Origin of the sequence: Gordonia humi (assembly GCF_014197435.1) — a bacterium.
GTDB lineage: Bacteria > Actinomycetota > Actinomycetes > Mycobacteriales > Mycobacteriaceae > Gordonia > Gordonia humi.
Window position 1 is genome coordinate 3,963,261 of sequence record NZ_JACIFP010000001.1, and the last position, 56,111, is coordinate 4,019,371.

Sequence of the window (56,111 nt, forward strand, 5' to 3'; positions counted from 1 at the left end):
TCGGCCGACGGGAGTCAGCTCTTCTCCAAGTACTCCGCCCGGGTCGGCAGAAGGATCGCGCGGACCAGGTCGGCGAGCTCCGGATGGTCGGCGAGTTCCCTGTCCGACTCGACGATCGACTCGGACAGTTCGCGGGCGTCGGCGATCACCTCAGCGTCCTCGATCAACGACAGAAAGCTCAACGACGACTTGCCGCCGGACTGCAGTGAGCCGAGGACGTCGCCCTCGCGGCGCTGCTGCAGATCCACCATCGCCAGCTCGAAACCGTCGGTAGAGGCTTCGACCGCCTTCAACCGCTCCATCGACGACGACAGTTCGTGCGCCGACGTCAGCAGCAGGCACAGACCGGCGTGCTGTCCGCGTCCGACGCGGCCGCGCAGCTGATGCAGCTGGCTCACGCCGAATCGCTCGGCGTTGACGATGGCCATCGTGGTCGCATTCGGCACGTCCACACCGACCTCGATGACCGTGGTCGCCACCAGCACGTCCACGTCGCCGCGCGTGAACGCGTCCATGACCGCGTTCTTGTCGTCGGGATGCATTCGACCGTGAAGCACCTCGATGCGACGATCGGCCAGCGGCCCGGTCTCGAGCATCTCGGCCTGTTGGAGGACCGAGACCGTATCGTCCTCCTTCTCCGGCTCGTCCTTCTTCTTGGCCGACTTCTTCGCGGCCTTCTTGTTCGACTCCTCGTCGCCGATCCGGGTGCACACCACGTACACCTGGCGGCCGGCGTCGATCTCCTCCGCGGCGCGCTCCCACACGCGGTGAACCCACTTGGGCTTGGTCATCGGGACCACGGTGGTCGTGATCGGCCGGCGTCCGCGCGGCAGCTCGGTCATCACCGACGTGTCCAGATCTCCGAAGGTCGTCATGGCGACGGTGCGTGGGATAGGGGTCGCCGTCATCACCAGGAAGTGCGGGCGCTGATCGTCGCGTCCCTTGTTGCGCAGCACATCTCGCTGCTCCACACCGAAGCGGTGCTGCTCGTCGACGACAACCATGCCCAGATCGAAGAACTCGACGTTCTCCTCCAGCAGAGCGTGCGTGCCGATGACGATGCCCGACTCGCCGGTCACCGCGTCGAGGAGGGTCTGACGTTTGGCCGCGGTGCCGAGCGATCCGGTGAGCAGGCCGACGCGGGTCGCACCGTCGGCAGCTCCGAGCTCACCTCCCCGCGCGAGGTCGCCGAGCATCGTCATCACGGTCCGATAGTGCTGGGCGGCAAGGACTTCGGTGGGCGCCAGAATCGCGCACTGATGACCGTTGTCGACCACGCGCAGCATCGCGAGCAGAGACACCAGGGTCTTTCCCGAGCCGACCTCGCCCTGCAGCAGCCGATTCATCGGATGCTCGACGGCGAGGTCGTCACCGATCTCGCCGAGCACGGTCTTCTGCCCGTCGGTCAGCTGGAACGGCAACGTCGCGAGGAGTCGATCCTCCAAACCGCCCGGGACGTGCGGGCAGGAGAGGGAGAGTTCGGCCCCGAGGTCCGCGCGACGCTGCGCCAACGCGGTCTGCACCGCGAGCGCCTCGTCGAACTTGAGGCGCGTCTTGGCCTGTTCGATCGACTCGAGGGACTCGGGCAGGTGCACATCCCGGATCGCCTCGTCGCTGGTGATGAATCCGCGTGCGGTGCGCTGCGACTCGGTGAGCGGATCGGCGGCCGGGACGGTGTCGGCGAGGACTTGCCGGACCGCGCGCCAGATCTCCCAGGTCTGCACGTCCCGGGTCGCCGGATATATGGGGATGATCGAGCGACCGAAGTGCTCGACGTCGTCGGCGGTGCCGGTGAGCACTTCTTCGCCCTCAGGCGCGTCGGCGAGGAGTTCGGACATCATGGACGTCCCGTGCACGTCCATCCCGTCGTCGGGCAGAACCAGCCAGTCCGGATGCGACAGCTGAATCCGGTCCTGGAAGTACTTCACCTTGCCCGCGAGGGCCACCCGGACCCCGGTCACCAGGACGCGTTTGATGTATCTCGCGTTGAAGAAGCTCGCCTCGTACCGCATCTGGCCGTCACTGACGACCACCTTGAGGAACTGACCGTACCGCTTGCGCATCTGAATCATCTGCGCCTTCTCGACGCGCCCGATGACCGTGATCCACTCGTCCGGCTCGGGTCGTTCGGTCGGCGACACCTGTCCCTGTCTGATGTACCGGCGCGGCACGTAGCGCAGCAGTTCGCCGACCGTGGTCAGCTCCAGACCGGCGAGCTTGGCGAGCAGCTTCTCATCGATCGTCGACTCGGTCAGCGGCGAGGACGTCGTCAGCATCATTCGACCCCGACCTGCAGCAGATGCGAGGTCTGGCCGGCCTCGTGCAGTTCGAGTTCTATGCCCTGGTGATGGGCGTGGATATGCGACTCGATCGCCTCCCGCGCCTGCACGGTCAGGTCGCGTCCGGCCAGCACGGTCACCATCTCGCCGCCGGTCGAGAGCATCAGATCCAGGAGCGCCGTCGCGGCCTGTGCCTGTTCTTTCGCGATCACCAGCACATCCGAACCGATCAGTCCGAGGGTGTCGCCGATCTCCGAAGTGCCCGCGAGCGTCATGATCTTCGACATCGACCGCACCAACGATCCCCACCGCGTCGCCGCGGCGGCCTCGGCCATCGCGAACGCGTCCACGTCGGGTTCGGCACCCGGATCGTGCACGGCCAACGCGGACAGACACTGCACCATGGACAGTGTCGGCAGAAATACGACCGAACGCTGAGTCGAGCGGGTCTGCGCGCCCACGGCCACCAGGTCCTGCGAGGACATCATCCCGTTGCCCATGACGACGACGTGCCCGCTGTCGGTGGCCCTGATGGCCGCGCCCAGTGTCGACGGATGCACGCCGTGATCGGCGCGGACCACCGACGCACCGGCCGCGGTGAACAACTCCTCGGCGCCGTCGCCCGTGACGAGCGCGACGACGGCTCGCCTGAACCGCGGCGGCGGCTCGTTCGCTCCGGGAGCCGCTTTCAGCGCGTCGAGAACGAAACAACTGATCCGGATGTCGCGCAGTGCGCCCAGGGCGAGCCCTGCCTCGACGGCGGCGCCTGGCGTGTCGGTGTGCACGTGGACCGAGAACTGTTCGGATCCGGCCGAGCTGTCGCCGACTATGACCACCGAGTCGCCGAGTTCGCCGAGCCGGTGTCGAAGCCCCGCGATCTGCGCGCCGTCGGCACCGTCGAGCAGGTACATCACCTCGAAGTCGGTGTCGCCGTCGGCGGAGCAGTCGGACTGCAGACCGCCCGGACCGCTCATCGAGCCGCGATAGGCGCGACGTTTGTTCGCGACGCCGGTCACCACCGACACGAGCGCATCGGCCATCACCAGGAAACCGCGGGCGCCCGCGTCGACGACGCCGGCCTGCGCGAGTTCGGGCAGTTGCTCGGTGGTGAGGTCGAGTGCTTCGGCCGACGCCTCGGCGACAGCGCGGACAAGATCCGCGGGCGACTCGACGACGTGCGCCGATGCGGTCTGCGCGGCGACCGCCAAGAGGGTCAGGACCGTCCCCTCCCTGGGTTCGCTCACGGCGCGACGAGCCGACAGGGCAGCGAGTCGCAGCCCGTTGGTGCACAGTCGATTGAAACCCGGATCGTTCTCGGCGACGGCGAGGTCGGCGGCGTCGGCCAGTCCGACGAACAGTTGGGCCAGGATGATCCCCGAGTTTCCGCGCGCCGAGGCCACGGCGGCATCGGCAAGGGTGCGGGTGACCGCTTGGAGATCGGCGTCGACGGGCAGTGCGTCGAACGCGGCCACGGCGCCGGCCATCGTGTTGGCCATGTTGCTGCCCGTGTCGGAGTCGGGGATCGGAAACACGTTGAGGTCGTTGATCTCGGCGCGCGAGGCGGCGAGCCCGTCGGCGCAGGCCTGCGCCCAGTCGCGGATGAACTGCGGATTCACCGCGGTGCCGCTGTACGCCATTCGCTCACCCCTCGCCCGAGTCACCCGATCGTGTCAGAGATTACCGTCGGTATCCGACAGCGACGAACCGCGCTCGGATCGGACCGGACCCGATTTGGCTGCCGGGCCGGTCCCGGTTACTCTTATCGGGTTGCCTGTCGTCTGCGAGGGAACCCTCACGCGACGACAGGCGAAGAGACCAGACCATTTTCTACCAAGGGAGTTCGTTATGGCTGCCGTTTGTGACGTTTGCGGCAAGGGCCCCGGATTCGGCAAGTCGGTCTCGCACTCGCACCGGCGCACCAACCGCCGCTGGAACCCGAACATCCAGTCTGTGCGTGTCGAGGTCGCCCCGGGCAACAAGAAGCGTAAGAACGTGTGCACCTCCTGCCTGAAGGCCGGTAAGGCCGCCGTCTGAGGTGTTCGACGCAATACCAGTCTTTCTCGAAGATCGCCGTCCGGGTTTCGCCGGACGGCGATTTTCTTGTTCGGGACACGCCTCCCGCACACCACCGAGCGTCCGCTCGGTAAGCTCCGTGCATGACTACCTCCCCCAGTGATCTGATCACGCTCGACGACGGCGTCCTCACCCTCCCGATCTCCACCGCCGACAACGGCACCGCCCTCGACCACGGGCTGGTCCTCGCCGGAGTCGCCGAGCTCGGCCGCACCGTCCGCGGACACGTCGACGCGGGTGCGATCCTCTTGACGTCGACGGGTAAGAACTTCTGTGCCGGCGGAAACGTCGGCGCCTTCGCATCCGCACCCGACCGCGCCGAGTACCTGCGCGGACTCGCCGACGACCTGCATCGGATGATCGGACTGATGTACGAGACCGGCCTGCCGGTCGTCGCCGCCGTCAACGGATGGGCCGCGGGCGCGGGCATGAGCATGGTGCTCCACGCCGACATCGCGATCGGCGGCGCCAAGACCCGGATGCGCCCGGCCTATCCGGGCATCGGCCTCTCCCCCGACGGCGGCATGTCGTGGATGCTGCCCCGCGCCGTCGGACCGGCCCGCGCGCGGCACATCATCATGACCGATCAGATCATCGACTCGGCGCGAGCCCTCGAACTCGGACTGCTGTCGGAGGTCGTGGACGACGACGCCGTCGCCGACACCGCTCGCGCCACCGCGACGAAGCTCGCGGCGGGCCCCCGGGGTTCGATGGCGGCGATCCGGCGTCTGGTGCACGATTCGGCCGGACGATCGCTCACCGACCACCTGACCGCCGAAGCCGTGTCGATCTCGACTCTGTCGGCCAGTGCCGAGGGCGTCGAGGGCGTCGACGCGTTCATGGCCAAGCGCGCGGCCGACTTCGGCTCGGTGCGGTAGGCGCCGTCCTCACGTCGGTCGGGCCGACGTTCCACGTCGGTCGAGCGGAGTCCAGACCCGCTCGGCCGACGGCGAGGCTCGACTCCACCCGACCAGCAGGATTCGACCGGCAGCACTCGACGAGCAGGGCCCGACCGGCACGGGTCGGCGCCTGGCGCCTACGGCAGTTTCCACTCCACGGGATCGCCGCCCAGGTCGAGCAGTTCCTCGTTGGCGCGGCTGAACGGCTTGGAGCCGAAGAAGCCGCGAGAAGCCGACAGCGGCGACGGATGCACGGATTCGATGGTCGGCACATCGGGGAGCCATTCGGCGAGCCTGCGCGCATCGTTCCCCCACAGGATGGCGACGAGCGGTTCGTCCCGGTCGGCGAGTGCCTTGATCGCGCACTCGGTGACGATCTCCCAGCCCTTGTTCCGATGCGAGGCGGGTTCACCCGGCATCACCGTCAGCACTCGATTCAGCAGGAGCACCCCCTGCTGCGCCCACGGGGTGAGGTCGCCGCTGGACGGCATCGGCAGACCGAGGTCGTCGCAGTACTCGGTGTAGATGTTCTGCAGCGATCGGGGAATCGGTCGGACATCGGGCGCCACCGAGAAGCTCAGACCGACGGCGTGCCCCGGCGTCGGATACGGATCCTGTCCGACGATCAGCACCTTCACCTCGTCGAACGGTTGAGTGAAGGCACGGAGCACGTTCGCGCCGGCGGGCAGGTAGCGGCGTCCGGCGGTGTTCTCCTCGCGGAGGAAGTCGCCCATGGCGGCGATCTGCTCCTCGACGGGCGCGAGCGCCCGCGCCCACCCCGGATCGAGCAGCTCGTGCAGCGGTTTCGGGCTCATCCGTCGATCCTCCGCAGGTTCTCGCGATAGTACTGGGCGTTGTTGTAGTACAGGTCGGTGTTCGACGCCAGATGGCCGTCGGGAACCACGTACCCCGCACGGACCTTCGCGGGCACGCCGAGCGCCATCGAACGCTCCGGCACCGTCGACTTGTAGGCGAGCACGGCACCGGCACCGATGATCGATCCGGCGCCGACCGTCGAACCGTTGAGCACCACCGAACCCGAGGCGATGAGGCACTCGTCGCCGATCTCGGCGCCCTCGATGTGCGCGTTGTGCCCGACCACGCAGCCGGCCCCGATCACGGTCGGCTCGGTGAACGTGCAGTGGATGACGGTGCCGTCCTGGATGTTGGTGCGAGCGCCGATCGTGATGGTCCCGTAGTCGCCACGGAGGACGGCGCCGGGCCACACCGAGACTCCGTCGCCGAGAGTGACGTCGCCGATCACCGTCGCGTCCGGATGGATGAAGACATTCACTCCGAGAGTCGGCTCACGATCGCCGAGTGCGTAGACAGCCATGGACGTCATCTTCTCACTGCGGGTCGCCGGGTCCGAAACCACGCTCGGCGTCGGCGACCCATTCCGCGGTCCGGGAGCGGACGGGCCCCTGGTCGGCGAAGGACTCGGACGGCTCCGTCGGGCGGATCCGTCCGTGGCGTGATCAGGTCGTACTGAACGACTGCCAGCCACGGAGCGATCCGACCGGTTCGCCGTCGACATAGGCGCCCGCCCCGTCGCTCACCGTCCCGATCCGCGTCCAACCGTCGGGCATCGCGTCCGAGAACGCGGCGAGCAGCACGTGATCCTCGCCGCCCGCGAGCGCCCACCGCACCGGATCCACTCCGAGATCGCGTCCCACCTCGTCGAGGTCGGTCGCGCGCGGCACCGCCGCCGAACTCACGTCCAGACGCACCCCGGACGACGCCGACATGGTCACGAGTTCTTCGACGAGACCATCGGACACATCCGTCATCGCCGTCGCACCGACGCGCGCCGCTTTCGGCCCCTGACGCGGATCGGGTTGTGGGAGGCGGAATCCGGCGACAACCGACGGATGCCGGTCGAGCAACGACGGATCCGCGCCGTGGTCGATCGCCGACAGCAGGGCCAGCCCCCCGGCCGCGCCGCCGAGAGGCCCGCTGACCGCGAGCACGTCACCGGCCCGGGCACCGGCGAGCGTCACCGGCGCGACGTCGTCGAGTACCCCCATCGACGTCACCGTGATGACCATCGCGGGCGAGGACACGAGGTCGCCGCCGAGGACGCGGGCCCCGTAGGAGTGGGTCTGGGCGACGATGCCCGCATTGACCTCGAGCAGTCGGTCGACCGGCGTCTCGGGCGGGCAGCCCAACGACACCGTCACCCCGGTGAGCCGGCCGCCCATCGCGGCGATGTCGGCGGCGCTCTGCACGACGGTGCGCGCACCGATCTGTTCGGGTGAGGACCAGTCGAACCGGAAGTGTCGGCCCGACACGGCGGTGTCGGTGCTGACCACCACCGGTCCCGTCGCGGTGAACACCGCGGCGTCGTCGCCGGAACCGATCACCACATCGTCTGCGGTCGACGTCGCGGCCTCGGTGAACATCGCGATCAGGCGGCGTTCGCCGATCTCACTGACTGTCTGCACCGATCCGATGCTACTGGGGCCGGATCACACCGCGGTGATGTCTATGCTGGCTGGCATGGCCGACTCCCCCGACGACCCGCGCTCCCCGCTGAGCCCGGCGCTGATCGCGACCCTCGTCGCGGTCCCGGTGATGGTGATCGCGGTGTTCATCGTGTTCGCCGCCGTCAAGTACTCCAATCGACCCGACACCGAGCCGATCCCGGTGGACGGGTACTCGACGGCGCAGGGCGACGGCGCCGGCGAGTGCCCGGCGTTCGTCGACGCACTCCCCGACACACTCGGCGACTACACCGGCAAGTCCGTCGACGGCGACACGGTCCGCTGGACCAAGTCCGATTCCGAGCCGATCGTCGTCCGCTGCGGGGTGAGCCGCCCAGACGAACTCGCGCCGACGAGCTCACTGCAGGTGATCGACCCGATCCAGTGGTTCATGACCGACACCGTCGAGGGACGCGGACAGGCGTATGTCAGCGTCGATCATCGACCCTATATCGCGATGTGGGTTCCACAGGGGTCGGGCAATGCGCCGATCACCGACGTGTCCGCACTCATCGCGCAGAAGCTGACCCGGGCACCGCTCGACTTCGGGAAGTAGGACGCCGATCAGTTCGGTCCGTACACCTCGGGCTTGGTCGACCGACCGAGCAGGCTGGCGACCATGTCCTCGACGCTCATGTCCTCGTGGCAGAGCTTGTACACCGCCTCGGTGAGCGGCATCTCGACGCCGTGCCGCTGCGCGAGGGCGCGCACCGACCGACACGACTTGACGCCCTCGGCGACCTGACCGTTCGTGGCGGCCTGCGCCTGCTCCAGGTTCGCCCCTTCGCCCAGTCGCGCGCCGAACGTCCGATTCCTCGACAGCGGCGACGAGCACGTCGCGACCAGGTCGCCGATGCCCGCGAGCCCGGCGAGCGTGGTGATGTCGGCTCCCAGCGCCGCGCCGAGCCGAATGGTCTCGGCGAGGCCGCGGGTGATGATCGTGGCGAGGGTGTTCTGACCGTATCCGAGACCCGATGCGACACCGCACGCCAGCGCTATGACGTTCTTGGCGGCACCGCCGATCTCGCACCCGATGACGTCGGTGTTGGTGTACGGACGGAAGTAGCCGGTCGCGAACGCCTCCTGGACGCGGACGGCCTGCGCTTCGTCGACGCAGGCGATGACCGTCGCCGCGGGCTGGCCCTCGGCCACTTCGCGGGCCAGGTTCGGTCCGGACAGGACTGCGATCTGCTCGGCCGGGAACCCGGTGACCTCGGCGATGACCTCGCTCATCCGCTTGCCGCTGCTGACCTCGACTCCTTTGGCCAGTGACAGCAGGATCGCGTCGGGCGGCAGATCGTCGAGCCAGTGGGTGAGGTTGTCACGCAGCGACTGCGACGGGACCGCGCAGACGACGAGCTCGCGACCGGCGAGTGCCTCGGCGGACGAGCTGACCGCGCGGAGGGCGTCGGGGAGCGTGATGCCCGGCAGATAGTCGCCGTTCTCATGACCGGTGTCGATCTGTTCGGCGAGTTCGGGGCGACGGGCCCACATCACCACGTCGTTCCCGGCGTCCGCCAGAACCTTCGCCACCGCGGTCCCCCACGAGCCGGACCCCATCACCACTGCACGCACACGCGACTCCTCAAGCCGATCCACACCAGAGTGCGTCCACTGTAAGCCATCTCCCGCGGCTCGTCGGCGAATCGTTCACCGGAGGAGAATCGACCCGGTGGTCCACGGTCGGCGGGCTGTGCTGCACCATGGTGACCATGCCCTCTCTCGCGGCCTCGGACTGCGCCGTCGTCCTGGCGGTGAAGTCGCTGGCGGCCGCGAAGAGCCGCCTGGCGCCGCTTCCGGCGACCACCGATCGCGGCGCACTCGTCGCCGCGATGCTCGTCGACACCCTCGCCGCCGTCCGCGGCGCCGGGATCGACGAGGTGCTCGTGGTGAGCCCGGACCCGCTGGTACACGCGTTGACCGCCGAGGCGGGCGCTCATCCGGTACCCGAACCCGAACCGCAGCCCCGGCTCTCCTCGCTCAACGCCGCCCTCGCGCACGGTGCCCGAGCGGCGACGCACAGCACGGTCGCGTACCTGCAGGCCGATCTGCCCGCACTGCGCGGCGAGTCGCTCGTCGCCGCCCTCGACGCGGCGCGGTGCGCCGGGGACTCCGCGGCCTTCGTCGCCGACCGAGCGGGCTCCGGCACGGTACTGCTCGTCGCGGGCCCGGACTTCGTGCCGCGGTTCGGCGTGGGGTCGGCGGAGGCCCACCGCGCGGCGGGCGCCGTCGAACTCGATCCTCCGGGCGACCGGTGGCCGGATCTGCGAACCGACATCGACACGCCCGCCGACCTCGTCGCCGCCGTCCACCTGGGCGTCGGCGCACGCACCGGGGCGGTCCTCGACGGCCGAACCGGCGCCGCCTCCGGTTCGGCAGGACAGCGGCGCGCGAATACGGCACAATGAACCGGTGAGTACCGCCGACGACATCGAGACCGCCACCCTGACCGCGCTGCCGTCAGCCCTCCCCGCCGAGACCGTGACCCCGGACGTCGACGCCGATCTTCCCGAGGACCGCTACCTCAACCGCGAACTGAGTTGGCTCGACTTCAACTCGCGGGTCCTGGCACTCGCCGAGGACCAGTCGATGCCGATCCTGGAACGGACCAAGTTCCTGGCCATCTTCGCCTCGAACCTCGACGAGTTCTTCATGGTCCGCGTCGCGGGCCTCAAGCGCCGCGACGAGACCGGGCTGTCGGTGCGTTCGGCGGACGGCCGGTCGCCCCGTGAACAGCTGCAGATGATCGCATCCCGATCACGCAAGATCGCCGGTCGGCACGCGCGTGTGTTCCTGGACTCGGTGGTGCCCGCCCTGGCCGCCGAAGACATCCACATCGTCGAGTGGGACGAGTTGACCCAGACTCAGCAGTCACGGCTGCGCCAGCACTTCCACAACGAGTTGTTCCCGGTGCTGACCCCGCTGGCCGTCGACCCGGCACACCCGTTCCCCTACATCTCGGGCCTGAGTCTGAACCTGGCCGTCACGGTGCGTGACCGGGCCGAGGGCAGCGAGCACTTCGCCCGCGTCAAGGTCCCCGACAACGTCAACCGCTTCATCCGTGTCGACACGATCGACGACACCGATCGTGACGAGGACACCCGACCTGCGCCGACGCTGTTCCTGCCGCTGGAGAATCTGATCGCGGCCAACCTGTCCGAGCTGTTCCCGGGCATGGAGATCGTCGACCACCACCTGTTCCGCGTCACGCGCAACGCCGACTTCGAGGTCGACGAGGATCGCGATGAGGATCTGCTCAAGGCGCTCGAACGCGAGCTCGCCCGTCGGCGTTTCGGGTCGCCGGTCCGCCTCGAGGTGGGCGACGACATGACTGAGCACATGCTCGAGATGCTCCTGCGCGAACTCGACGTCGACCCGGTCGACGTGGTCCAGATCCCCGGCCTGCTGGATCTGACCGCGCTCTGGCAGGTGTACGGACTCGACCGTCCGGCGCTCAAGGAGCGTCCGTTCGTCCCCAAGACGCATCCGGCGTTCGGCGAGCGGGAGACGCCCAAGAGCATCTTCTCGACGCTGCGCGACGGCGACGTCCTGGTCCAGCATCCGTACGACTCGTTCTCCACGAGCGTGCAGCGATTCATCGAGCAGGCCGCGGCCGATCCGCAGGTCCTGGCGATCAAGCAGACGCTGTACCGCACCTCGGGCGACTCGCCGATCGTCAACGCCCTGATCGACGCCGCCGCAGCGGGCAAGCAGGTCGTCGCGCTGGTCGAACTGAAGGCTCGGTTCGACGAGCAGGCCAACATCAAGTGGGCCCGCAAGCTCGAGCAGGCGGGCGTCCACGTGGTGTACGGCCTGGTGGGTCTCAAGACGCACTGCAAGACGTGTCTGGTGGTGCGTCGCGAGGGATCGACGATTCGTCGCTACTGCCACATCGGCACCGGCAACTACAATCCCAAGACCGCGCGTCTCTACGAGGATGTGGGTCTGTTCACGGCCGCGCCGGAGGTCGGCGCCGATCTGACCGACCTGTTCAACACGCTGACCGGGTACTCCCGTAAACAGGAGTACCGCAACCTGCTGGTCGCCCCGGCCGGCATCCGCAAGGGCATCGTCGAACGGATCGAGGGCGAGATCCTGGCCAAGGCCAACGGCGACACCCGGGCCCGGGTTCAGGTGAAGGCGAACGCCCTCGTCGACGAGAAGGTCATCGACGCCCTGTACCGCGCCTCGCAGGCCGGTGTGCCGGTCGACGTGATGGTCCGCGGAATCTGCGCGCTCAAGCCCGGGATCCCGGGGCTGAGCGAGAACATCGTGGTGCGATCGATTCTCGGTCAGTTCCTCGAGCACTCGCGCATTCTGCACTTCGGCGCACAGGACGAGTACTGGATCGGCAGTGCCGATATGATGCACCGCAACCTGGACCGCCGCGTCGAAGTGATGGTGCAGGTCCGCGATCAGCGTCTGGTCGCCGATCTGCAGGACATCTTCGATTCGGCGATGGATCCGCGCACCCGCTGCTGGGAGCTCCGCGCCGAAGGGCGGTGGGAGGCGCGTCCCGCTGCCGGCGAAGAGGTGCGCGACCACCAGCGTCGGATGGCGCAGCGCTCTCGCCACCACTTCGAGTCGAAGTAGGCCATGGGTTCGTCGAACGGCAAGGTGGTCTGGGCCGCGGGCGGTGTGGTGTGGCGTCCTGGGGCATCGGGTGTCGAGGTCGCCCTGGTGCACCGCCCTCGCTACGACGACTGGTCACTGCCCAAGGGCAAGGCCGAGCCGGGCGAACTGTTGGTGACGACGGCGGCTCGGGAGATCGTGGAGGAGACCGGCTACGAGGTCCGGATGGGCCACGAACTCCTGACCGTGCAGTACCGGCTGTCCTCGGGTGCGCTGAAGAAGGTCGCGTACTGGTCGGCGGCGGTGACCGGCGGGTCGTTCGTCGCCAATCACGAGTGCGACGAGTCGATCTGGTCGACGGTGTCCGCCGCCATCGATCGGGTCAGCTATTCGGCAGATCGAAAGGTGTTGCGCACGTTCGCATCCCAACCGGTCGACGATCTACGGACCATGGTGATGGTGCGTCACGCGAAGGCCGGACGTCGGTCTCGCTTCGTCGGCGACGACCGTGACCGACCGTTGGAGTCCGACGGTCGTCGGCAGGCGGCCGCGCTGACCGATCTGCTCGGGTTGTTCGGCGTGCATCGTCTGCACGCGGCGGACCGTCGTCGTTGCGTGCAGACGCTCGAACCGCTCGCCGACGCGTTGCGGACCGAGATCGAGGTGGAGGAGTCGCTGACGGAGGAGGCTTATGCCGCCGATCCGGACGCCGCATTCGCACGTCTGCAGGCGATCGCGGACCGTTCCGGTCCGGTGCGGGCCGTGTGCAGTCAGGGCAAGGTGATCCCGCCGGTGCTGACGCGGTGGGCCGACCGCGACGGAGTCGCCATGCCCGCGTCGAGCAATCGCAAGGGCAGCGTCTGGATCCTGACTCTGCGCGGGACGACGCTGGTCGCTCTCGACCACATCCCCAGCCCGCTCGCGGGCTGAGGACCGGCGCTCATTTCTTGGGAGCTGCCTTCTTCGCGGCTGCCTTGCCCGCGGTCTTCTTGGCCGCTGTCGTCTTCTTGGCCGCAGTCGTCTTCGCGGCCGTCGTCTTCTTGGCTGTCGTCTTCTTCGCCGCGGTCGTCTTTGCGGCCGTCGCCTTCGTCGCCGCAGTCCTCTTCGCCGTGGCCTTCGTCGCCGTGGTCTTCTTCGCGGTGGTCTTCTTCGCCGCTGTCTTCGTGGCCGGAGTCTTCGTGGCCGGAGTCGCCTTAGCCGCCGTCCTCTTCGCGGCGGTCTTCTTGGCCGGAGCCTTCGCCGCGGCCTTCTTCGCGGGAGCCGATTCCGGGGAGGCCCGCTTCACCGCGGGCTGACCGTCCGTGATCTCCTGGTCGCCGGCGATGATCGCCTTGAACTGAGCGCCCGGCCGGAAGGACGGCACCGCGGTCGCGTCGACCTTCACCGTCTCGCCGGTGCGCGGATTGCGCGCGACACGAGCGGCACGCTGTCGCTTCTCGAAGACGCCGAACCCGGTGATCGTGACGCTCTCCCCGGCGTGCACGGCACGCACGATCGTGTCGATGAGGTGTTCGACGGCGGCGTTCGCCGTCTTTCGGTCGGAGTCGAGGCGCTGTGTCAGTTCCTCGACGAGTTCTGCCTTGTTCATTCAAACCTCCGCGGATCACGCCGACTCGGCTGGCCAGCTATGTTCACACGGTAGAGGAAATCATGTCGCGTATCACAGCGACTCGGCGAAAACACACGGACCGGGTAACGCCGAACACCCGCCGCGACACGCAGATTCGGTGTAACGGCGGGTGCGCAGGCGTGGGCCCGCTCAGACGGTGACGGGTTTGAACGCCGGCCGACGCCCCTCGTACGCGGTGATGGCGTCGACCTCGCGCAGGGTGAGGCCGATGTCGTCGAGCCCCTCCATGAGCCGCCAGCGGGTGTAATCGTCCACCTGGATCGGCACGACGAGGTCGCCCGCCGTGGCGGTCATGTCCTCCAGGCTCACCGTCACCTCGAGGCCCGGCTCGGCGTCGAGTCGCTTCCACAGCAGTTCGATGTCGGACTGCTCGACCTGCGCGGCCACCAGCCCGGCCTTGCCCGCGTTGCCGCGGAAGATGTCGGCGAAGCGCGCCGACAGGACCGCGCGGAAACCGAAGTCCATGAGCGCCCAGACGGCGTGCTCGCGCGACGACCCGGTGCCGAAATCCGGTCCGGCGACCAGGACCGACCCGTTGCTCCACGGCTCGTTGTTGAGGATGAAGTCGGGGTCGCCGCGCCAAGCGGCGAACAGTCCGTCCTCGAAACCGGTACGGGTGACCCGCTTGAGGTAGACCGCCGGGATGATCTGGTCGGTGTCGACGTTGCTGCGCTGCAACGGAACTCCGACGCCGGTGTGCGTGGTGAAGGCTTCCATGTCAGTTCTTCTCTCTCAGCTCGTCGGGGTTCAGACCAGGTCCGCCGGTGCGGCGAGGCGGCCGCGGATCGCGGTCGCGGCGGCCACTGCGGGCGAGACGAGATGCGTGCGTCCGCCCTTGCCCTGGCGGCCCTCGAAGTTGCGGTTCGACGTCGATGCACAGCGATCGCCCGGCGACAGCTGATCGGGGTTCATGCCCAGGCACATCGAGCATCCCGCCATCCGCCATTCGGCGCCCGCCGCGGTGAAGATCTCCCCCAGTCCTTCCGACTCGGCCTGTTCCCGGACCTTCATCGATCCGGGAACGATCAGCATCCGCATGCCGTCGGCCACCGTGCGGCCGGACAGGACCTCGGCGACGGCGCGCAGATCCTCGATGCGACCGTTGGTGCACGAGCCGACGAACACCGTGTCGACCTCGACCTCGCGCAGCGGCGTGCCCGGAGTCAGGCCCATGTACTCGATGGCGCGGGCGGCGGCGATCGACTCGGTCTCATCGGCGATCTCCGCCGGATCCGGAATCGACGCGCCGAGCGGCAGCCCCTGGCCGGGGTTGGTGCCCCAGGTGACGAACGGCGTCAGCTCGGATGCGTTGATGTGCACCTCGCGGTCGAACTCCGCGCCCTCGTCGGTCCGCAGACCGTCCCAGTACTCGACTGCGGCGTCCCAGTCGGCGCCGGACGGCGCGTGCGGGCGTCCCTTCAGGTATTCATAGGTCGTGGCGTCCGGCGCGATCATGCCCGCGCGGGCACCGGCTTCGATCGACATGTTGCACATGGTCATCCGCGCTTCCATCGACAGCTTTTCGATGGCCGGACCGCGGTACTCCAGGACGTGGCCCTGGCCTCCGCCGGTGCCGATCTCGGCGATCACGGCCAGGATCAGGTCCTTGCTCGTGACGCCCGGGGGCAGTTCCCCGTCGACGGTGATGGCCATGGTCTTGAACGGCCGCAGCGACAACGTCTGGGTGGCCATGACGTGCTCCACCTCGGAGGTCCCGATGCCCATCGCGAGGGCGCCGAAGGCACCGTGGGTGGAGGTGTGGCTGTCCCCGCAGACGACGGTCATGCCGGGCTGAGTCAGCCCCAGCTGCGGTCCGACGACGTGCACGATGCCCTGTTCGGCGTCGCCCATCGGGTACAGGCCGACGCCGAACTCCTCGCAGTTGCGCCGCAGCGTCTCGACCTGCAGTGCCGAGACCTGGTCGGCGATGGGGCTGAAGATGTCGACCGTCGGCACGTTGTGGTCCTCGGTCGCGATGGTCAGATCCGGGCGACGGAGCCGGCGACCCGCCATGCGGAGACCGTCGAAGGCCTGCGGACTGGTCACCTCGTGCACGAGATGCAGATCGATGTAGATCAGATCCGGATTCGCATTGCCTTTGGCGTCCACTTCACCCGGGACGACGACGTGATCGTCCCAGACCTTCTCGGCCAGGGTGCGCGGCTTCGCGTTCTTCTCACTCATGAGCCACTCGGTTCTTTCCCTCGGCGGGTCGCCCCACCGATACTTGATCTCAGTATTTGGACAGTTAGTATCGTCCTATGGGAAAGGATAGCGGAATCGGCGTGCTCGACAAATCCGTGGCGGTCCTGGAGACCGTCTCTGCCGCGCCGCGCAACCTCAACGAGCTGTGCGAAGCCACCGGACTGCCGCGCGCCACCGCACACCGCCTCGCCGTGGGACTCGAAGTCCACGAACTCCTCACCCGGGACGACGCCGGCCGGTGGGTACCGGGTCCGGCGCTGACTCGCCTGGCCGCGACCGCGCACGACTCCGTACGCGAGGCCGCTCTGCTGGTGCTTCCCGGGCTGCAGGAGTCCACCGGCGAGTCCGTGCAACTCTATCGTCGCGAGGGGGCGGTGCGCGTGTGCATCGCCGCATCGGAACCGCCGACAGGTCTGCGCGACACGGTGCCCGTCGGCACCCGACTGACCATGACCGCCGGGTCGGCGGCGAAGATCCTCGCCGCGTGGGCCTCCCCCGAGACGCGCACCATGCTGCTGCTCGACGCCGCGTACTCGGAGCGGACACTCGCCGACATCCGGCGACGGGGATGGGCGCACAGCGTGTCCGAACGAGTGGAGGGCGTGGCCAGCGCCAGCGCTCCGGTGTTCGATGCGGCGGGCGATGTGATCGCCGCGGTATCGATCTCCGGCCCGATCGGACGGCTCGGCCGCCGACCAGGCGAGAAGTACGCCGAGGCACTGGTCTCCGCCGCATCGGCGATCACAGCGCGCCTGTAGGGGACGAAACCATCCCGTGCCGACGGAAGTCTGGTTACGTTCACTCTCATGGGAACCAACCAGAGAAGCCAGATCGTCATGTCCGACGACGAGATCACGACATTCGTCGCCGAGCACCGCACGGCGACGTTCGCCACCTACGGCCGAGACGGCATCCACCTGGTCGCGATGTGGTACGCCGTGCTCGACGGCGAGATCTGGATCGAGACCAAGGTCAAATCGCAGAAGGTCGTCAACCTGCGACGAGACCCGCGCGTCACCGTCTCGATCGAGGACGGACTCACCTACGACGCGTTGCGCGGCGTCAGCATCACCGGCCGCGCCGAGATCCACGACGACCCCGACTCGTGTCTGCGTGTCGGCATCGGCATCTGGGAGCGGTACAACGGGCCGTACACCGACGATCTGCGTCCCGCCGTGGACGCGATGATGAACAAGCGCGTCGCGGTCCGGGTGGTCGCCGACCGGGTCCGCTCATGGGACCACCGGAAGCTGGGACTGCCCGCGATGCCGGTGGCCGGATCGACCGCGAAGCACCTGGGCCCCTGACCGGCCCTGTCGTCCGCCGCATGCCGGCCGCCTCGACGGGATCGAGGTTCCGCTACGGACTCCGGTGCCGTGCGACGTCCTCCAGGATGAACCGCACCATGGCGTCGAGGCCGAACTCGAACTCGGCGTCCGAGTCGAGGACGGCGATGTCGGGGGCCGCCGACGCGACGACGGGCAGCCCGGATCCCGCGAGGGCCTGAGCCCATCGGTCCGCCTGCCCGTCGACGGCGTCACCGGCGAGGATCATCTCCGACTCCCGCAGGATGGTCCCGACGAGCGTGGCCATCACCAGCCGCAGCAGGTGGACGGCCTGCACGGGGTCGTATCCGGCGTCCACGAGCAGCGACAACGCCACTTCGAGCGGCACCAGGCTCGCGAGCGAGCGCGGCTGGCGCGTCAGCACCAGGCTCGTGGCCTGCGGATGCCGCAGTGCGTGCCGACGAAACGCGCGGGCGAACGCGCGCAGGTCGGCATCGAGCTCCCCCGTGGGCTCCGGCACCGGAACCGTCGAGAGGATGTGGTCGGCGACGGCGACCAACAGATCGTCCTTGCCGTCGATGTAGTGGTACAGACTCTTCGAATCGACGCCCAGGCGCCGAGCCACCGACCGGACACTCAACCCGTGGACGCCGACCTCGGCGATCTCGTCGAGTGCCGAGGCGACGATGGCGTCGACCGAGAGCACCGCGGCGCCTTTACGGGGCCGCCCGCGCGGCGGCCGCGTCGGCCGGTCTCCGTCCGTCGTGCTCGTCATAGCCACATGATGGCAGCACCCTTGCCAATCCCCCAACAGGGGTATACCGTCGCAGAAAATCCCCTACTGCGGGATTAATCGTGAGGAGGTCGCCGTGCGCAAGCAGTTCGCCCAACGAATCCGATGGACCATCGACCATGCACTGCCGACCGTCGGCACGCGTCTCGGCGCCCGCCGCGGCGACCCGCTGGCTCGCGTCGTGGTCGCCACCGCCTCCGACGGCGACATGGGTCCACTGCTGCGCGAGATCCGATCCGACGGCCCGATCTCGTTCGGCCGAGTCGGCGCCGTCACCGTCGACCACGCCGCGGTGAAGGCGATCCTGTCGACCGACGACTTCATCGTCGCCCGATTCGGCCACGACGAGTCCCTCCTCGGACGGATCGGGACCTGGGCGGCCCGCGGGCAGCTGCATCCGATGGAGCCGCCGTCACTGCTGGTGAGCAATCCGCCCGAGCACACCCGCTACCGCAAGCTCGTGACCCGGGTGTTCACCGCCCGGGCGGTCGAGCGACTGCGCGGTCAGGTCACCGCGATCGCCGGAGACCTTCTCGACTCCCTCGATCCGAGCGACCCCGTCGATCTGGTGCGGCAGTACTCCGGCCTGCTTCCGGTCACCGTGATCAGTGCGATCCTCGGCGTGCCCGCCGACGAACGCGACCGAGTCCTCGCATTCGGTGAGGCCGCCGCCCCGAGTCTGGACATGGGCCTGTCGTGGGCGCGCTTCCGCTCCGTGGAGGACACTCTCGCCGAGTTCGGCGAATGGCTCGGCGAGCATCTGCGGCGGCTGGCCGACCATCCGGGCGACGATCTGCTCAGTCGGCTCGTCGAAGCTCGCGACGAGGGTGTCGGGCTGTCCGAGCGCGAACTGCGCGCGACGGCCGGACTGGTCTTGGCCGCGGGGTTCGAGACGACCGTCAACCTGCTGAGCAACGGCACAGCACTGCTATCCGAGCACCCCGATCAGTTGGCGGCGCTGCGTCACGGCGGCGCCGACTGGTCGAACGCCGTCGACGAGGTCCTGCGCTTCGATCCGCCCGTACTGCTCACCGCCCGTCAGGCCGCCGTCGACACCGAGGTCGTCGGCGTACCGGTGCGCGAGGGCCAGCGCATTCTGACGGTCCTCGCCGGCGCCAACCGCGACCCGCAGGTGTTCGACGATCCCGACACCTTCGACGTGGCTCGCCCGAACGCGTCGGCGCACGTGTCGTTCGGCGCGGGCCGACACCACTGCCTCGGAGCGTCTCTGGCCCGCATGGAGGGCGCGATCGGGCTTCAATCCCTGTTCGAACGGTTCCCCGACCTGGCGCTCGACGACGGCGCTCACCGACGAGAGACGCGCATCCTCCGCGGCTACGAGAAGCTGCCCGTGGTGCTGGGCTGATCGAGCACTGCGGGCAGCGCACACAGTTCGAGCGGAGTCGAGAACACATGTTCTCCGACTCCGCTCGAACCGCAGAGGATGTAGCCCCGACGGGATTCGAACCCGCGCTACCGCCTTGAGAGGGCGGCGTCCTAGGCCGCTAGACGACGGGGCCCTAAGACAACTATCCGATTGTACTTCATCTTCAGAGACCGCAAGTCCGCACCGTGAAGTGCGGACTTGCATTCTCTGAAAGTAGCCCCGACGGGATTCGAACCCGCGCTACCGCCTTGAGAGGGCGGCGTCCTAGGCCGCTAGACGACGGGGCCCTAGAACAACGTTCGTTGTAAAGCGACTGATCGCTCAGTGCTTCGCTGGGGTACCAGGACTCGAACCTAGAATGGCGGTACCAGAAACCGCTGTGTTGCCAATTACACCATACCCCAAGGGATTTCAGCCCGTTCTGCGTCGGTCTCGATCGTCGACCACCGCTTTCCCGGCCGACGAGAACATTACCGCAACCCCCACCCTAAAATGCAAATCGTCTGGTCAGGACTGATTCCCGGCAACTCCCCGAGCCATCCGCAAGCGCGCGAGGCTCTTCTCACGTCCGAGAAGCTCCATCGACTCGTAGAGCGGCGGACTCACCGCCGCGCCGGTCACCCCCACCCGGACCGGGCCGAACGCCTTGCGCGGCTTGAGCTCGAGCCCGTCGACGAGAGCGGACTTGAGCGCCTCCTCCAGCGTCGGAGTGTCCCAGACCTCGACCGCCTCGCATGCGACGATCGCGGCATCGAGAACGGGCACCGCGTCGCCGCCGAGATTCTTGGCCGCCGACTTCTCATCGAAGGTGAAATCGGCGTCGTCGACGTACAGGAACTCGATGAGCCCCCAGGCGTCGCCGAGGACCTGGATGCGCGTCTGCACGAGGTCCGCCACGACGGCGAACCGCTTCTCATCGATCGGCTCGACGAGGTCGCCGCGCGCCACGAGGAACGCGCGCAGGCGGGCCGCGAAGTCGGCGGGCTCCAGGCGCCGCAGATGCTCGGCGTTGATCGAATCGGCCTTCTTCTGGTCGAAGCGCGCCGGGTTGGAGTTGACATTGCGGACGTCGAACGCCGCGATCATCTCGTCCAGCGTGAAGATGTCCTCGTCGCCGGAGAACCCCCACCCGAGCAGCGCCAGGTAGTTCAGCAGGCCCTCGGGGATGAAGCCGCGGTCGCGGTGATGGAACAGGCTCGACTGCGGATCACGCTTGGAGAGCTTCTTGTTGCCCTCGCCCATCACGAACGGGAGATGCGCGAACTCGGGCACCGCGTCGGCGACCCCGATCTCGATGAGCGCCTGATACAGCGCGATCTGCCGCGGCGTCGACGACAGGAGGTCCTCGCCGCGAAGCACGTGCGTGATCTTCATCATCGCGTCGTCGACCGGGTTCACCAGCGTGTAGAGCGGCTGACCGTTGGCGCGAGTGAGCGCGAAGTCGGGAACGGTGCCCGCCTTGATGGTCGTGGTGCCGCGAACCAGGTCGTCCCAGGCGATGTCCTCGTCGGGCATCCGCAGGCGCACGACCGGATCCCGCCCCTCGGAGCGGTACGCCTCACGCTGCTCAGCCGTGAGGTCGCGGTCGAAGTTGTCGTAGCCGAGCTTCGGATCGCGGCCCGCCGCCTTGTGTCGCGCCTCGACCTCGTCGGGTGTGGAGAACGCCTCATAGGCCAGACCCGCCTCGAGGAGCCGTGCGACGACGTCGAGGTGGATCTGCTTGCGCTCGGACTGCCGGTACGGACCGTACGGACCGCCGACCTCGGGCCCCTCGTCCCACTCCAGGCCGAGCCAGCGCAGGGCGTCAAGAATGGCGTCGTACGACTCCTGAGTGTCCCGGGCGGCGTCGGTGTCCTCGATACGGAACACGAAGGTCCCGCCGGTGTGGCGAGCCTGAGCGAAGTTGAAGAGGGCCGTCCGCACGAGGCCGACGTGCGGAGTCCCGGTGGGCGACGGACAGAAGCGGACGCGGACGTTGTCAGCACTGGTCATGCAGGTCAGCCTATGTCATCGAGCGTCGACGGCGACGACCAGGTCGTACGGGCATTGACTTGATTGTTCTAGTTGAAATAGAATTACTATCGTGCTCGTCAACATCGATCCCGCCAGCGATCGGCCAATCTTCCATCAGATCGCCGACAGCGTCCGCTCGGACGTCGCCGCGGGCCGTTCGCGGGCGGGCGACCGACTCCCCTCGGCCCGCGAACTCGCCGCAGCCCTCGACGTCAACGTCCACACCGTCCTGCACGCCTACCAGGACCTCCGCGACGAGGGCCTCGTCGAACTCCGACGAGGTCGCGGCGCCGTCCTGACCGACGCGGCGCGCGCTCTGTCGACCATCCACGACGACATCGCCGCGCTCGCCGCCAAGGCGACCGCGGCCGGTCTGCATCCGGAAACCCTGTCCGCACTCGTGAAGGAGGCATCCCGTGCCGTCCAATGAACCCTCTCCCCACCGCCGACGCCTGACCTACATCGCGGTCGGCTTCGTCGCCCCGATCGTCGTCACCCTCGTCGCCGTTCTTGTCGAGGCGTTCGCCGTGGGCGACCTGCCGGACCGGATCGCGGTGCACTGGAACGCCTCCGGCGAGGCCGACGGGTGGGGTTCGCCGTGGGTGATCGTCGCCCTCACCGTGATCCTCGGACTGTCCGCCGCCGCGCTCTCCACGGTCAACTACCGACAGTTGACCGACGGAGCGCCCGGCGGGACGTTCCGGTGGGTGTCGACGACCGCCGCAGCGACGGCGACGGGCACCGGCGTGATCCTCGCGGGCATCATGGTGACGCAGGCCGACGGCGATTCGACGTCCCCGACGGCCCTGATCGGAGTCGCGGTCGCCGCCGCCGTCGTGGTCGGTGCGATCGGCTGGTTCGTCCAACCGACGGATCCTCCGACCGGATCGGGCCGTCACCCCGAAGCGATGGGGCTGGCACCCGGCGGACGCGCCGTGTGGCTGCACACCGAGACCACGTCTCGGTTCATCCTGATCGCGGGTGCCGCCGCGGTCGTGTTCGCTTCCGTCATCGGCCTGCTCACCGCGATGAACGGCGGCTCGACCGCCTCGCTGTGGGCGGCCGTCGCGATCATCGTGATCATCCTGGTCGCGATGTCGACCGTCGTCGGGTACCACGTCCGCATCGATTCGTCCGGACTTCGCGTCCGGTCGATCGCCGGACTCCCCCGCTGGCACATCGCCGCCGACGAGATCGACGATGTGACGGTGGTCGACGTCCGCGCGATCGGCGACTTCGGCGGATACGGCGTCCGCTACTCGCGCGGCCGGACGGGCGTGATCCTGCGATCGGGTCCGGCCGTCCAGGTGACCCGCACCGAAGGCAAGCCGTTCGTCCTCACCCTCGACGACGCCGCCACCGCCGCCGCACTCCTTGCCGCCGTCGCCGCGCGGGCCCGTCGGGGCTGACCGGCGCTCAGCCCCGATGCGCGGCGAGGAAGTCGATCAGTCCCGATGCGCTGCGAGGAAGTCGAGCAGTACCGTGTTGACCGCGGCAGGCTGCTCGATGTAGCCGAAATGGCCCGCATCGGCGATCTCCTCGTACTGCGCACCGGGAATGGCGTCGGCGACCTCCCGGGCCAGGAACACCGGCAGGGTGCGATCGTCGGCGAACCCCACCACCAGGCACGGGCGGGTGATCCCTCCGTACGAGGCGAGACGGTTCTCATCGCGTTCGGGCAGCGCGAGCTGAGCCCGCACTCCCGCCGACTGCGACTGACCGCCGAAGCCGATGATGTCGAGCCAGTCGCGCGCCGAGCGATCGTCGGCGAGCGTCGTCGGCGACAGGTTCATATGCGCGGTGATCGCCGCATGGAACGCATCCGGCAGCTTCTGGCCGGCGTCGATCAGCGCCCGCTCCCCCTCGTTGTACGCGGTCAGGAGCGGCGTCGAACGTCCGTACGTGCCGAGCATCGCCGCGGCCCGGACCAGCTCCGGCCGACTCAATGCCAATTCCTGGGCGATCCGCGCCCCCATCGAGGTGCCCACGACCAGCGCGGGTCCGCCGAAGTGCTCGACGACCACCGCGGTGTCGGCCACCATGTCGGCCATGCTGAACCCGTCCGCGCACTCGCTCGACGGCGCGATTCCCCGGTTGTCGAAGGTGACGACTCGGAATCCGGCCTTGACCAGAGCGGGCTGCTGATGCGCATGCCACACGCGCCCGGGGCTGCCGGTTCCCATGACCATGACCACGAGAGGGCCGTCGCCGACCACCGTGCAGGAGAGTTCGACGTCGCCGTTGCGGACGACCGTCGGGGCGACCCGTCCGGGGCGGGTCACTTGTCGACCACCGGGTTGGTCAGCGTGCCGATGCCCTCGACGGACACCGAGACCGACTGTCCGGCGACCATCGGGCCGATCCCCTCCGGGGTGCCGGTCAGGATCACGTCGCCCGGCAGCAACGTCATGACGCGGGACACCCATTCGATGATGTCCCCGACCGAGTGCAGCATCAGCGACGTGCGACTCGACTGCTTCTCGACGCCGTCGAGTTCGGTCCGGATCGCCACGTCGGCCGGATCGAACTCGGTCTCGATCCACGGACCCAGCGGGCAGAACGTGTCGTACCCCTTGGCGCGCGTCCACTGACCGTCGTGCGCCTGCTGGTCACGAGCGGTCACATCGTTGGCGACGGTGTATCCGAGGATGACGTCGTCGGCCTTCGCCGCGGGGACGTCCTTGCACGGACGACCGATGACGACGGCGAGCTCGCCCTCGAAGTCGACGCGCTCGGACGACGGCGGACGCACGATCGGCACGCCCGGGCCGATGATCGAGGTATTCGGCTTGGCGAAGATCACCGGATCGGCCGGTGCCTCCGACCCCATCTCAGCGGCGTGAGCTGCATAGTTCTTACCGATCGCAATGATCTTGGTAGCGAGGATCGGCGCCAGGACACGTGTATCGGCGAGCTTCCACGTGCGACCGGTGAACGTCGGATCACCGAACGGATGTTCCGCGATCTCGCGAGCGGTCTCGTGACCTTCGGGGCCTTCGACAGCGACGAATGCGACGCCGTCCGGACTTGCGACTCGACCGAGTTTCATGCCCCGAAGACTATCGCACAAGATTTCTGTTCTACACTGTGAAACGCATTTCCTAATATATGAGACGAATCGAGGTGCTCCGTGACCAGCACATCCCCTTCGACCGCCCGCCGGTGGACCATGCTCGTGAGCGCTCTCGTCGCGGCGATGACGACGACGTGCGCGACGTCGGGCGTCGCATACGTGATTCCCGCGCTGCACGACGACCACGGAGTGTCCCTGGCCGACGCCGCCACGCTGGCCGCGATCCCGACCATCGGGCTGACGTTGACCATCATCGCGTGGGGCGCGGCGCTCGACCGCTTCGGCGAGCGACGCGTACTGCTGGTGTCCCTCGGCGTCACACTGGTCGGCACGACGGCGGCCCTCGTCGTCGCCGCCACGGGCGGCGGCTTCGCCGCGCTGGTCCTGCCGCTGTTGCTCGGGGGCCTCGGCTCGGGTGCGGCGAACGGCGCCAGCGGACGCATCGTCGTCGGCTGGTTCCCCGCGGACCAGCGCGGCACGGCGATGGGCATCCGGCAGATGGCGCAGCCCCTCGGGATCGGCGTGTGCGCGTTGACGATGCCGGTGTTCGCGCAGTCGTGGGGGCTCGCCGCGGCGTTCGCGGTGCCGGTCGCGGTGACTGCCGTCGGCTCGATCGCCGTCGCGACCGCGATCGTCGATCCTCCCCTGCCCGCGGCGACCGTCACCGGGCGGGCCGCGAATCCGTATCGCGGCGGCAGCTTCCTGCAGCGTGTCCACGCGGTGAGCGTGCTGCTGGTGATCCCCCAGTCGATGCTGTGGACGTTCGTGCCCGCATGGCTGATCGTCGGACACGGCTGGTCGCCGTTGACCGCGGGCGCCCTGGTGACGGTCACCCAGGTGATCGGTGCGTTCGGGCGCATCGCGGCCGGGCGGGTCTCGGACGTGGTCGGGTCGCGGATGCGGCCCATCCGCTGGATCGCCGTCGCCGCCGGAGCCTCGACCGCGGTGCTCGCGTTGACGGACTGGATCGGCAGTCCCCTCGCCGCCGTCGTCATGGTGGTCGCGACCGTCAGCGCCGTCGCCGACAACGGGTTGGCGTTCACCGCGATCGCCGAGTTCGCCGGCCCGTCGTGGAGCGGCCGGAGCCTGGGTGTGCAGAACACCGCGCAGTACGTCGCCACGGCCGCCGGAACGGCGGTGTTCGGTCGACTCATCGACGCGACGAGCTATCCGGCCGCGTTCGCCGTGGCCGCCGTCGCCCCGCTGATCGCGATCGGACTGGTGCCGAAAGACCCGCCTCTCCGCGAGGATCCGGTCGCCGACTGATTCCCCGGACGCCCGGACACCATCCGGTCCGCCTCATGACGCAGCCCGCACCCGGTCGGACGGGTGCGGGCTGTGTCAGTGCCTGATCAGATCAGACGGCCGCGAGGATGCGGTCGCCGACCTCGGTGGTCGAGCCGCGGTTCTCCCCGCGCGAGGCGACGTCGGCCGCGACGGCCTCCTCCACGCGGGCGGCGCCGTCGACGTCGCCCAGGTGACGGAGCAGCAGCGCGACGGACAGGATCGCCGCGGTCGGATCGGCCAGACCCTGCCCCGCGATGTCGGGAGCACTGCCGTGGACCGGCTCGAACATCGACGGGTTGGCACGCGTGGCGTCGATGTTGCCCGACGCCGCCAGCCCGATGCCGCCCGAGACGGCCGCGGCCAGGTCGGTGATGATGTCGCCGAACAGGTTGTCGGTGACGATCACGTCGAAGCGTCCCGGGTCCGTGACCATGAAGATGGTCGCCGCATCGATGTGCAGATAGTCGGTGACGACGTCCGGGAACTCCGTGCCGACCTCGTCGACCGTGCGGGCCCACATGGAGCCTGCGAACGTCAGCACGTTGGTCTTGTGGACCAGCGTCAGCTTCTTGCCGCGCGACTGTGCGCGGGCGAACGCGTCGCGGACCACGCGCTCGATGCCGAAGCGGGTGTTGACGCTGACCTCCGTCGCGAGCTCGTGCGGCGTGCCGACCCGGATCGCTCCGCCGTTGCCCGTGTACGGCCCCTCCGTGCCCTCGCGGACGACGACGAAGTCGATGCTCGGATCGCCCGCCAGCGGCGAGGCGACGCCTGCGAAAAGGATCGACGGACGCAGGTTCACGTGGTGGTCCATCGCGAAGCGCAGCTTGAGGAGGAATCCGCGCTCGAGGACTCCCGACGGCACCGACGGATCGCCGATGGCGCCGAGGAGGATCGCGTCATGCTCGCGCAACGAGGCGAGGTCCTCATCGGTCAGCAGTTCGCCGGTCGCATGGTAACGGCGTGCGCCGAAGTCGTACTCGGTGGTCTGCACCTCCGGGTGCAGCTTGCGCAGGACCTTCAGGGCTTCTGCGGTGACCTCGGGACCGATCCCGTCACCGCCGATGACTGCGAGCTTCATCCGAGATCGACCTGCTTGATCAGAGTGGCCGACACTGCGTCGCCGATGGAGGCCAGCAGATCGTCGCCGAGCTCACGGTCGACGCGCAACAGCATGGTCGCGCCGTCGCCCTCCGCGTCCTGTGCCAGGGCCGCGGCCTCGATGTCCACGCCCGCCTCACCGAGCAGCGAACCGATCTTGCCCAGAGTGCCCGGCTGATCGGCGTAGCTGACCAGGAGATTGCGGCCCTCGGCGCGCAGGTCGAAGTTGCGTCCGTTGATGTTCACGATCTTCTCGACCTGACGCGGACCGGTCAGGGTGCCCGCGACGTTGACGACACCCCCGTCGCCGAAGACGGCCTTCACGTCCACCTGGCTGCGATGGTTGGGGCTCTCCGACTCGGTGACCACCTCGTGCGAGACGCCCCGCTCGGTGGCCACGGCCGGCGCGTTGACGAAAGTGACCGGCTCGTCGACGACTGCCGAGAACAGTCCGCGAACGGCGGAGAGGCCGAGCACGTCCACGGGACTCGCGGCGAGCTCGCCGCGGACTTCGACGGTCAGGTTGGTCGGCATGCCGCCGGCCACGACGCCCGCCAGGACGCCGAGTTTGCGCGCGAGCTCCAGCCACGGGGCCACTTCGTCGTCGACCGGGCCGCCGGTGATGTTGACGGCGTCCGGAACGAAGTGACCGGCCAGTGCGAGCTGAACGCTCTTGGCGACATCGGTGCCCGCACGGTCCTGCGCCTCGGCGGTCGATGCGCCCAGATGGGGGGTGACGACGACCTGCGGCAGTTCGAACAGGGGCGAGTCGGTGCACGGCTCCGAGTCGAAGACGTCCAGTCCGGCGCCGCGGACGCGGCCCTCGGTGATGGCCGTCGCGAGAGCCGCCTCGTCGATCAGACCGCCGCGCGCGGCGTTGACGATGATGACGTCCTTCTTGACCCGCTTGAGCTGTTCGACGCCGATGAGACCGGCGGTCTCCTTGGTCTTGGGCAGGTGGATCGTGATGAGGTCGGCACGCTCGAGGAGTTCGTCGAGCGTCAGCAGTTCGATGCCGAGCTGGGCGGCGCGTGCTGCCGAGACATACGGGTCGTAGGCGACGATCTTGGCTTCGAAGGCGGCCAGGCGGGCGGCGACCAGCTGACCGATGCGACCGAGACCGATCACGCCGACGGTCTTGTCGAAGATCTCGACACCGGAGAACGACGAGCGCTTCCAGGTGTGCTCGCGCAGCGTGGCGTCGGCGGCCGGGATCTGGCGGGCGGCCGACATGAGCAGCGCGATGGCGTGCTCGGCGGCCGAGTGGATGTTCGAGGTCGGGGCGTTGACGACCATGACGCCGCGCTCCGTGGCCGCGGGGACGTCCACATTGTCCAGCCCGACACCCGCGCGGGCGATGATCTTGAGCTTGCGACCGGCGTCGAGCACCTCGGCGTCGACGGTGGTCGCCGAGCGGACCAGGATCGCGTCGGCGTCGACGACGGCCTCGAGCAGCTTGGGACGGTCCGGGCCGTCGACCCAGCGGACCTCGACGTCGCCGCCGAGTGCTTCCACGGTCGAGGGCGCGAGTTTGTCGGCGATCAGGACGACGGGGCGGCCGGCATCGGTCACAGGTTCTCTCCAGATTTCTCGGGTAGGGACGCCGCCGGGCTGGGCCGACGACGATTCACACGAGTACCGATTCTAGGGCCATCGGACGCGTCGCACCTATCGACCCACGTGCGACTGTGGCGGCGACCACCCGAGCGGGGTACATTGCGATCGTCGTATCGTTCCGATCACGACCAGCACACGATCGAGTTCCGGGCCGGGGTCTCCCGCGAGCAGTGCACGTAAGGTGGGAGGGTCTGCGCTGCCACGCGACGGACCGACGAGACAATGCGAGCGGAGTGAATATGAAGAAGCTGACGGTCCTGTTGGCAGTCGCACTGACTGCCATGGCGTCGCTCATCGGAATCGGAGTCGGCACGGCCGACGCCGCGGGCAAGGTCCCGCTCGGCGGCGGTTCGGGCATCCTGATCCTCAAGGGCGGGAACACCGCCTCGGCGTGCACGGTGACGACCGTCGGCCGCCCGACGTCCGGATCACACCGCGGCGAGCTCATCGCCGTCACCGCGGGCCACTGCGGCACGCCCGGTCAGCGCGTGTTCTCCGAGCGCTACCAGCAGCGCGGCCAGATCGGCACCATCGCGTACAGCGCATCCGACATCGATGTCGCGGTCATCAAGCTCGACGCATCGCGTGTCCGCCCGGTCAGCACCGTCAACGGTGTGACGATCCGCGGAGTCGATACGCGCGCACCGCAGTTCCCGACCGTGCTCTGCAAGACCGGACGCACCACCGGCAAGACCTGCGGAGTCAACTGGCTGTCGACCGGCGGCCGCCACATCAGCCAGATGTGCGTGATCGAAGGCGACTCGGGCAGTCCCGTCGTCGTCGGCGACCGCCTCGTCGGCATGGTGAACGCCTACTACTTCCTCTCCTGCATCGGTCCGGAGACCGGCACCAGCATCAAGACGATCCTCGATCGCCTGAACCGCACCGGCTACGGAGCCTTCAAGCCCGTGTGATCGACGCGCGTTCTGCCGAACAGACGAAGCGGCGGCCCCTCCATCCCGGAGGGGCCGCCGCTTCGTTCGGTTCACTCGCGGATCAGTCGTTCTGCGTTGCCAGGTGCTTGCTGATCACCGAGTCGGTGTGCTTGACGGCCTGCGCGACGAACGGCTCCATCAGCCCGCCGAGGACACGGCCGGCGATACCGCCCGGAAGCGTGTAGTCGAAGACGACGTCGGCGACGACGGTTCCCGGTTCGTCGCCGTCGGCGAAATACCACTCGGTGCTCGCGCCGAATCCTTTGACGGAGGTGAGCTTGATGACCTCGTTCTCGACCCACTCGGTGCATTCGACCGTCGACTCGAGGGTCTTGGGTCCCACCTTGAGCGTCGTCACGAACTGCGACCCGACGCCGCTGGTGACCTCGGTGATCGGCCGGAAGTCACTGACCCCGAACATGTACTCCGGCACGTTGCGGTAGTCGTTGACGTACGCGAACGCGACCTCCCGCGAACCCCTCATCGTCGCCGTGTGGCGGATCTCTGCCATGTCTCTCCCTCACAGTCCCGCGGCGTCACGCCGGTCGCGCCGCCGCCGTGTGTCACAACCTCGGATATATTGTCACACGGCTACTCCACGGCGGACCTGATCGCATGCTCGGTCTGCCTGACCGCCTGCCCCACGATCGGTTCGATGATCTTGGCCAGCGCGCGCCCGGCCAGACCTCCCGGCAGGTTGTAGTCGAAGTGGACGTCGACCGTCGTCGACCCGTCGTCTCCGTCGGAGAACCTCCACCGCGTGGTGACGTCGAATCCGGCGATCGACGAGAGGATCAGTTCGCTGTCCTGCGTCCACAGCGTGACCTCGAGGGTGGAGTCCAGCGCCTTGGGGCCGATCTTCATCGTGGCGTCGTACACCGCGCCCAGGCCCCGGCTCCGGCCGCCGCGCGGGGCGAACTTCGTGACGCCGAACATCCACTCGGGCACGTTCTCCGGGTCGTCGACGTAGGCGAACACCTTCTCGCGAGGCGCGTGGGTGGTGACCGTGTGGTGTACTCCGGGCATCGGGGCTCCTTGACCTCGTTCTGACTCTGACCGCATCGGAGACCTCACGCACCCGATGGCATCACCCCACAGTGCCATGGTCCATTGTCACGTTCGCCGATGGCCCTCGATTCGCCCGTGATTCGCCCGTCGGGGCGACGCACTGCGGCCCCGCCCCTCGACGTGCGAGGAGACGGGGCCGCGGGTACAGCTGCCGGGACGCTTATGCGGTCTCGGTGATCGGGCGGTCGACCCAGCTCATCAGGTCGCGCAGCTTCTTGCCGGTGACCTCGATCGGGTGCTCGGCGTTCTCCTTGCGCAGCCCCTCCAGCTCCTTGTTGCCGCCCTCGACGTTGGCGACCAGGCGCTTGACGAACGTGCCGTCCTGGATGTCGGTCAGAATGGCGCGCATGCGCTCCTTGGTGTCGGCGTCGATGACACGCGGACCCGACACGTAACCACCGAACTCCGCGGTGTCCGACACCGAGTAGTTCATGCGGGCGATACCGCCCTCGTACATGAGGTCGACGATCAGCTTGAGCTCGTGCAGAACCTCGAAGTAGGCCATCTCCGGTGCGTAACCGGCCTCGACCATCACGTCGAAACCGGTCTTGACCAGTTCCTCGGTGCCACCGCAGAGGACGGCCTGCTCACCGAACAGGTCGGTCTCGGTCTCCTCCTTGAAGGTGGTCTTGATGATGCCCGCGCGGCCGCCGCCGATGGCCGAGGCGTACGCCAACGCCAGAGCCTGGCCCTCACCCTTGGGGTCCTGGTCGACCGCGATCAGGCAGGGCACGCCCTTGCCGTCGACGAACTGACGACGGACCAGGTGGCCCGGGCCCTTCGGGGCGGCCATCGCGACGGTCACGTTGGCCGGCGGCTTGATCAGGTCGAAGTGGATGTTCAGACCGTGGCCGAAGAACAGCGCGTCGCCGTCCTTCAGGTTCGGCTCGATGTCATCGGTGAAGATCGACGCCTGGCTGGTGTCCGGAGCCAGGATCATGATCACGTCGGCCCACGCGGCGGCCTCGGCGTTGGTCATCACCTTCAGGCCCTGCTCTTCCGCCTTCTCACGCGACGGCGAGCCCTCGCGCAGACCGACGACCACGTCCACGCCCGAGTCGCGCAGCGACAGCGAGTGCGCGTGTCCCTGGCTGCCGTAGCCGATGACGGCGACCTTACGGCCCTGGATGATCGACAGATCGGCGTCTGCGTCGTAGAAAAGTTCGATTGCCACAGCAATTCCCTTCGAATGATGTTGAGGTGTTGTCGTTTACAACTCTGCTCGACCGTCGCGTGCGTCACGCCGAGCGGCGTCGGTTGTCTATTGTCCCGCTAGCGGTTGGCCGACATGCTCTTGGGTCCACGGCCGAGGGTCACTCCGCCGGATTGGGCGATCTCACGGATGCCGTACGGGTCCAGCATCCGCAACAGAGCTTCGAGCTTCTCCGACGTTCCGGTCGCTTCGACGGTCACCGATTCCGGCGACACGTCGATGACCTTCGAGCGGAACAGGTTGACCACATCGATGATCTCGCTGCGGTTGGTCGCATCGCTGCGGACCTTGATCATCATGAGCTCACGGGAGACCGAGTTCGTCGGTTCCTGCTCGACGATCTTGATGACGTTGATCAGCTTGTTGAGCTGTTTCGTCACTTGTTCGAGGGGGAAGTCGTCGACGGTGACCATGATGGTCATCCGCGAGATCCCTTTGAGTTCGGTCGGGCCGACGGCCAGCGACTCGATGTTGAATCCGCGCCGTGAGAACAGCCCGGAGACGCGGGCGAGGACACCTGGACGGTCCTCGACCAGAACGCTTAGCGTGTGGGTGGTGCTCACAGCGAATCCCCTTCCGTGGTGGCCTGCTCGCGATCCATCGTGTCGTGGATCTCGGCCGGGTCGGCCGCAGCCTCGTCGTCGTCGAAGAGCGGACGGATGTCGCGGGCGGCCATGATCTCGTCGTTGCCGGTGCCCGCGGCGACCATCGGCCACACCTGGGCGTCCTTACCGACGATGAAGTCGATGAGGACCGGGCGGTCGTTGATCTCCCGCGCCTTCGCGATCGCCGGGGCGACGTCCTCTTCGCGTTCGACGCGGAGGGCCACGCAGCCGAGGGCGTCGGCGAGCTTGACGAAGTCCGGGATCATCCGCGAGTGCGTCGACAGGTCGGTGTTCGAGTAGCGCTGATCGTAGAACAGGGTCTGCCACTGACGGACCATGCCGAGATTGCCGTTGTTGATCAGGGCGACCTTGATCGGGATGCCCTCGATCGCGCAGGTCGCGAGCTCCTGGTTGGTCATCTGGAAGCATCCGTCGCCGTCGATGGCCCACACCTCTTTGTCCGGAGCGGCGGCCTTGGCGCCCATCGCGGCCGGGATCGAGTATCCCATCGTGCCCAGACCGCCCGAGTTCAGCCAGGTGCGCGGCTTCTCGTACTTGACGAACTGTGCGGCCCACATCTGATGCTGACCGACTCCGGCGACGTAGACCGCGTCCGGGCCGGCCGCCTTGCCGAGTTGCTCGATGACGAACTCCGGCGAGAGCGATCCGTCGGACTGCGGATCGTAGCTGAGCGGATACGTCTTCCGGATGTCGTCCAGGTACTCCCACCACTTGCCCAGATCGGACTTGGCGCCGCCGGTCGCGTGCTCGGCGCGCAGTGCCTCGAGCAGGTCGACGATGACCGCCTGCACGTCGCCGACGATCGGGACGTCGACGTCGCGGTTCTTACCGATCTCGGCCGGGTCGACGTCGGCGTGGATGACCTTGGCGTCCGGTGCGAACGAGTCCAGACGCCCGGTGACGCGGTCGTCGAAGCGGGCGCCCAACGTGATCAGGAGATCTGCGCGCTGCAGGGCGGCGACCGCCCCGACCGCGCCGTGCATGCCGGGCATGCCCATGTGCAGCTCGTGGCTGTCCGGGAACGCACCGCGCGCCATCAGCGTGGTGACGACCGGGATTCCCGTCAACTCGGCCAGCTCGAGCAGCTCCGGCGAGGCCTCGGCCTTGATGACTCCGCCGCCGACGTACAGGACCGGTCGTCGTGCCTGCTGGATCAGCCGGGCTGCCTCGCGGATCTGCTTGCCGTGCGGGCGGGTCACCGGACGGTAGCCGGGAAGATCGAACTGCGGCGGCCACGAGAACGTGGTCTGGGCCTGCAGGATGTCCTTCGGAATGTCGACCAGGACCGCGCCGGGGCGACCGCTCTCGGCGATGTAGAACGCCTCGGCGATGATGCGCGGGATGTCGGCGGCCGAACTCACCAGGAAGTTGTGCTTGGTGACCGGCATGGTGATTCCGGAGATGTCGGCCTCCTGGAATCCGTCGGTGCCGATGAGTGCGCGACCGACCTGTCCGGTGATCGCGACGACCGGGACCGAGTCCATCTGCGCGTCCGCCAGCGGGGTCACCAGGTTGGTCGCACCCGGACCCGAGGTCGCCATCATGACGCCTGCCCGGCCCGCGACCTGGGCGTAACCGGTCGCGGCATGGCCTGCGCCCTGCTCGTGGCGAACCAGGACATGGCGGACCTTGGTCGAGTCGAGGAGCGGATCGTACACCGGGAGGACGGCTCCACCGGGAATGCCGAACACGGTCTGGACGCCGAGCTCTTCGAGCGTCCGGACCACCGACTGCGCGCCGGTGACCCGCTCGGGAGCGACGACCGCGTCGCCCGAGCGCATCGACTCGGTGGACGGCGACTGCGGTCGTCCCCCGGACCCGTGTGCTGCTGCTGGATTACTCACTGCACGTTCCTCATCCTCTGGTGCCAGCAAAATTCTTGACGCCCCGCCGGACCGGTCGCAGTGCTCACCTGGTCCTGACAAGAAAAAACCCTCGACAGCGGGTGCTGGTCGAGGGGCGCGTCGTGGGTGATTCGAAAGGGTCTACGAAGTGACCGATCAGGCGTTGACGCGCCGACCGATTACTACAAGAAGCTTGCGATCCATCACGAGAAACAAGGTAGGCCCCGACCGGACTCCGAGTCAAATCCGCCCATGACGACGACGAATACCGCTCATGGGACAATGGACGCCGTGAGCGATCCGGAATTCGATTTCAAACTGTCCCGACTGGCGTACGCGGGTGTGCTCGTCGCCGTTCTCCTCGTGGTGATCATGATGGGCGGTTCGCTCTGGTTCGGTTTCCTGGCCGTCGTTCCCGTCGCCCTCGCCTGGTGGATTCACCGGCTCCGCACCCACGTCGACTCCGACGGGATCGTGGCGGTCGGCACGTTCGGCGAGCAATCGGCCTCCTGGGACGAGATCGACGGCCTGCGGTTCCCCAAGTGGACCTCCGTGCGCGCGGTGACCACCGACGGCACGGAGATCCGTCTGCCGTCGGTGGGCTTCGAAGACGTTCCCAAGCTGTCGCTGGCCAGCGGCGGCCGTCTCCCCGACCCGTTCGCCGCCGAGCGCGAGGCCAGGTCCGCGGACGGAACCGCGGGCGAATAAGCGCCGTCCATCGCCGTCATCGGGACGGCGCAGCGCGCGGTCGACCGTCTCGTGCGACCATCGTCGCCGTGAACAGCCGGACTCGTCGCGAAGCGGCTCGCCGCTCCGCGAGACAGGATGCATCGATGACCGCACACCGTATCCGGGCCCTCGTCGACGAGGAGCGGCTCGCCGACGTGGCCCGCGAGCTGTCCGCCGTCGCCCCGCAGGAGGCGGCGGCGATCCTCGACGGCCTCGACACCAGGCGCGGCACGATCGCCTTCCGCCTTCTGTCCAAGGACGACGCGGTCGACGTGTTCGACGACATGTCACCGAACACGCAGGCCCGCCTCATCGACGCCCTCGGCACCGCCGAGGTGGTCGACGCCTTCGACAACCTCGACCCCGACGACCGCGCCGAGCTCCTCGACGAACTGCCCGCGGCGGTCGCCAAGCAGTTGATCCGTACTCTCCCGCCCGCCGAACGCGAGGCGACCGCGGTGGTCCTGGGGTTCGGCCGCAACGCCGTCGGCCGCCGCATGAGTCCGGAGTTCGTGCACGTCTACGCCGACGACACGATCGGCGCCGGTCTGGCGCGCGTCATCGAACGAGGGCACGACGCGGAGACCATCTACACGATCCCGGTGGTCGACGCCGAGCGCCGACTGCTCGGAGTCGTGAGTCTGCGCGATCTGCTGCTCGGCGACCCGTCGGTTCCGGTCGAGACGTGCCGTCGCCCGCCGGTGTACGCCCACGCGACCGCCTCGGCGGAGACGGCCGCGCGACGCTGCGTCGAGCTCGGACTCCCCGCTATGCCGGTCGTCGACAGCGAGGACCGACTGATCGGGATGCTGACACTCGACGATGCGGCCGAGGTCGTCGCGGCGGCCGACGACGAGGACGCGGCCCGCGCCGGTGCGCGCGAGAAGTTGAAGACGCCGTATCTGCGGTCGTCGGTGTTCGCGATCACCCGCGCCCGCGTGGTGTGGCTCTTCGTGCTGGCGGTCTCGGCGATCCTGACCGTGAACGTCCTGGAGGTGTTCGAGGGCACCCTGGAGCAGAAGGTGGCACTGGCGCTGTTCATCCCGCTGTTGACCGGCATCGGCGGCAACACCGGATCGCAGGCCGCCACGACGGTCACCCGCGCACTCGCGATGGACGAGGTGCGCCCGCGCGACGTCCTGCGAGTCGCCCTCAAGGAGGCGAGCGTCGGAGTGACCATGGGTGCGGCGCTCGGTGCGGTCGGATTCGCCGTCGCGTCGGTGGCGTACGAGACCGGCATCGGAGCCGTCATCGGTCTGACGATCGTCTCGGTGTGCGCGGTGGCGGCCACGGTCGGCGGCGTCATGCCGCTCGTCGCGAAACGGATCGGCGTCGATCCGGCGGTGTTCTCCACCCCGTTCATCTCCACGTTCTGCGACGCCACCGGCCTCCTCATCTACTTCATGATCGCCAAGGCCGTCCTCGGCATCTGATCGGGCGGCGCAACACGATCGTCCGTCGCGGCCCCGCAGGCGCTCGGCGACCCGCCGCGAACCCGACATCGCAGAGGGCGCGTAAAGTCGGAAGAGCCCCGATCGCAGCCCGACCGGGCGAACACCAACGTCGAGCGAGGATTCACTATGCCAGCCCTTCGGTCTCGCACCACCACTGTCGGCCGCGAGGCGGCCGGCGCCCGCGCCCTCTGGCGCGCCACCGGAATGACCGAGGACGATTTCGGGAAGCCGATCGTCGCCATCTCCAACTCGTACACGCAGTTCGTGCCCGGTCACGTGCACCTCAAGAACGTGGGCGAGATCGTCGCCGAGGCGATCGAGGCAGCGGGCGGCGTCGCGAAGGAGTTCCACACCATCGCCGTCGACGACGGCATCGCGATGGGGCACGGCGGCATGCTGTACTCGCTGCCGAGTCGCGAGATCATCGCCGACTCGGTCGAGTACATGGTGAACGCGCACACCGCCGACGCCCTGGTCTGCATCTCGAACTGCGACAAGATCACCCCGGGCATGCTCAACGCCGCCATGCGCCTGAACATCCCGACCGTGTTCGTCTCGGGCGGTCCGATGGAGGCCGGGACCTCGGTGGTCGTCAACGGGGTCGTCCGCCCGGGCACCGACCTGGTCGACGCCATCTCGATCTCGGCGGACAGCACCGTCAGCGACGAGGAACTGCTCACCGTCGAGCGGTCGGCCTGCCCGACCTGCGGATCGTGCTCGGGCATGTTCACCGCGAACTCGATGAACTGTCTCACCGAGGCTCTCGGCCTGTCGCTGCCGGGCAACGGCTCCACGCTGGCCACGCAGATCGCGCGCCGCGATCTGTTCACCCGGGCCGGAGAGCTGGTCGTCGACCTGGCCAAGCGCTACTACTTCAACGACGACGAGTCGGTGCTGCCTCGCAACGTCGCGACCCGGGAGGCGTTCGAGAACGCCATGTCGCTCGATGTCGCCATGGGCGGCTCGACGAACACCGTCCTGCACATCCTGGCGGCCGCGCAGGAGGCCGAGATCGACTTCGACCTCGCCGACATCGACCGCATCTCCCGCAGCGTGCCGTGTCTGTCGAAGGTCGCACCGAACTCGCCGGACTACTACATGGAGCACGTTCACCGGGCGGGCGGCATCCCCGCGATCCTCGGCGAACTCAACCGCGCCGGTCTGCTGAACAAGAACGTGCACCCGGTCCACGCCGACTCGCTGGAATCGTTCCTGGCCGACTGGGACATCCGCAGCGGCACCGCCACCGACACCGCGCTCGAACTGTTCCACGCGGCGCCCGGCGGCGTCCGCACCACCGAACCGTTCTCGACGTCGAACCGGTGGGAGTCCCTCGACACCGACGCGGCGGACGGCTGCATCCGCGACTTCGAACACGCGTACACCGTGGAGGGCGGCCTCTGCGTGCTGCGCGGGAACCTGGCGCCGGACGGAGCAATCCTCAAGACCGCGGGCGTCGACGAATCGCTGTGGCACTTCCAGGGGCCGGCGCGCGTCGTCGAGTCTCAGGAGGACGCCGTCCACGCCATCCTGTCGAAGGAACTGCAGGCCGGTGAGGTCCTGGTGATCCGCTACGAAGGCCCCGCGGGAGGCCCCGGCATGCAGGAGATGCTGCACCCGACCGCGTTCATGAAGGGCACCGGGATGGGTAAGAAGTGCGGTCTGGTCACCGACGGCCGCTTCTCCGGCGGCTCGTCCGGTCTGGTGATCGGACACGCTTCCCCGGAGGCGGCGGCCGGCGGCGACATCGGTCTGGTGGAGAACGGCGACGAGGTGCTCATCGACGTCAAGACCCGGACTCTCAAAGTCCTCGTCGACGATGAGACGCTCGCCGAGCGTCGCGCCAAGATGGAGGCCTCCGAGCACCCGTGGCAGCCCCGCAACCGCGAGCGCACTGTCAGCAACGCGCTGCGCGCCTACGCCAAGCTCGCGACCTCTGCCGATAAGGGCGCCGTCCGCGTCGTCGACTGAGAACGCGCGGGCGCACCCGCCTGAGAGACGAGAAGAATACGCACGAGCGGCACTCACGGTGCCGCTCGTGCGCTTCTGTCTCGGGGTGCGGTCCTCCCGGCTACATGTTCACCAACGGATTCGCTCCGTTGAAGACCAGCCACACGGCCACGGCGACGCCGATGCCGATCACCAGCCAGGCCGCCGAACCCCACGCCGGGCGGCGTGCCCACCCCCATCGTCGGTCCACCGAGTACAGACCCGGACCGGTGAGGATCACGGCTGCGGCCGCCGCGGCGAGCGTCGCCTCGAACTCGACGCCGTTGCCGCCGCCGTCGGCCGCGAAGAACCAGACGCCGCCCGCGAGGGTCGCCTTGTAGGTCATCGCGACCAGAATGCTGCTCAGCACCGCGGCCCCGGCGATCGGGGTGAAGAGTCCGAGGATCAGCAACACACCGCCCGCGGTCTCGCTGACGCCCGCCACGAGCGACAGGATCTTGGTCACGTTCTCGTCGAATCCCAGGCTGGGATCCGAGGAGTTGGCTAGGAAGTCCGCGAATCCCTGCGGGCCCGGACCGCCCAACCACCCGGTCGACTTCTGCAACCCGTGCAGGAGGAAGACGACACCGAGCGCGACGCGCAGCACCAGCAGACCGAGGTCGACGGTGCCGCGTCGCGCAGGCGGCGCCTGCGCAGCCACCTGCTCGGGCGGGGCGACGGACTCGTCGTCGAACGGTTCCGGGGCGAACGGCTGCGGCGGCGCCTCGGTCTCGATCGGACGCGTCGGCTGCGGCTCGATGTACGGCAGCGGGTCCTGCGTCAGGTGTTCGGCGGTACGCCGCTCACCGCGTGGACGGTCGCGCTCGTCGTCCGGGTCGTCGAACGGCTCCGTGGTGACGGGCTCGTCGGACGACTGCACGGGGACGTCGCTGCGCGGAAGCCGCGTGGTCTCCTCGGATCCGGCGGTCGAGTCGGATGTCGGCTCGTCGACGGCTGCGTAGGCGCGCGGCGGGGCCCCGGTCTCCTGATCGACGGCGCCGGGCGCGGCCTCCTCGTCGGCCGGACCGTCACCGATGCGCTCGATGACCTCCGTGTCGTTGACATCGGCGGGCGAGTCGACCGGCTCGATGATCGACGTCGGCTCACCCGCGTCGATCGGATCGGTGGCGTCGGCGGCGACGTCGGCGGGCTGCGGATTCGGCGCGGGGCGTCGACCATGCCGTTCGATGAAGTCGTCGCGGTCCGGTCGCGGACGACGGGGCCGCGGCCGCGACGGTCCGCGCTCCGGATCGTTGTCGTTGGAACTACTCACCTCACCGAGGTTATGCGGCCGCATCGCGACGTGGGCGTAGCGCCACCCGACGATTTGGTAACGATCGAGCGATCGAGTGACCTGATCGTGTCATCGCCTACGCTGGAGGGATGCCGCTGCTTTCCACACGTGGGCGGCGCACCGCCGCCGCAGCCGTCCTCGCCGCCGCGTTCGTCGCCTCGGCCGGGTGCGCCGACTTCGACTCACAGCAGTCCACTGCAGATCAGGGCACCTTCAGCGAGGTGCCGAGCGAGATGTACCGACCGCAGGCGCCGACCGCCCCGGAGTCGCCCGACGACCAGGGCGGCGACCCGCCGACGGGACCCTGCGTCGACCCGAATCCGTCGGTGATCGCCACCTGCCTGGACCAGACGGCGGGCGTCCGACCGGCCGATGCCCAGGGCAAGACCACCTACGTCGCCGAACGCGTCACCGGCAAGATCATCCTGTCCAAGCGCTACGGGCCGCAGCGGGCGGTGGCCACGGTCCCGGTGGACGGCTCCGGCGACGGCGGACTCGTCGACTTCGAGTTGTCTCCGACGTGGCTCGAGGACCAGATGATCTTCGCCCTGATCACGACGCCGTCGGACAACCGCGTCGTTCGCATCGCGCCGTCCGGATCCGTCAAACCGATCCTCACCGGCATCCCGAAGGGCGCCACCGGCAACATGGGCTCGATCGCGTTCACCGGCCCCGACACGCTCACCGTCGCGACCGGCGATGCGGGCGATCCGGGCGCCGCTCAGGACCGATCGTCGTTGGCGGGCAAGATCTTCGAGATCAACCCGAATCAGCCCGCGCCGAAGCCGGACGTCCTCGCCTCGGGACTGGGCTCGAACGTCGCGCTGTGTCGCGACCCCGACAACGGCCAGATGTACGTCACCGACAGCGGACGCGCGGGAGACCGCCTGTCCCTCGTGACTCAGAAGAGCCTCAAGACGCTGTGGACGTGGGCCGACCGGCCGGGGCTCACCGGCTGCGCGACCGGCACGGACACGATCTCGGTGGCCGTCGGCGCCAAGAAGCGCATCGACGTGTTCACCAAACCCGACAGCGCGAACCCGGTCCTGACCGAACCGACGGCCGACGACGTGTCCAAGACCTACGGCGCGGTCGGTCGGATGACGACCTTCGGCGGAGCGTTCCAGCTCGCGACGATCAACAAGACCCTGCCCGGGATGAAGACCGAGTCGTTCGACGACCGCGTCGCCGTCCACGTACCGCAGGGCGGCAGCGAAGACCGGACGTGAGTTCTGCGGTCCGAATGCGATCCGCGCCCGCCCCCGGTACGGAGGTCGGGCGCGGGATCGACGTCGTGAGGACGCGCTACTGCGCGCCGCACGCGGCGAGTACGAGCTCCTTGACGCGGCCCGGGTCGGCCTGACCGCGGGTCGCCTTCATGACGTCGCCGACGATCTTGCCCGCGGCCTGAACCTTGCCGCCGCGGATCTTGTCGGCGATGTCAGGGTTCGCGGCGAGAGCGTCGTCGACGGCCTTCTGCAGGGCCGAGTCGTCCCGGACCACCTCCAGACCGCGATCGGCGACGATCTGCGCGGGCTCGCCCTCACCGTCGAGAACCGCGGTGACGACCTGCTGGGCCAGCTTGTTGGTGAGCTTGCCCTCGTCGACGAGGCCGATGACCTCGGCGACCTGCTTCGGCGTGATCGCCAGCTCGGCCAGCTCCACGCCGCGGGTGTTGGCCTGCTGAGCCAGGAATGACACCCACCAGCTGCGCGCGGCGTCGGCGGATGCGCCCGCTTCGGCGGTGGCGATGATCAGGTCGACGGCGCCGACGTTCACCAGGTCGCGCATCACCTCGTCGGACACGCCCCACTCGGCCTGGATGCGAGCGCGGCGCACCCACGGCAACTCGGGAAGCGTCGCCCGGATCGACTCGACCCACGCGGGGTCGGCGATGACCGGCGGCAGGTCCGGCTCGGGGAAGTAGCGGTAGTCCTCCGCGGTCTCCTTGCGACGACCGGCCGACGTGGTGCCATCGGCCTCCTGGAAGTGTCGAGTCTCCTGGATCACCTCGCCGCCGGAACTCAGGACCGCGCCCTGGCGCTGCATCTCGTAGCGCACCGCGGTCTCCACGCTGCGCAGCGAGTTGACGTTCTTCGTCTCGGTGCGTGTGCCGAACTCGGTGGCGCCCTTGAGCATGAGCGACAGGTTGGCGTCGCACCGCATCGACCCCTGGTCCATGCGTACGTCGGAGACGTCCAGCGATTTGAGGAGGTCGCGCAGAGCGGTGACGTACGCGCGAGCCACCTCGGGAGCCCGCTCGCCGGCGCCCTCGATCGGCCGAGTGACGATCTCGACGAGCGGCACGCCCGCGCGGTTGTAGTCCAGGAGCGAGTGGCTGGCACCGTGGATGCGACCGGTCGCCCCACCGATGTGCAGCGACTTGCCGGTGTCCTCCTCCATGTGCGCGCGTTCGATCTCCACGCGCCAGACGGTGCCGTCGGTCAGGGTGACGTCGAGGTGGCCGTCGTAGGCGATCGGCTCGTCGTACTGGCTGATCTGGTAGTTCTTCGGCTGGTCCGGGTAGAAGTAGTTCTTTCGCGCGAACACGCTCGACTCGCGGATCGAGCAGTTCAGTGCCAGACCGATCTTGACCGCCGACTCGATCGCTTTCGCGTTCGCGACCGGAAGCGCACCGGGCAATGCCAGGCACGACGGGCAGACCTGCGCGTTCGGGTCGCCGCCGAAGGTCGTGGGGCAGCCGCAGAACATCTTGGTCTCGGTGCCGAGTTCGACGTGCACCTCCATGCCCATGACCGGGTCGAAAGCTCCGATGACGTCGTCGTAGTCCATCAGTTCGTCGGTTACCGCACTCATGCGCTCCATCGTATCTGGGGGTGTTTCTCCGGGATCGCACCGATGCCCCGAGCGGACCCGCGCCCATACCGTGGAACGCAGATCGACACCATCGGAAAGGACACGCGATGAGCGACCAGATCCCCCCGTACACCCCCGACCCGACGGTCCCGGCGCAGCCGCGCCGTCTGCGCCGTTCGCGGACCGACCGCAAGATCGCCGGCATCGCGGGCGGCGTCGCCGACTATCTCGGCGTCGACTCGACGCGGGTGCGCGTCGCGTTCGTGGCGTCGATTCTGCTGCCGGGCCCGCAGGTGCTGCTCTATCTGATCCTGTGGCTGGTGATCCCGGAGGACTGAGCTCAGGGCCGGCGGTCTCGGCTCAGCCGAAGGTGGCGCGCGCACCTCGGTACTGGTCGAGCGGCACCGTCTTGGTGTGGCCGACGGCGTCGGAGAACGGCACACGGACGATGTCGCGGCCGCGCAACGCCACCATCTTGCCCCAGTCGCCGTCCGCCACGAGATCGCTGACCGCCTGCCCGAACCGAGAGCCGAGGACTCTGTCCCATGCGGAGGGGACGCCGCCGCGCTGGATGTGGCCGAGGACCGTCGCGCGTGTCTCGACACCCGTCCGTTCCTCGATGAGCGGTGCGAGGATCTCGCCGATGCCGCCCAGTCGCGGACGGTTGAAACCGTCCAGCCCCTTGTGCGAATGCGCCTGGTCCATGTCCGGAAACGTGAATCCCTCGGCCACGACGACCATCGGCGCACGCCCGCGGTCGCGTACGCTCGCGACCCACGTGCAGATCTGCTCCAGACTCTCGGGTTGCTCGGGGATGAGGATCGCGTGGGCGCCGCCCGCGATACCCGCGTACATGGCGATCCACCCCGCGTGTCTGCCCATGACTTCCAGGACCATGCACCTCTGATGCGAGTTGCCGGTGGTGCGGAGCCGGTCGACGGCTTCGGTCGCGATCTCGACGGCTGTGTTGAAGCCGAACGTGTAGTCGGTGGCCTCGAGATCGTTGTCGATGGTCTTCGGCACCCCGACGATCGGCACCCCGTCCTCCAGGAGCCGGTTGGCGGCGGCCATCGTGCCGTCGCCGCCGATCGCGATCACCCCGTCGACGTCGAGTCCGGCCATGCGCGCGAGGATGTTCTGGGGCGTGCCGTCGGGTTCGGTGTACGGACCGAAGCGGCTCGTGCCGAGGATCGTGCCGCCCTGCTGGGAGATGCCGCGCACCACACTGCGTTCGAGCGGCATCACGTCGCCGTAGACCAGGCCCCGGTACCCGCCGCGATATCCGACGAACTCCTGCCCGTGCACCATCTCGCCCTGCAGCACCGTTCCGCGGATCACCGCGTTCAGTCCGGGACAGTCGCCGCCGGAGGTCAGAATCCCGAAGCGCGCCATGTACACCCCTTCTCTCGCCGAAGTCGCCGACTCCATGACAACACGAGTTCGGCGCTCCGGCACGGCTTGGCGCTATTTGAGCCCGTTCTCGTACGCGAAGACGACGGCCTGTGCGCGATCCCGCAGTCCGAGCTTGGCCAGGACGTTGCTCACGTGCGTCTTGACCGTCTGCTCGGACACGAACAGCTGCGCGGCGATCTCCGCGTTCGACCTGCCGTCGGCGACCGTCTCGAGCACTTCCCGCTCACGCGGAGTCAGCACCGCCACGGCCGGGGAGGGCGCTTTCGGCGACCGCGCGGTCACCTCGGCGATGAGCCGTCTGGTGACCGACGGCGCGAGCAGTGCGTCGCCGGCCGCGACGACGTGCACCGCGCGGACCAGTTCGTCGGCGGGCGCGTCCTTGAGCATGAATCCGGATGCTCCGATCCGCAGCGCCGAGTACACGTAGTCGTCGATGTCGAAGGTCGTGAGCATCAGGACCCGGGTGGACGATCCGCCCGCGATGATCTGCTCGGCGGCCCACAGTCCGTCCCGGCGCGGCATCCGCACGTCCATCAGTACGACGTCGGGCTGCAGTCTCTTGCAGACCTCGACGGCCGCCAGTCCGTCCTCGGCGTCGCCGAGGACCGAGATGCCGTCGGCCGCGTCGAGCAGCGCCGCGAATCCGGCTCGCACCATCGCCTGATCGTCGGCGATCACCACTGTCGTCACCGTCACCCGATCAGCCTAGTGTGCGACGGTGCGGGACGGTGGCGGTCACAGCGAAGCCGCCGTCGGCGGTCGGCTGAGCCGACAGGGTCCCACCCACCGCGGACGCCCGTTCACGCATTCCGATGACGCCCTGCCCGCTACCGGGACGCGTCGGCGCCGACGGATCGGCCGGCGGACCGTTGACGATCGAGACGACGGCGTCGTCGTCGCGCGCGGTGATCCGGACGGCGATGCCGCAGCCCGGCGCGTGCCGGGTCGCATTGGTCAGCGACTCCTGCACGATCCGGTAGATCGCCGCACCGGCCGCGCCCGGCTCACCCCAGTCGCCGATCCGGTCGGAGTAGTCGACGACGACCCCCGCCGCGCGCACCTGAGCGATGAGGGACGGTAGATCGTCGACCCCCTGGACCGGCGCCAGATCGACTCCCTCGGACGGACGGAGGACCCCCAGGAGCTGGCGGACCTCGTCGAGCGACTGCCGCGCGGCGTCGGCGATGGCTCCGAACTCGGCTTCGGTGGCCGGCCCGATCGTCTCGCCGTCGTCGCCGGCCGCCAGCCGATACTTCGCGGTCTGCGACATGACCACGACCATCGACATCCGGTGCGCCACCACATCGTGCAGTTCGCGGGCGATACGGGTGCGTTCGGCCAGGACGGCTTCGCGTGCCCGGGCGTCCTCGGTCTCGGAGGTCTGCTTCTCGATCTGCTTCTGCGACATCCACCGATAGCGGATGAACGCGACGCCGATGGTCACGACGAGCAGCGCGAAGATCCAGCCGATCCTGGCCCCCGGCTGGACGCCGATCACCAGCGCTCCGGAGGTGATGGCCGCCACGAGCGGCAGTTTCGACAGCGGCTGAGTGATCAGCGCTGCCACCGTCATCGCGTACAGGACGAGGAACATCGGGATCGGCATCGGGAAGTCGATCCCGGGGTGCGGGACGAACGACGCGATCGATCCGGTGACCGTCACCATCGCCCAGCCCACCCGCACCGCGGCGGGACCTGCGAACAGCAGTGCCATCGGCGCCGACGACGCGACCGAGAACACCGGCAGCAGGTACGCGGGCATGGGGTGGCTCATCGCGAGGTTCGGCCAGGTGACCGAGAGCATGGTCACCGCGATCAGCATGCCGAACCAGTTCCACCCGCTGCGCAGATAATCGCGCATCACCGGGTCGGGCACGGCGTCGAACGACGGTCGACGTGCTCGCAGACGTTTCAGGGACGGTTTCTTCACACTCCGAACGGTAGATCGTGCCGACGTCCGTGCGCCTCCCCCGCGAGAGGGATTCCCGCCCCGTACCCCAGTGTTGGTCGAAGGCCTCCACTCATCCGAAAGCATTGACCACCAATCACTTCCGCGGGCGATCCGGTGAAGCGCGCAGAACCGCGACGCTCAGTGCATGACCGAGACCCCCACCCGTAGATCACCCGTCCGTCGCATCGTCCGCCGACTGTGGCTCGGCTTCGCGATCAGCGTGTTCGCGCTGCTGTCCCTGTGCACCGCCGGAGTCACCTCCGCGGTGACCTCGTCGCCGGCGCCGGTCGGGGACGTGCGCACCGATGTCGACCGTGCGATCGCCGACCTGGTCGGCGACGATCCGGCGAGAGCACTCGCCGACCTTCCCGAGGGATTCGCCGCGACCATGGGCTATCGGCCCGTCGTCGAAGACGGGCGTCCGGTGAATCCGGACGGATCGTGTTCATCGCCGATTCGGCTGCCGGCCAGGTTCGAGGGTCTGTGCCGCGCACACGACTTCGGCTACGACCTGCTTCGATTCGGTGCGCGTACGGGGCGCGAGCCCGCGCCGTGGGCGCGGCGCGCACTCGACGACATGCTGGTCGACGCGATGCACCGGGCGTGCACCAACCCGCTGTGCGATGTCGCCGCGACCGTCTCCGACGGCGGGCTCACCCTCAACTCGTGGAGACAGGAGTGGCGGGCACCCACCCGGGAGTCGACGTCCGACCTGGCCTCCTCGACCCTGCACCGCGTCGTCGACGTGATCGGTCGGCGGTCATGAGCGCCCGAGTGAGCCGCGCCGTGATCGTCGGAGGGCTGGCCGGTTGGGCGACGGCGCTCGCACCCGGCGCACTGCCCCACCCGGCGCCGCTGGTCGCGGCGGCGGGCACGCTGCTCATGCTCGCGGGGATGGCGGTGGGCCGGCTCGTCGGACGCCGAGCCCGCGCGGCGACCGCCGAGTTCGCGATCGGTGCGGGACTGGTGGCGGGAGCCCTGCTCGTCGCGGCGCTGTGGTGGCAGACGCAGGTCGCTGCGACGGTGTCGGCCGCCGCTCCCGGACCGGGGTGGGTCGCGGTCGCCGGCGGCGTTCCGCTCGCGGTGGCCGCGGCGGTGGTCGTCGTCCCGCGCCGGGTCTGGGCGGCCGGAGCACTCGTCGTCGCCGCGATCGTCGGTCCGACCGCCCAGGCGAACGCCGCCCCCGACGTCCCGACTTCGGAACTGCTCACGTATTCGCGACTCGACGATCGAGGATTCGACGCGCGGGCCGAGGCTCTCGTCGACGCGTGGGCGGCGGCGGGCGGCGCCGGGCAGGACGCCGTGGTCGTGGGGGTGCCGACCGGATCGGGCTGGCTCGACTCGGCCGCGGTGGACGGTTTCGACCGGCGCTTCCGCGGATCGGTGCGGTTCGTCTCGATGCAGTATTCGCAGGTCCCGTCATGGCAGGCGTACGTCCGCTCGTCGGACGGCGCGACCCGCAGCGCGATCGCCGTCGTGCGCGCCCTCGACCATCGACTCCACGACGGCGGTCGCCGCCCCGCGGTCTACCTGTACGGACAGAGTCTCGGCGCGATCGGCGCCGACGCGGCGCGCGCCTGGGCGCAGCGCAACGACGTCGACATAGCGGGCACCGTCGTCTCGGGTGCACCGGCGGGAACGATCGAAGCGCTGCCCGGCTGCGCCCGCCGCGTGTCGATAGCCAACGCCACCGACCCGGTCGCCGAGTTCTCGGCCTCACTGCTGTGGCGGCCCGCCGACGACGACGGCACCCGGACCGTCGGAGTCGAACCGTCGATCCGGGTGCCGTGGACACCGGTCGTGTCGTTGTTCGGTGCGGCACTCGACCTCGCCGTCTCGCTGAACGGTCCGGTCGGCACCGGGCATCACTACGGCGTCGAGCAGGGGCTCGCCGTCGCGCAGATGCCTCGCGGCTGTCAGCCGACGGGACCGCGTGCGGCCTCGTAGGCGGCGCCGACCTTGTACAGGCGGTCGTCGGCCAGGGCCGGGGCCATGATCTGCAGTCCCACCGGGAGCACGGCTCCCCCGTCGTTCGCGGTACCCGACGGGACCGACATGGCCGCGGTTCCGGCGAGGTTCACCGGGAGCGTGCACAGGTCGAACAGGTACATGGCCAGCGGGTCGTCGACCTTCTCGCCGAGCTTGAACGCGGTGGTCGGCGTCGTCGGCGAGATGAGGACGTCGACGTCCTGGTACGCCTTGGCGAAGTCGCGCGCGATCAGTGTGCGGACCTTCTGCGCCTGGCCGTAGTAGGCGTCGTAGTAGCCGGAGCTGAGCGCGTACGTACCGATCATGATGCGGCGCTTGACCTCCGGGCCGAATCCGGCCTCGCGGGTCAACGCCATGACTTCGTCTGCGCTGTGCGTGCCGTCGTCGCCGACGCGCAGTCCGTACCGCATGGCGTCGAAGCGCGCGAGGTTGCTCGACACCTCCGACGGCAGGATCAGGTAGTAGGCGCCGAGTGCGTAGGAGAAGCTCGGGCAGTCCACCTCGACGATCGTGGCGCCCAGCGACGTCAACGTCGCGCACGCCTGCTGGAAGGACTCCAGCACACCCGCCTGGTAGCCCTCGCCCTGCAACTGCTTGACGACGCCGATGCGGACTCCGGTCAGATCCTTGTTCGAGCCTTCGCGTGCGGCGGCGACCACATCGGGCACCGGCGCGTCGATCGACGTGGAGTCACGCGGATCGTGACCGGCGATCACCTCGTGCAGGAGCGCGGTGTCGAGCACTGTGCGCCCGCACGGGCCGCCCTGGTCCAGCGACGAGGCGCAGGCCACGAGTCCATACCGCGAGACGGTGCCGTAGGTCGGCTTGACGCCGACGGTCGCGGTGACCGCGGCGGGCTGCCGGATGGAGCCGCCGGTGTCGGTGCCGATGGCCAGCGGCGCCTGGTACGACGCGAGGGCGGCCGCACTGCCGCCGCCGGAACCGCCCGGGATCCGATCGAGATCCCACGGGTTGCGGGTCACCTGGTAGGCGGAGTTCTCGGTGGAGCTGCCCATGGCGAACTCGTCCATGTTGGTCTTGCCGAGGATCGGGATGCCCGCGTCGCGCAGACGCCGGGTGAGCGTCGCGTCGTACGGTGACACCCAGCCTTCGAGGATCTTCGACCCGCACGTGGTCGGCGCGTCGGTCGTGGTGAACACGTCCTTGAGCGCGATCGGCACACCGGCGAGCGCGCTCGGCGCTTCACCGGCGGCGATCGCGTCGTCGGCGCGGCGCGCGGCAGCGAGTGCCTCCGTGCCACCGACGTGCAGGAACGCGCCGAGCCGGTCGTCGACCTCGGCGATCCGGTCGAGGTGCGCCTGGGTCACCTCGACCGACGACAGCTCGCGCGCGGCGATCTTGGCGGCCAGGTCGGCTGCGGACAGTCCGGTGATCTCACCGGCTGTGCGGGTGCTGGTCTCGGTCAACTCATTCCTCCCCGAGGATCTGCGGCACGGCGAAACGGTCTTGTTCGACGGCGGGCGCACCGGCCAGCGCCTCGCCGGGTGTCAGACTGGGCACGACGACGTCCGGGCGCAGGACGTTCTGCAGATCCGCCGGGTGCGCGGTCGGGGGCACGTCGTCGGCGGCCACCTCGGCGACCTGGGCGACATGTGCCAGGATCGAGTCGAGCTGACCCGCGTATTGATCGAGCTCGGCGTCGGTCAGCGCCAGACGCGACAGCCGCGCAAGATGCGCGACCTCCTCCCGGCTGATCGCCGGTGAAGTTGCGGACTCCGATTCGGTGGACATCACCAAGGGCCTTTCTCGCCTGCGGGATGGACTGCCTCAAGGATATGGGAGCCGCGCGGCGCACCGGCAGTCGCCTCCGATCCGCACCGCGATGCCGATCGATCGATCCACGCCAGAACGCCGGTCCTCCCTGGCCGCCCGGCGGCGGGCGACGTACCGTGGTGGGCATGATCATCGTCACGACCAACGAACTTCCCGGCTACCGCATCGAGCACACCTTCGGCGAGTGCTTCGGTCTCACGGTCCGGTCCCGCCACATCGGTTCCAACATCGGTGCCGGGCTGAAGTCGATCGGCGGCGGCGAGCTGAAGGGCATCACCCAGCTGCTGCACGAATGCCGCCAGGAGGCGTTGAGTCGCCTCGCCGCCGAAGCGCAGGGTCGCGGAGCCAACGCGGTCGTCGCCTTCCGTTTCGAGACCACCGAGTACGCGAGCAGCGGCGTCGAAGTGTGCGCGTACGGCACCGCGGTCGGCGTGACTCCCCTCGCCGGGCAACCGCCGGTGTCGAGCCAGGCGGCCGCACCGGTTCCTCCCCAGCAGTAGAAGGTGTCGTACCTACTGCGCCTGCGTCTGTCCGACCGGCCGGGCAGTCTCGGCATGCTCGCCGTCGAGTTGGGCGCCGTCGGCGCCGACATCCGTTCGTTGGAGGTCATCGAGCGAGGCGACGGCTACGCGATCGACGACATCGTCGTCGAACTGCCGGCCACCTCGCTGCCCGACACGCTCATCACGGCCGCGCAGAACGTGCACGATGTGCGGGTGGAGTCGCTGCGTCCGTTCTCCGACGTGCTCGACACGCATCAGGAGCTGGAGCTGATCGACATCGTCGCGACGGCGCCGCGCGATCGGCTGCAGGTGTTGGTCGACCACTCCCCGCGTGTGCTCCGAGCATCGTGGGCCATGGTGATCGCCCGTCCGGGCACCGACGTGCTCACCCTGTTCGCGAGTTCCGGCGCGCCGGAGACCCCGTTGGAGCGGGCCGACTGGCTGCCGTTGACCACGGCGACGGGTTTTCCGTCCGACAACGACTGGGCCCCCGACGTCTGGCGCGACATGGACACCACCCTGGCCGCCGCTCCGATGGGCCACGGTGCCAAGGCGTTGCTTCTGGGGCGGACCGGTGGGCCGGAGTTCCGGCCGTCCGAGGTGGCCCGGCTGGGCTATCTGACCGGCATCATCTCGACGGTCGTCGACGCACCGTCGCACTGACGCCGTACGCTCACCTGGCCGACGGTCGCTCACTTCCGGAAGTGAGCGAGTGGCGGTGACGTGAGCGAAGACGGTCAGCCATAGCGGATTCCGAGTCTGTCGAGGCGAACGCACACCTTAGGGACCATCGTTCGACCGCGCAGGTCCGCCCAGATCCATCGCCCGACGTCGAGTCCGAGGTCACGGAGTTCGTCCTCGCGGATCTTCTCGCGGATTACAATGCTCTCCGGGTCTTCGTCTCGCCGCATGCCACGGCGGTACTTCACGAGTCCGTCGAACTCTCCGACGAAGACGTCGTCGAGGCTGAAATCACAGAACGCTCGCCCGCCGGAGCCGAGGCGGTACTCCACCTGCAGGTCCATCACCGGGAGTCGAGCCTCGATCATCTGCGCTCGGCTCCACGACTCGCCCGGCGATTCAGACCGCCCGTCGGCGAGCGCGTGAGCCCGCCGGACGAGAGCGATGCCGTGCCGTGGCGCGCTCAGCAGCCGCGCGGCCTGTTCGCGAACCTCGTGGTCGGCGACGATGCCGTCGAAGGCGGTCAACGCCTGCGCGAACGTCCCGGCCGCGAGTGCGACGTCGACCGCGGTCCGTGCAAGGCTGGTGACCAGTACGCCGCCGATCTCGACGACGTCGTCTGACGGCAGGAGTCCGGCGTGGATGATGCGCCGCGACCGGCGCGAGCCCCCGGACTCCCGCCCCGTGGTCACGTGCACGCGACCGCGGTCTGGGCCGAGCAACCGCAGTCCGTGCACGGCGGCCGCGGAGTCGTGACTGAGGACGGGGCGCCCGGGGCCGGTCGCTGCCGCGACACATCTCGCCCGGTACAGCACGTCGTCTGCGTCGTCGTTGTGGGTTACCGGAGTGGGCACGTACCGGCCGCGCGCGACGACGCAGAGCTGCCCCGCGTGCACTGCCCGCGCGATAGTCTTCTCGCTGATCCCGGCGTCGAGCGCGACGTCACGGTGGATGATTCCGAATCGATCGACAGGCCACATACTGCGAAGTAGACACCGGATCGCCGAAAGGCGCACCCCGTTATCCACAGGCGGGCAATTCGCCGATCCTCGCTCACCTCGACGCTCTTCGCTCACTTCCGGAAGTGAGCGAAGAGCGTCGAGGTGAGCGGAGGCTCGTCATTCCTCGTCGGCCATCTCCCCGGGCGCCCGGCCCGTCTCGAGCAGGACTTTGAAGGCGTCCTCCTCGAGGATGGGGACCCCGAGCTCCTCGGCCTTGGCCGCCTTACTGCCCGGCGAGTCGCCGACGACGACATACGAGGTCTTCTTCGACACCGAACCCGAGGCCTTGCCCCCGCGCGAGATGATGGCCTCCTTCGCGCCGTCACGGGTGAAGTCGACGAGCGAACCGGTCACGACGATAGTCTTGCCCTCCAGGGTGCGCTCGATCGACTCGTCGCGCTCGTCCTCCATCGACACGCCCGCGTGACGCCATTTGTCGACGATGTCGCGGTGCCAGTCGACGGTGAACCAGTCGTGCACGCTCTGCGCGCGGGTGGGGCCGAGACCGTCGACGGCCGCCAACTCGTCGACGGTCGCCTTCTCGATCCGCTCCAGCGAACCGAACTCGGTGGCGAGGGCGCGGGACGGCGTCGGACCGCAGTGCCGGATCGAGAGAGCGACGAGGACCCGCCAGAGGGGAACCTGCTTGGCCTTGTCGAGGTTCTCCAGGAAGCGACGGCCGTTGGCCGACAGCGCGCCGTCCTTCGTGGTGTAGATGTCGGTGCGGAGCAGATCGTCCTCGGTCAGCGAGAACAGATCGCCCTCGTCGGTGAGCACGCCGCTCGATAGAAGCGCCTGTGCGCCTTCGTATCCCAGCGCCTCGATGTCGAAGGCGCCGCGGCCGGCCAGATAGAACAGTCGTTCGCGGAGTTGCCCGGGACACGTCTGCTGGTTGGGGCAGCGGATGTCCTTGTCGCCCTCCTTGGCCGGTGCCAGCGTGGTCCCGCACTCGGGGCACTCGATCGGCATCACGAACGCGCGCTCGGTGCCGTCTCGCAGATCGACGACGGGGCCGAGCACTTCCGGGATCACGTCGCCCGCCTTGCGGATGGTGATCGTGTCGCCGATCAGGACGCCCTTGCGCTCCACCTCGAACGGATTGTGCAGCGTCGCACGGGACACCGTCGACCCGGCGACGGTGACCGGCTCCATCTGCGCCCAGGGTGTCACGCGGCCGGTGCGCCCGACGCCGACCATGATGTCGAGGAGCTTGGTCGTCACCTCCTCGGGCGGATACTTGTAGGCGATCGCCCAGCGCGGGGCCCGCGAGGTGGCGCCGAGACGCCGCTGCAGGGTCACATCGTCCACTTTGACGACCAGCCCGTCGATCTCGTGGTCGAGTTCGGGCGAATGCCGATTCTCGCCCCAGTAGGTCACCGCGTCGAGCACGGCGTCGGCGCCGGTCACCTTGCGGGTGTGCGAGGAGACGGGCAGCCCCCAGTCGGCCAATGCGAGATACGCGTCGTGCAGGGACCCGGGACGCCAACCGTCGATGCGGCCGATACCGTGACAGATCATCCGCAGATTCCGCTTCGCAGTGACCTGCGGGTTCTTCTGGCGCAGCGAGCCGGCCGCCGAGTTGCGCGGATTGGCGAACGGCGGCTTCCCCTCGGCGACGAGGGAGGCGTTGAGGTTCGCGAAGTCCTCCAGCCGGAAATAGACCTCGCCGCGGACCTCGAGCAGGTCGGGGACCGGTCGTTCGTCGGTCGCGGTCAGCTCGTGCGGGACGCCGACGATGGTGCGGGCGTTGAGCGTCACGTCCTCTCCGGTGCGCCCGTCGCCGCGCGTCACACCGCGGACCAGGACGCCGTTCTCGTACACCAGGGACAGCGCCACGCCGTCGATCTTCAACTCGCACAGGAACTCGATGCCCGCCCCGGCGTCGGACTCGGTGCGCGAGACCCAGGCTCGCATCTCGTCGGCGTCGAAGACGTTGTCGAGCGACATCATGCGTTCGAGGTGGTCGACAGAGGCGAAGTCGGTGGAGAACCCGCCGCCGACGAGCTTGGTCGGCGAGTCGGCGACCGCCAGCTCCGGGTGCGCCTTCTCCAGCGCGAGGAGGCGCTGGAACAGGTCGTCGAACTCGCCGTCGCTGACGACCGGCGCGTCCTGGACGTAGTACCGGAACTGGTGTCCGCGCACCTGCTCGGCCAGCTCGGCCCAGTGCCGGGCGGCGTCGTCGGAGTCGGAGTCTCGCGTCTGCGGATCGGTCACCGGTTCAGATTAACGCAGCCCTCCGACACGGCTACTCTGGCAGAATGCCGCACCCGATCATGTTCGACGACGCCGACCCGATCCTCGCCCGGGTCCGTGCGTGCGCGCTCGCATTGCCCGAGGCCACCGAGAAGATCGCTCACGGACGACCGACCTTCCGCTGCGGCAAGATGTTCGCGATGTACGGCGGATCCCGCAAGGGTGAGACGCGCTCCCCGATCGACACGGCGCTGCTGATCATCCCCGATCCCGGCGAGACCCAGGCCCTCGAACAGGACGCGCGCTTCTTCGTGCCCGCCTACATGGGCGCCTACGGCTGGCTCGGCATCGACCTGGCCGACCACCCCGATTGGGACGAGGTCGCCGAACTGCTCGACGCATCGTTCCGGCAGATCGCGCCGAAACGGGCGGTCGCGGCGCTGGACGGCTGACGGACCCGATGCTCGGCGGCCCGCCGTCTCCGGCCGGAGCCGCCCGTCTACAACGCGTCGGGATCCTGTGTCAGGAGTTCGGCGGTCTGCGAGGCCAGGCGCAGGGCCGCGGCGGCCCAGGTGGGTGATGCGTCGGCCAGATCCGAGTGCGGAGTGAGCACGAACCCGTCGCGCAGCACGGTGCGCGGCAGGCCGAGTTCGTCGGTGGTCGCGGCCACGCCCTGCGCGATCTGCTCAGCGGTGATCGGTGCGACGGGTGGTCGCACGGGCACCACGCCCGCCATCACGACACCGCCGGAGTCGAGATATTCGCCCATCTTGTCCTTCTCGTCGTCGGGCAGCGGACGGGAGAAGTCGACGGTCACCGAGTACGAGGTGAGCAGGCGGCACAGCTCAGGATGCGGCCGCGCGCCGGTTCGCAGGATCAACGGTCGGGCGATGGTCGCGGCCATCTCTTCGAGGCATTGGGCGATCATCGGCGCAGGCACCGGTGGGATCGGGTCGAGTCGTGTCAGCGGAGTGACGCTGCCGTTGAGGATCGCCTCGAGTTCGGGTTCGTCGAGCTGCACCACGACCCGGGCGCCGAGCCGTCGTTCGAGTTCGCGAACGTGGTCCACGAGACCGTCCGCCATCGACTCGACGAGATCGAGGCGAGCGCCCCTGTCCCGCACCATCTTGTGGCCGTTGCGCAGTTCGACGAGGGCCGCGAAGCTCAGCGGCCCCAGCACCTGCGCCTTGAGCAGACGGCCGGTGTCGATCAGGCCTTCGGCGTCCCAGTGCTCCTCGAGCGCGTCCAGGTCGCGCGCCAGGAAGTCGCGCGCCAGGCGGGTCACCCTCCCCGGCCGCGATGTCATCCGATACACCTCGTGGACGTACTCGAACGGCATGTCGATCAGTATCGCGCCCGCCCGGCCGACCGGGTCGGCGCCCACCCCGCGGTTCGGCAGCTCGGGGACGAAGGCGAAGTCGGTCTCCCCGGAGACGATGCGCACCGCCTCGGCCGGATCCAGGCCCGGCATCGCCCCGAGTCCGGTGCCGAGCCCCGCGGGTACGCCCCCGACGGGTTCGCTCACGCGTGCGCCTCGACGGTGTCGGCGATCCGGCCGCACCCCAGAACCAGGTCGCCGGCGGCCTCGTCGGAGGCGTACAGCACCGCGGCCTGACCGCGTGCGACGCCACGCAGCGGCGCCCGCAGGTCGATGCGCATCGCCGCGGCGCCGTCCACCTCGATCGGTGTCGCGACGGCCGGTGCGAGGCCACCGTGCGCGCGGACCTGCACGGTGCACTCGACCGGGCCGTCGGGCGTCACACCGCTGGTCCAGATCGCCTTGACCGCGGTCAGCGACGTCACATCGAGATCGGCCGCACCGCCGACGGTCACCGTGCCCGAGGCGGGGTCGATGCCGGTGACGTAGCGCGGCTGCCCGTCGACCGCGGGCGCCTCGATGCCCAGCCCCTTGCGCTGCC

54 protein-coding genes and 3 tRNA genes (1 of these 57 only partly in view) are annotated in these 56,111 nt (G+C 68.8%); 23 read left to right on the plus strand and 34 right to left on the minus strand.

Annotated elements, in window-relative coordinates; genetic code table 11:
* Positions 1-14 precede the first annotated feature (14 nt).
* Positions 15-2,279: an ATP-dependent DNA helicase RecG gene (gene recG, locus BKA16_RS18250; RefSeq protein WP_382425434.1), complete on the minus strand. Its 2,265-nt coding sequence runs from the start codon at positions 2,277-2,279 to the stop codon at positions 15-17.
* Positions 2,276-3,916, minus strand: a complete 1,641-nt coding sequence (locus BKA16_RS18255) for a DAK2 domain-containing protein (protein ID WP_183372011.1) — start codon at positions 3,914-3,916, stop codon at positions 2,276-2,278. Before BKA16_RS18255 ends, recG begins: the two co-directional genes overlap by 4 nt.
* A gap of 208 nt (positions 3,917-4,124) precedes the next feature.
* Between BKA16_RS18255 and rpmB the strand changes: the two genes are divergently transcribed.
* A complete protein-coding gene (gene rpmB, locus BKA16_RS18260; protein ID WP_183372012.1) occupies positions 4,125-4,313 on the plus strand; it encodes a 50S ribosomal protein L28 in 189 nt (62 codons plus the stop codon).
* Between the two features lie 122 nt (positions 4,314-4,435).
* On the plus strand, positions 4,436-5,230 hold the full coding sequence (locus BKA16_RS18265) for an enoyl-CoA hydratase/isomerase family protein (RefSeq protein ID WP_183372013.1): 795 nt from the start codon (positions 4,436-4,438) through the stop codon (positions 5,228-5,230).
* A 158-nt stretch (positions 5,231-5,388) separates the two neighbouring features.
* Here BKA16_RS18265 and BKA16_RS18270 read toward each other — a convergent pair whose 3' ends face one another.
* The 3 genes from BKA16_RS18270 to thiL form a co-directional block, all read right to left on the minus strand.
* Positions 5,389-6,066 carry a uracil-DNA glycosylase gene (locus BKA16_RS18270; RefSeq protein ID WP_183372014.1) on the minus strand — a complete coding sequence of 226 codons (678 nt, stop codon included), beginning with the start codon at positions 6,064-6,066 and terminating at the stop codon, positions 5,389-5,391.
* Complete coding sequence (locus BKA16_RS18275) at positions 6,063-6,587, minus strand: gamma carbonic anhydrase family protein (protein ID WP_183372015.1); 525 nt, start codon at positions 6,585-6,587, stop codon at positions 6,063-6,065. Before BKA16_RS18275 ends, BKA16_RS18270 begins: the two co-directional genes overlap by 4 nt.
* A gap of 142 nt (positions 6,588-6,729) precedes the next feature.
* The gene (gene thiL, locus BKA16_RS18280; protein WP_183372016.1) at positions 6,730-7,695 is read right to left on the minus strand and encodes a thiamine-phosphate kinase; all 966 of its coding nucleotides are present in this window, start codon (positions 7,693-7,695) and stop codon (positions 6,730-6,732) included.
* Between the two features lie 55 nt (positions 7,696-7,750).
* On the opposite strand from thiL, the gene BKA16_RS18285 reads away from it, so the two are divergent.
* Complete coding sequence (locus BKA16_RS18285; protein ID WP_183372017.1) at positions 7,751-8,290, plus strand: DUF3515 domain-containing protein; 540 nt, start codon at positions 7,751-7,753, stop codon at positions 8,288-8,290.
* A gap of 8 nt (positions 8,291-8,298) precedes the next feature.
* Here the strand turns inward: BKA16_RS18285 and BKA16_RS18290 are convergent, their stop codons facing one another.
* Complete coding sequence (locus BKA16_RS18290) at positions 8,299-9,309, minus strand: NAD(P)H-dependent glycerol-3-phosphate dehydrogenase (protein WP_183372018.1); 1,011 nt, start codon at positions 9,307-9,309, stop codon at positions 8,299-8,301.
* 137 nt (positions 9,310-9,446) lie between these two features.
* On the opposite strand from BKA16_RS18290, the gene cofC reads away from it, so the two are divergent.
* From cofC to BKA16_RS18305, 3 genes are read left to right on the plus strand one after another with little or no spacing between them, the layout of a single operon-like run.
* Positions 9,447-10,142: a 2-phospho-L-lactate guanylyltransferase gene (gene cofC / locus BKA16_RS18295; protein WP_246371816.1), complete on the plus strand. Its 696-nt coding sequence runs from the start codon at positions 9,447-9,449 to the stop codon at positions 10,140-10,142.
* A gap of 4 nt (positions 10,143-10,146) precedes the next feature.
* The gene (locus BKA16_RS18300) at positions 10,147-12,327 is read left to right on the plus strand and encodes an RNA degradosome polyphosphate kinase (protein WP_183372020.1); all 2,181 of its coding nucleotides are present in this window, start codon (positions 10,147-10,149) and stop codon (positions 12,325-12,327) included.
* 3 nt (positions 12,328-12,330) lie between these two features.
* A complete protein-coding gene (locus BKA16_RS18305) occupies positions 12,331-13,236 on the plus strand; it encodes an NUDIX hydrolase (protein WP_183372021.1) in 906 nt (301 codons plus the stop codon).
* 10 nt (positions 13,237-13,246) lie between these two features.
* On the opposite strand, the gene BKA16_RS18310 is transcribed toward BKA16_RS18305, so the two are convergent.
* The 3 genes from BKA16_RS18310 to leuC all read right to left on the minus strand — a co-directional run bounded on the left by BKA16_RS18310 (position 13,247) and on the right by leuC (position 16,120).
* On the minus strand, positions 13,247-13,894 hold the full coding sequence (locus tag BKA16_RS18310) for an HU family DNA-binding protein (protein ID WP_183372022.1): 648 nt from the start codon (positions 13,892-13,894) through the stop codon (positions 13,247-13,249).
* Between the two features lie 171 nt (positions 13,895-14,065).
* Complete coding sequence (leuD, locus tag BKA16_RS18315; RefSeq protein ID WP_183372023.1) at positions 14,066-14,653, minus strand: 3-isopropylmalate dehydratase small subunit; 588 nt, start codon at positions 14,651-14,653, stop codon at positions 14,066-14,068.
* Between the two features lie 30 nt (positions 14,654-14,683).
* A complete protein-coding gene (gene leuC / locus BKA16_RS18320; protein WP_183372024.1) occupies positions 14,684-16,120 on the minus strand; it encodes a 3-isopropylmalate dehydratase large subunit in 1,437 nt (478 codons plus the stop codon).
* Positions 16,121-16,197: 77 nt separating this feature from the next.
* Between leuC and BKA16_RS18325 the strand changes: the two genes are divergently transcribed.
* Both BKA16_RS18325 and BKA16_RS18330 read left to right on the plus strand, forming a co-directional pair.
* The gene (locus tag BKA16_RS18325) at positions 16,198-16,899 is read left to right on the plus strand and encodes an IclR family transcriptional regulator (protein WP_183372025.1); all 702 of its coding nucleotides are present in this window, start codon (positions 16,198-16,200) and stop codon (positions 16,897-16,899) included.
* Positions 16,900-16,947: 48 nt separating this feature from the next.
* Positions 16,948-17,448, plus strand: a complete 501-nt coding sequence (locus tag BKA16_RS18330) for a PPOX class F420-dependent oxidoreductase (RefSeq protein ID WP_183372026.1) — start codon at positions 16,948-16,950, stop codon at positions 17,446-17,448.
* A gap of 52 nt (positions 17,449-17,500) precedes the next feature.
* Here the strand turns inward: BKA16_RS18330 and BKA16_RS18335 are convergent, their stop codons facing one another.
* Positions 17,501-18,202: a TetR/AcrR family transcriptional regulator C-terminal domain-containing protein gene (locus BKA16_RS18335; RefSeq protein ID WP_183372027.1), complete on the minus strand. Its 702-nt coding sequence runs from the start codon at positions 18,200-18,202 to the stop codon at positions 17,501-17,503.
* Between the two features lie 94 nt (positions 18,203-18,296).
* Here BKA16_RS18335 and BKA16_RS18340 point away from each other — a divergent pair, with 94 nt between their 5' ends.
* Positions 18,297-19,586 (plus strand): cytochrome P450, encoded by a 1,290-nt coding sequence (locus tag BKA16_RS18340; protein WP_343067504.1) that lies wholly within the window; start codon positions 18,297-18,299, stop codon positions 19,584-19,586.
* An 81-nt stretch (positions 19,587-19,667) separates the two neighbouring features.
* On the opposite strand, the gene BKA16_RS18345 is transcribed toward BKA16_RS18340, so the two are convergent.
* The 4 genes from BKA16_RS18345 to gltX all read right to left on the minus strand — a co-directional run bounded on the left by BKA16_RS18345 (position 19,668) and on the right by gltX (position 21,599).
* Positions 19,668-19,740: transfer RNA gene (locus tag BKA16_RS18345), tRNA-Glu, on the minus strand.
* Between the two features lie 81 nt (positions 19,741-19,821).
* Positions 19,822-19,894, minus strand: a tRNA-Glu gene (locus BKA16_RS18350).
* A gap of 45 nt (positions 19,895-19,939) precedes the next feature.
* Positions 19,940-20,011: transfer RNA gene (locus tag BKA16_RS18355), tRNA-Gln, on the minus strand.
* A 103-nt stretch (positions 20,012-20,114) separates the two neighbouring features.
* Positions 20,115-21,599, minus strand: coding sequence for a glutamate--tRNA ligase (gene gltX / locus BKA16_RS18360; RefSeq protein WP_183372028.1), 1,485 nt, complete (start codon positions 21,597-21,599; stop codon positions 20,115-20,117).
* Between the two features lie 91 nt (positions 21,600-21,690).
* On the opposite strand from gltX, the gene BKA16_RS18365 reads away from it, so the two are divergent.
* Together BKA16_RS18365 and BKA16_RS18370 are read left to right on the plus strand one after the other, a co-directional pair.
* Positions 21,691-22,050, plus strand: a complete 360-nt coding sequence (locus BKA16_RS18365; protein WP_183372029.1) for a GntR family transcriptional regulator — start codon at positions 21,691-21,693, stop codon at positions 22,048-22,050.
* Positions 22,037-23,029, plus strand: coding sequence for a DUF1648 domain-containing protein (locus BKA16_RS18370; RefSeq protein ID WP_183372030.1), 993 nt, complete (start codon positions 22,037-22,039; stop codon positions 23,027-23,029). The genes BKA16_RS18365 and BKA16_RS18370 overlap by 14 nt, the downstream gene beginning before the upstream one ends.
* Positions 23,030-23,065: 36 nt before the next feature.
* Here the strand turns inward: BKA16_RS18370 and BKA16_RS18375 are convergent, their stop codons facing one another.
* A complete protein-coding gene (locus BKA16_RS18375) occupies positions 23,066-23,902 on the minus strand; it encodes an alpha/beta fold hydrolase (RefSeq protein WP_343067505.1) in 837 nt (278 codons plus the stop codon).
* Positions 23,899-24,669 (minus strand): fumarylacetoacetate hydrolase family protein, encoded by a 771-nt coding sequence (locus BKA16_RS18380; protein WP_183372031.1) that lies wholly within the window; start codon positions 24,667-24,669, stop codon positions 23,899-23,901. Before BKA16_RS18380 ends, BKA16_RS18375 begins: the two co-directional genes overlap by 4 nt.
* 120 nt (positions 24,670-24,789) lie before the next feature.
* Here BKA16_RS18380 and BKA16_RS18385 point away from each other — a divergent pair, with 120 nt between their 5' ends.
* Positions 24,790-25,959: an MFS transporter gene (locus BKA16_RS18385; protein WP_183373166.1), complete on the plus strand. Its 1,170-nt coding sequence runs from the start codon at positions 24,790-24,792 to the stop codon at positions 25,957-25,959.
* Between the two features lie 91 nt (positions 25,960-26,050).
* Here BKA16_RS18385 and BKA16_RS18390 read toward each other — a convergent pair whose 3' ends face one another.
* Positions 26,051-27,061 (minus strand): 3-isopropylmalate dehydrogenase, encoded by a 1,011-nt coding sequence (locus tag BKA16_RS18390; protein ID WP_183372032.1) that lies wholly within the window; start codon positions 27,059-27,061, stop codon positions 26,051-26,053.
* Positions 27,058-28,653 (minus strand): phosphoglycerate dehydrogenase, encoded by a 1,596-nt coding sequence (gene serA / locus BKA16_RS18395; protein WP_183372033.1) that lies wholly within the window; start codon positions 28,651-28,653, stop codon positions 27,058-27,060. Before serA ends, BKA16_RS18390 begins: the two co-directional genes overlap by 4 nt.
* Before the next feature lie 284 nt (positions 28,654-28,937).
* Between serA and BKA16_RS18400 the strand changes: the two genes are divergently transcribed.
* A complete protein-coding gene (locus tag BKA16_RS18400; protein WP_183372034.1) occupies positions 28,938-29,612 on the plus strand; it encodes a trypsin-like serine protease in 675 nt (224 codons plus the stop codon).
* 82 nt (positions 29,613-29,694) lie between these two features.
* Here the strand turns inward: BKA16_RS18400 and BKA16_RS18405 are convergent, their stop codons facing one another.
* From BKA16_RS18405 to BKA16_RS18425, 5 genes are all read right to left on the minus strand, one after another.
* Positions 29,695-30,144, minus strand: coding sequence for an SRPBCC family protein (locus BKA16_RS18405; RefSeq protein WP_183372035.1), 450 nt, complete (start codon positions 30,142-30,144; stop codon positions 29,695-29,697).
* An 80-nt stretch (positions 30,145-30,224) separates the two neighbouring features.
* Positions 30,225-30,659 (minus strand): SRPBCC family protein, encoded by a 435-nt coding sequence (locus tag BKA16_RS18410; protein ID WP_183372036.1) that lies wholly within the window; start codon positions 30,657-30,659, stop codon positions 30,225-30,227.
* A 202-nt stretch (positions 30,660-30,861) separates the two neighbouring features.
* Positions 30,862-31,875 (minus strand): ketol-acid reductoisomerase, encoded by a 1,014-nt coding sequence (gene ilvC / locus BKA16_RS18415; RefSeq protein WP_183372037.1) that lies wholly within the window; start codon positions 31,873-31,875, stop codon positions 30,862-30,864.
* A gap of 98 nt (positions 31,876-31,973) precedes the next feature.
* On the minus strand, positions 31,974-32,477 hold the full coding sequence (gene ilvN, locus BKA16_RS18420) for an acetolactate synthase small subunit (RefSeq protein WP_183372038.1): 504 nt from the start codon (positions 32,475-32,477) through the stop codon (positions 31,974-31,976).
* A complete protein-coding gene (locus BKA16_RS18425; RefSeq protein WP_343067506.1) occupies positions 32,474-34,384 on the minus strand; it encodes an acetolactate synthase large subunit in 1,911 nt (636 codons plus the stop codon). Before BKA16_RS18425 ends, ilvN begins: the two co-directional genes overlap by 4 nt.
* A gap of 282 nt (positions 34,385-34,666) precedes the next feature.
* Here BKA16_RS18425 and BKA16_RS18430 point away from each other — a divergent pair, with 282 nt between their 5' ends.
* The 3 genes from BKA16_RS18430 to ilvD all read left to right on the plus strand — a co-directional run bounded on the left by BKA16_RS18430 (position 34,667) and on the right by ilvD (position 38,538).
* Complete coding sequence (locus BKA16_RS18430; protein WP_183373168.1) at positions 34,667-35,092, plus strand: PH domain-containing protein; 426 nt, start codon at positions 34,667-34,669, stop codon at positions 35,090-35,092.
* 125 nt (positions 35,093-35,217) lie between these two features.
* Positions 35,218-36,546, plus strand: coding sequence for a magnesium transporter (mgtE, locus tag BKA16_RS18435; RefSeq protein ID WP_183372039.1), 1,329 nt, complete (start codon positions 35,218-35,220; stop codon positions 36,544-36,546).
* Between the two features lie 147 nt (positions 36,547-36,693).
* Positions 36,694-38,538: a dihydroxy-acid dehydratase gene (gene ilvD, locus BKA16_RS18440; RefSeq protein WP_183372040.1), complete on the plus strand. Its 1,845-nt coding sequence runs from the start codon at positions 36,694-36,696 to the stop codon at positions 38,536-38,538.
* Between the two features lie 100 nt (positions 38,539-38,638).
* On the opposite strand, the gene BKA16_RS18445 is transcribed toward ilvD, so the two are convergent.
* Positions 38,639-39,829 carry a DoxX family membrane protein gene (locus tag BKA16_RS18445; protein ID WP_343067507.1) on the minus strand — a complete coding sequence of 397 codons (1,191 nt, stop codon included), beginning with the start codon at positions 39,827-39,829 and terminating at the stop codon, positions 38,639-38,641.
* Between the two features lie 110 nt (positions 39,830-39,939).
* Here BKA16_RS18445 and BKA16_RS18450 point away from each other — a divergent pair, with 110 nt between their 5' ends.
* Entirely contained in the window at positions 39,940-41,079 is a 1,140-nt protein-coding gene (locus BKA16_RS18450; protein WP_183372042.1) for a PQQ-dependent sugar dehydrogenase, read from the plus strand.
* A gap of 76 nt (positions 41,080-41,155) precedes the next feature.
* On the opposite strand, the gene gatB is transcribed toward BKA16_RS18450, so the two are convergent.
* Complete coding sequence (gatB, locus tag BKA16_RS18455; protein WP_183372043.1) at positions 41,156-42,667, minus strand: Asp-tRNA(Asn)/Glu-tRNA(Gln) amidotransferase subunit GatB; 1,512 nt, start codon at positions 42,665-42,667, stop codon at positions 41,156-41,158.
* Positions 42,668-42,774: 107 nt separating this feature from the next.
* Between gatB and BKA16_RS18460 the strand changes: the two genes are divergently transcribed.
* Entirely contained in the window at positions 42,775-43,005 is a 231-nt protein-coding gene (locus tag BKA16_RS18460; protein WP_183372044.1) for a PspC domain-containing protein, read from the plus strand.
* A gap of 22 nt (positions 43,006-43,027) precedes the next feature.
* On the opposite strand, the gene BKA16_RS18465 is transcribed toward BKA16_RS18460, so the two are convergent.
* From BKA16_RS18465 to BKA16_RS18475, 3 genes are all read right to left on the minus strand, one after another.
* Positions 43,028-44,059, minus strand: a complete 1,032-nt coding sequence (locus tag BKA16_RS18465; RefSeq protein ID WP_183372045.1) for a 6-phosphofructokinase — start codon at positions 44,057-44,059, stop codon at positions 43,028-43,030.
* Between the two features lie 72 nt (positions 44,060-44,131).
* A complete protein-coding gene (locus BKA16_RS18470) occupies positions 44,132-44,776 on the minus strand; it encodes a response regulator (protein WP_343067508.1) in 645 nt (214 codons plus the stop codon).
* Positions 44,777-44,780: 4 nt separating this feature from the next.
* Positions 44,781-46,010, minus strand: a complete 1,230-nt coding sequence (locus BKA16_RS18475) for a sensor histidine kinase (protein WP_343067509.1) — start codon at positions 46,008-46,010, stop codon at positions 44,781-44,783.
* A 166-nt stretch (positions 46,011-46,176) separates the two neighbouring features.
* Here BKA16_RS18475 and BKA16_RS18480 point away from each other — a divergent pair, with 166 nt between their 5' ends.
* Both BKA16_RS18480 and BKA16_RS18485 read left to right on the plus strand, forming a co-directional pair.
* The gene (locus tag BKA16_RS18480) at positions 46,177-46,797 is read left to right on the plus strand and encodes a hypothetical protein (RefSeq protein WP_183372047.1); all 621 of its coding nucleotides are present in this window, start codon (positions 46,177-46,179) and stop codon (positions 46,795-46,797) included.
* Positions 46,794-47,978, plus strand: coding sequence for an alpha/beta-hydrolase family protein (locus BKA16_RS18485; protein WP_183372048.1), 1,185 nt, complete (start codon positions 46,794-46,796; stop codon positions 47,976-47,978). The genes BKA16_RS18480 and BKA16_RS18485 overlap by 4 nt, the downstream gene beginning before the upstream one ends.
* Here the strand turns inward: BKA16_RS18485 and gatA are convergent.
* Positions 47,948-49,447 carry an Asp-tRNA(Asn)/Glu-tRNA(Gln) amidotransferase subunit GatA gene (gene gatA / locus BKA16_RS18490; protein ID WP_183372049.1) on the minus strand — a complete coding sequence of 500 codons (1,500 nt, stop codon included), beginning with the start codon at positions 49,445-49,447 and terminating at the stop codon, positions 47,948-47,950. The genes BKA16_RS18485 and gatA overlap by 31 nt on opposite strands.
* A 1-nt stretch (position 49,448) precedes the next feature.
* On the minus strand, positions 49,449-49,772 hold the full coding sequence (gene gatC / locus BKA16_RS18495; RefSeq protein WP_183372050.1) for an Asp-tRNA(Asn)/Glu-tRNA(Gln) amidotransferase subunit GatC: 324 nt from the start codon (positions 49,770-49,772) through the stop codon (positions 49,449-49,451).
* A 167-nt stretch (positions 49,773-49,939) separates the two neighbouring features.
* Here gatC and BKA16_RS18500 point away from each other — a divergent pair, with 167 nt between their 5' ends.
* Positions 49,940-50,314, plus strand: a complete 375-nt coding sequence (locus BKA16_RS18500) for a YbjQ family protein (protein ID WP_183372051.1) — start codon at positions 49,940-49,942, stop codon at positions 50,312-50,314.
* Positions 50,315-50,317: 3 nt separating this feature from the next.
* Positions 50,318-50,980 (plus strand): ACT domain-containing protein, encoded by a 663-nt coding sequence (locus tag BKA16_RS18505; protein WP_183372052.1) that lies wholly within the window; start codon positions 50,318-50,320, stop codon positions 50,978-50,980.
* A gap of 74 nt (positions 50,981-51,054) precedes the next feature.
* On the opposite strand, the gene BKA16_RS18510 is transcribed toward BKA16_RS18505, so the two are convergent.
* Together BKA16_RS18510 and ligA are read right to left on the minus strand one after the other, a co-directional pair.
* Entirely contained in the window at positions 51,055-51,978 is a 924-nt protein-coding gene (locus tag BKA16_RS18510) for a type IV toxin-antitoxin system AbiEi family antitoxin domain-containing protein (RefSeq protein WP_183372053.1), read from the minus strand.
* Positions 51,979-52,116: 138 nt separating this feature from the next.
* The gene (ligA, locus tag BKA16_RS18515) at positions 52,117-54,213 is read right to left on the minus strand and encodes an NAD-dependent DNA ligase LigA (RefSeq protein ID WP_183372054.1); all 2,097 of its coding nucleotides are present in this window, start codon (positions 54,211-54,213) and stop codon (positions 52,117-52,119) included.
* A gap of 44 nt (positions 54,214-54,257) precedes the next feature.
* On the opposite strand from ligA, the gene BKA16_RS18520 reads away from it, so the two are divergent.
* Entirely contained in the window at positions 54,258-54,644 is a 387-nt protein-coding gene (locus BKA16_RS18520) for an MmcQ/YjbR family DNA-binding protein (protein WP_183372055.1), read from the plus strand.
* Positions 54,645-54,691: 47 nt separating this feature from the next.
* Here BKA16_RS18520 and BKA16_RS18525 read toward each other — a convergent pair whose 3' ends face one another.
* Both BKA16_RS18525 and mnmA read right to left on the minus strand, forming a co-directional pair.
* Positions 54,692-55,717, minus strand: a complete 1,026-nt coding sequence (locus BKA16_RS18525) for a uroporphyrinogen decarboxylase/cobalamine-independent methonine synthase family protein (RefSeq protein ID WP_343067511.1) — start codon at positions 55,715-55,717, stop codon at positions 54,692-54,694.
* Positions 55,714-56,111, minus strand: partial view of a tRNA 2-thiouridine(34) synthase MnmA gene (gene mnmA, locus BKA16_RS18530; RefSeq protein WP_183372056.1) — the 3' end only. The gene runs 706 nt beyond the window's last position; only the last 398 of its 1,104 coding nucleotides appear in the window; the start codon falls outside the window, past its right edge — the gene reads right to left on this strand; the stop codon is at positions 55,714-55,716. The genes BKA16_RS18525 and mnmA overlap by 4 nt, the downstream gene beginning before the upstream one ends.

What these genes read in the sequence shown, in the direction of transcription:
- BKA16_RS18485 (WP_183372048.1), top strand. Translation starts at nt 46,794, where the DNA reads ATGAGCGCCCGAGTGAGCCGCGCCGTGATCGTCGGAGGGCTGGCCGGT.
- cofC (WP_246371816.1), top strand. Translation starts at nt 9,447, where the DNA reads ATGCCCTCTCTCGCGGCCTCGGACTGCGCCGTCGTCCTGGCGGTGAAG.
- BKA16_RS18460 (WP_183372044.1), top strand. Translation starts at nt 42,775, where the DNA reads ATGAGCGACCAGATCCCCCCGTACACCCCCGACCCGACGGTCCCGGCG.
- BKA16_RS18270 (WP_183372014.1), bottom strand. Translation starts at nt 6,066, where the DNA reads ATGAGCCCGAAACCGCTGCACGAGCTGCTCGATCCGGGGTGGGCGCGG.
- BKA16_RS18385 (WP_183373166.1), top strand. Translation starts at nt 24,790, where the DNA reads ATGCTCGTGAGCGCTCTCGTCGCGGCGATGACGACGACGTGCGCGACG.
- gatB (WP_183372043.1), bottom strand. Translation starts at nt 42,667, where the DNA reads ATGAGTGCGGTAACCGACGAACTGATGGACTACGACGACGTCATCGGA.
- BKA16_RS18310 (WP_183372022.1), bottom strand. Translation starts at nt 13,894, where the DNA reads ATGAACAAGGCAGAACTCGTCGAGGAACTGACACAGCGCCTCGACTCC.
- ilvD (WP_183372040.1), top strand. Translation starts at nt 36,694, where the DNA reads ATGCCAGCCCTTCGGTCTCGCACCACCACTGTCGGCCGCGAGGCGGCC.
- BKA16_RS18405 (WP_183372035.1), bottom strand. Translation starts at nt 30,144, where the DNA reads ATGGCAGAGATCCGCCACACGGCGACGATGAGGGGTTCGCGGGAGGTC.
- BKA16_RS18520 (WP_183372055.1), top strand. Translation starts at nt 54,258, where the DNA reads ATGCCGCACCCGATCATGTTCGACGACGCCGACCCGATCCTCGCCCGG.
- BKA16_RS18285 (WP_183372017.1), top strand. Translation starts at nt 7,751, where the DNA reads ATGGCCGACTCCCCCGACGACCCGCGCTCCCCGCTGAGCCCGGCGCTG.
- BKA16_RS18265 (WP_183372013.1), top strand. Translation starts at nt 4,436, where the DNA reads ATGACTACCTCCCCCAGTGATCTGATCACGCTCGACGACGGCGTCCTC.
- BKA16_RS18400 (WP_183372034.1), top strand. Translation starts at nt 28,938, where the DNA reads ATGAAGAAGCTGACGGTCCTGTTGGCAGTCGCACTGACTGCCATGGCG.
- BKA16_RS18480 (WP_183372047.1), top strand. Translation starts at nt 46,177, where the DNA reads ATGACCGAGACCCCCACCCGTAGATCACCCGTCCGTCGCATCGTCCGC.
- BKA16_RS18510 (WP_183372053.1), bottom strand. Translation starts at nt 51,978, where the DNA reads ATGTGGCCTGTCGATCGATTCGGAATCATCCACCGTGACGTCGCGCTC.
- BKA16_RS18325 (WP_183372025.1), top strand. Translation starts at nt 16,198, where the DNA reads ATGGGAAAGGATAGCGGAATCGGCGTGCTCGACAAATCCGTGGCGGTC.
- BKA16_RS18305 (WP_183372021.1), top strand. Translation starts at nt 12,331, where the DNA reads ATGGGTTCGTCGAACGGCAAGGTGGTCTGGGCCGCGGGCGGTGTGGTG.
- leuD (WP_183372023.1), bottom strand. Translation starts at nt 14,653, where the DNA reads ATGGAAGCCTTCACCACGCACACCGGCGTCGGAGTTCCGTTGCAGCGC.
- BKA16_RS18465 (WP_183372045.1), bottom strand. Translation starts at nt 44,059, where the DNA reads ATGGCGCGCTTCGGGATTCTGACCTCCGGCGGCGACTGTCCCGGACTG.
- recG (WP_382425434.1), bottom strand. Translation starts at nt 2,279, where the DNA reads ATGATGCTGACGACGTCCTCGCCGCTGACCGAGTCGACGATCGATGAG.
- leuC (WP_183372024.1), bottom strand. Translation starts at nt 16,120, where the DNA reads ATGAGTGAGAAGAACGCGAAGCCGCGCACCCTGGCCGAGAAGGTCTGG.
- BKA16_RS18335 (WP_183372027.1), bottom strand. Translation starts at nt 18,202, where the DNA reads ATGACGAGCACGACGGACGGAGACCGGCCGACGCGGCCGCCGCGCGGG.
- BKA16_RS18390 (WP_183372032.1), bottom strand. Translation starts at nt 27,061, where the DNA reads ATGAAGCTCGCAGTCATCGGCGGTGACGGGATCGGTCCCGAGGTCACC.
- mgtE (WP_183372039.1), top strand. Translation starts at nt 35,218, where the DNA reads ATGACCGCACACCGTATCCGGGCCCTCGTCGACGAGGAGCGGCTCGCC.
- BKA16_RS18255 (WP_183372011.1), bottom strand. Translation starts at nt 3,916, where the DNA reads ATGGCGTACAGCGGCACCGCGGTGAATCCGCAGTTCATCCGCGACTGG.
- rpmB (WP_183372012.1), top strand. Translation starts at nt 4,125, where the DNA reads ATGGCTGCCGTTTGTGACGTTTGCGGCAAGGGCCCCGGATTCGGCAAG.
- BKA16_RS18430 (WP_183373168.1), top strand. Translation starts at nt 34,667, where the DNA reads ATGGACGCCGTGAGCGATCCGGAATTCGATTTCAAACTGTCCCGACTG.
- BKA16_RS18450 (WP_183372042.1), top strand. Translation starts at nt 39,940, where the DNA reads ATGCCGCTGCTTTCCACACGTGGGCGGCGCACCGCCGCCGCAGCCGTC.
- BKA16_RS18380 (WP_183372031.1), bottom strand. Translation starts at nt 24,669, where the DNA reads ATGAAACTCGGTCGAGTCGCAAGTCCGGACGGCGTCGCATTCGTCGCT.
- BKA16_RS18410 (WP_183372036.1), bottom strand. Translation starts at nt 30,659, where the DNA reads ATGCCCGGAGTACACCACACGGTCACCACCCACGCGCCTCGCGAGAAG.
- BKA16_RS18500 (WP_183372051.1), top strand. Translation starts at nt 49,940, where the DNA reads ATGATCATCGTCACGACCAACGAACTTCCCGGCTACCGCATCGAGCAC.
- gltX (WP_183372028.1), bottom strand. Translation starts at nt 21,599, where the DNA reads ATGACCAGTGCTGACAACGTCCGCGTCCGCTTCTGTCCGTCGCCCACC.
- BKA16_RS18330 (WP_183372026.1), top strand. Translation starts at nt 16,948, where the DNA reads ATGGGAACCAACCAGAGAAGCCAGATCGTCATGTCCGACGACGAGATC.
- gatC (WP_183372050.1), bottom strand. Translation starts at nt 49,772, where the DNA reads ATGTCCACCGAATCGGAGTCCGCAACTTCACCGGCGATCAGCCGGGAG.
- BKA16_RS18275 (WP_183372015.1), bottom strand. Translation starts at nt 6,587, where the DNA reads ATGGCTGTCTACGCACTCGGCGATCGTGAGCCGACTCTCGGAGTGAAT.